This window comes from Vibrio sp. E150_018 (assembly GCF_053544035.1).
This window is the reverse complement of the sequence record NZ_JBHGNY010000012.1, coordinates 57,672-110,341: the sequence shown is the minus strand read 5'-3', so window position 1 is coordinate 110,341 and position 52,670 is coordinate 57,672. Positions and strand designations below refer to the sequence as shown.

Below are 52,670 nucleotides of genomic sequence, written 5' to 3'. Positions count from 1 at the left end.
CCATATTCATCACAGAAGATTTCTTCGCCTTCAGGCCCGACAACGTAAGCGGTCATTGGGCCTTTAATCCTCGGTCGAGTCATCTGAGGCATACGCCACGTTTTCTCCGCAGGTATTGCTTCAAATTGATTAGCGTAAGTGGTCGATTTACCACCTGCGGATTCTTCAAGTGCTTGTGGCTGGTCGCCTTGGTGAGTACTCGCAATGACTAACCATTGTTTATTGAAGCTATCATCGGTGTGTTCGCTTAACTCAAACTTCGCGCCCGTTTGTAGTTGTGGCTCATTACTTTTGCCTTTGGCGGTGTGGGCATGGCGACGCAGGCTATCTAGGCGTAGTTGGTTGAACTCTTTACCGATGGCGTCATCTTTAAAACGCCCCGGCGCGTCAAAGTGCTCATAGGTATCACGCTGGTAGTCTATATCGCTGGCAACGGCTTGTTGGCTAAAGCTGTACTGAGGCTTTTTAAAACTGTTGTCACTGCTGTGCGCTTCACTGACTTCAAACTGAGTAGTCTTACTGAATTCTTTTATATACGGCGTTGAGCTGATACCGCTTGCCATCACGTTATAAGGAACAGGAGAATCTAACGAGCTAATGACTTGAGAATCATCGGTGAACAGTACGCTGTGTTTACCCTTCGATTGTTCAATGTGGTAAACCATGCCTTCTTCGGCGGCAAGGCGATTAATGAACTCAAGGTCGGTTTCACGATATTGCATGCAAAACTCACGTTGTTTTGGCGTGCGAGTTAGCGCAAAGGCAAAGTCTTGAATGTCCATTTCTTTAAACAAGGTGGCGATGATATCGGGCGCAGAAATCGATTGGAAAATGCGGCTGTTATGGCGCAAGGATAAACGCTCAATTTCAGGCACTAGAGTTAAAGAATAGAAAGTGTGGTGGTGACCGGTTTCACCTTGAGTAAAGTTGCGAACAATACCATTGATGCGTTGCACTATTTCGCCATCGCGATGCATGACAATCTCAGCACCTTTATCTACCATGTCTAAAGCGGTTAAATCTGGGCGACGGCTGGCAAGCTCAATTTGATAAAGAAAACCATGACACCAACTACCATCAGTTTGTTGAACCGAAGAAAAGTTATCTTGTCCTTGATAGCTTCTCACGACTAACGATTCGTCACTGACGCCATCGACACTAATACTAAATTGCAGCGTAGCCATGCCCTATCCTTTTAATGTTTAACGCTTTACCGGTTTGCTTTGTTCGCGAGAGAACAATCGAGTCACACCCAAAGCAAATCGGTAAATATTGAGATAGTAAATAACATGGAGTTGGCATTACTATTTTCCTTTTTGAGTGATAGATAAACGAAGGCAGCATTTGCCTCGAATTTACACCCATGTCACAGCAATTGGCGTGCCAACTTTAATTTCAAATAAAATCAATGACTTTACACTTCATCAACAAAGAAAAGCAGGCAATATATTGCTTAATAACTGGCAGGTTTTTGCCTACTTTCTCAATAAGCTTTTTTGCTTGCTTCTCCCACATTCTGGACAAAACTTCACTCTGCTATCCATCAACATGCAATTGCAGTTTGTGCAATACACAGCATCTTGACCTTTTCGTAGCATCGCAATATGGATAACACTTGGGATGGTCACGCTGTAAGCAAGCTCCGCTAAGTCGATAGCCGTCCATACTCCCGTTATCGCCCAAGCAACAGGCCCAGCCAATACAGAAGCTGTTCGCACTACAGTCGTGTTAGTGGCAAACATGAGTCCTCGACCTAAAATAAGCTTAGCGATTTGATTGACAATAATGACGGTCAATTGATAAGACTTAAAGCCACCAGCGCGGAACAAAGTAATGAGCACAGAGCTTGCCATGGCACCTTTAGGCGCACTACCTGAATAATCTAACGCTTCAAATAGCGCTGCCTTTTCCTCTTCACTCATTTGCTCAACGGCTTTTTTCAAAATCACTTCTAGTATGGCTTGCTCATTCTCCTCAACCGCAACGCCCTTTTTCACATTCGCTTTCACCTTCTTACCCACATCAAACACAAGTTCACCATAGTTAGGGCCAGCACTACAGTATAGGTTTGCAAAAGAGTTGCCGCCCATTTCACGAATTTCTTTTGCAATAAGGTCGTAATACTTTTGGTGGTCTGGTCGATGCTTTTTGTAGGCATCCGATAAGATTAAATCTTGTGAGAACTTTTTCTCGATATAACCGACCAATGGCGCTAAATCCTCATTGGTGGCTTTTTCTAGGACTGGGTTGATATCTGAATCGTAAATATTGGTATTGCTCAACCGCTATTCTTAATTGATCCTTTCATCAAAGTGCTACCCTTAGCTAACATTCTTAATTGCAGAATCATACGCTCAGCCAGAGCATCACGAGCATCTTCTTCTAGATCAAGCGCTTCTGCACCAGAAGTAAAGACAATCATTACAGAGGCTTCCGCTTGAATAGCCGCCACTTCACGCGCCATTCCAGCACCGACCAAATATTCAGTTAATTCTGCGCCAAAATGTTGGATCTCGCGTGCCACGGCGGCACGGAATTCAGCCGAAGTCCCAGAACGTTCACGCAATAACAAACGGAACACGTTAGGACTTTGTTCAATAAACTCCATAAAAGTTTGCACCGAAGTGCGAATTAAACTACCTTCCGCGACAATGCGTTGACGAGCCTGACGCATTAATTGCCTTAATAACAGTCCACCTTCATCCACCATCACTAAACCGAGTTCATTCATATCTTTAAAGTGGCGATAAAAAGAAGTTGGTGCAATCCCCGCTTCACGAGACACTTCTCGTAGACTTAAATTGGAAAAGCCGCGATCAGCGCTAAGTTGCCCAAAAGCGGCATCAATTAATGAGCGACGTGTTTTTTCTTTTTGTTGAGCTCGAATACCCATTATGCTTTCTCGTTGATCACCATTTAGTTAATATACCGATAAATGTATCTATCGCCTATCTTCCCTCAATAAATTATTCAACCGCAGGTTATTTTTCTCTTTCAGCATCAATCTATGTGATCGTGGCGACTGTCTTTCATCTCAATCATTTACCCAATAATTTAATGCGTTACTATCTTATACTCAAGTAACTTGGATATAGATCTACCGGTATCAATTTCGGTATGCATTTCAGGATTTCACACAATATCAAGGGAAAGCATGATGAATTCAACACACTTTGATGTCATTGTCATTGGTAGTGGCCCAGGCGGTGAAGGTGCCGCAATGGGGTTGGCAAAAGCAGGACTTAACGTTGCAATTATTGAAAAAGAAAGTAGCGTTGGTGGCGGTTGTACCCACTGGGGAACCATTCCATCTAAATCCCTCCGTCATGCAGTAAGCCGCATTATTGAATTCAATAGCAACCCACTTTTCTGTAAAAACAACACTAGCTTAACAGCTTCATTTTCCGACATTCTCGACCACGCCAAAAGTGTAATTGATAAACAAACTCGCTTGCGCCAAGGGTTTTATGACCGCAATGCTTGTACTCTGTTATTTGGTAGCGCTAAGTTTACTGGCCCAAACAATGTGTCGGTTGCACAATCCGATGGCACATTTGAAGAATATACTGCTGATAAATTTGTTATTGCTACTGGCTCACGTCCATATCAACCTGAAAATGTCGATTTTACCCATGAACGCATCTACAACAGCGACACGATTTTAAGTCTCAAGCATGATCCTAGGCACATCATCATTTACGGCGCAGGAGTAATTGGTTGTGAATATGCATCTATTTTCCGTGGTTTAGGGGTAAAAACTGACTTAATTAACACTCGAGATCGCTTACTGGCTTTCCTAGATAACGAAACATCTGATGCCCTTTCCTATCATTTTTGGAACAGTGGTGTCGTGATCCGCAACGATGAAACCTATCATAAAGTAGAAGGCACCGATGACGGGGTGATCGTGCACCTTGAATCCGGCAAGAAAATGAAAGCCGACTGTTTGCTCTATGCCAATGGACGAACGGGTAATACCGACAAGCTTGATTTAGAACTCGTGGGATTAACACCAGACTCACGCGGACAGCTTTCAGTTAACAAGCACTACCAAACTGAAGTGGATCATGTTTACGCGGTAGGCGATGTGATTGGCTACCCTAGTCTTGCCAGCGCCGCTTATGATCAAGGGCGTTTTGTTGCTCAAGCGATTGCGAAAGGCAAAGCTGATGGATTCTTAATTGATGATATTCCAACCGGCATTTACACCATCCCAGAAATCAGTTCGGTTGGTAAAACAGAACAAGAGCTCACTGCCTCGAAAGTCCCTTATGAAGTAGGACGCGCGTCATTTAAACATTTAGCGCGCGCGCAGATCGCTGGTAAAGATATTGGTAACCTGAAAATCTTATTCCATCGAGAAACCAAACAAATCTTAGGTATTCACTGCTTTGGAGAGCGTGCCGCAGAAATCATTCATATCGGACAGGCTATTATGGAACAAAAAGGCCCAGCCAATACCATTGAATATTTCGTCAATACTACGTTTAACTACCCAACCATGGCAGAAGCTTATCGGGTAGCGGCGCTCAATGGGCTGAATCGTTTATTCTGAAGGCTACACTAGTCACAAAACAAAGGAGCCAACTTAAGGCTCCTTTTTTTTAATGCTCAGTATCAACTATATTGACCATCAAACGGATTCAATAAATCGTTGCTGCTTCCATTGGGTAATAAATATCACCGCAAGCCCAATACCACGCATTCCCATAAAGGTTAGCATCGACATCCACAATGCATGGTTGCCCCAAGAAGCGAAACTGAAATACAGCGCAAAAAAGCACAACATAGCGATAAGCATACTATTACGCATATCTTTGCCTTTGGTCGCCCCGACAAAAATGCCATCCAATAAAAAACACCACATCGACACTAGCGGCATCACAATCAGCCAAGGTAGATAAATATCCGCTTGTGCCTGCACATTAGGAATATCGGTAATCAGCCGAACCAATTGGTGGCCAAATAGCCAAAACATCAAGGTTAAGAAAACACTACACACCAACCCCCAAAATGAAGTACCGATTAACGAATTGAGTAGTTGCCCACGACTTTTCGCCCCAACAGCTTTACCAACCATGGCTTCCATGGCGTAAGCAAAACCATCCATGCCATAAGACACCATCATCAAAAAGCTCATCAATACCGCATTGGCAGCGACTATATCATCACCTAGTGCCGCACCTTGGAAGGTCATAAAGCTAAATACCGCTTGTAGACACAATGAACGTAAGAATATATCGCTATTTAAACGCAGCATTCTACCCATGCCATGAGTGGCAGAAGGCAGTAATGTCAATACATTAGGAAGCTGTTGTTTGATCCAAGTACGCATCACGAAAAACAAGCCTAACGCTAAGCCGGTATAATCTGCTAAAACGGAAGCCCATGCTGCACCTGCTACTTTCCAATCAAATACCAAGACAAACAAGACATCCAAAATAATATTGGCAAGATTAATGACGATCACTAGCCACATCGGCGCTTTGGCATTTTGCGTTCCGAGCAACCAACCTAAAATAACAAAGTTGGCAAGTGCTGCTGGCGCACTCCACACCCGAATCGAAAAATATTGCATGCCGTAATGCTTCACTTCGGTGCTGGCATTACTTAAAGAAAAAATCAACTCAGCCAATGGCGAATGAAACAATAGAAACAAGCCAGCCAATAACCAAGCCACCAACATACCTTGCAACCAAACATGGGCTAACTTTTGTGAGCTTTCTTCACCTTGTGCTTGAGCAGCGAGTCCGGTGGTGGCCATACGCAAAAAACCTAACAACCAAAACGTCACGCTGATCATAGTACTACCTAATGCCACGCCACCTAGATACCAGGCGTAATCTAAATGACCAATCACCGCAGCATCGACTAAACCTAAAAGAGGCACAGTAATATTGGAAAGCACCATAGGAATGGCGAGCAACAACACCTGTTTATGCAAAGAGCGTTGCGAGAGAATTTGTTGAAGCAGTTGGAATGACGAAGATTGTTTATTCACGAAAACCTCACTTAGATGAGGCGACAGTTTACCTTGTCTAAAGGTCTGGATGATAGCTCTGAATTCTGCATCTTGAAGTCACTTAGGTATAAGTGCAAAGAAATGAGTAGCCGTGATTCATCTACCAATTCAAATGAATCATGGTTGGGGTAAGTCTATGTTTGATAAAAGGCAACTTGGAAACCAATTTCTGCCAAGCTCGCCAACGCTTACAGTTATATTCAACAGGAGAGCGCGCTTTAATCCGATCAATCCATGGCAGCCAAGATAAAACACTAGTCACAGGATCTTTTAAGCCATGTTTATAGAGTGAACACCCCATTTTCTTGCCCCAGTGTGATTGACTTTTATCACCCGCCAACACTAGGCAAGCTTGAGCGTGAGAAAAATGTCGCCCAAGTTTTTGCACAAAATGCGCCACTTGGTTGCGAGGTTGCAGTAATAACGCTTGCTCACACACCACTAAAACCGGTGCGTTATCAGGAATCGCCAATTGATCGAGCCATTTCATATCCGGCACAGAGCCGCACATCATTTTATAACGCTCACTATGATGAAATAACTTTTGTCGCCATAACAAAGTTTCATCGACATCAACTTCAATCCAATGACAAAGCCCATTATCTAAACGATAAAAACGAGTATCCAGCCCGGCACCAACATTAATAATCCACGCATTAGGGTGGCGAGTAAGAAAGCGCGAGACTTCCATATCACATAGTTGAGTAAGGGTGGCATGTAGTAACTGCTTTTGATCGATATCGCCCGCTAAGCATTCAGCCGAAAGATGACAACGTTGGCAAGCGCGCGCTGCAATCGGATCATAGACTAAACCATCATCAATCAAGCTTTCACGACTACGTAACCACAAAGGTTGCAATAACTCACTAGGAACTTGATAAGTTTGGCAAGTAGCTGGTTGAGTTGGATCAGAAGAAGCAGTCATCAATTAATCCCCTAGGTTGAGATTAATTGATGATAATGATTATCATTTAAATTTACAAGCAAGTTTGTGGGAAATTTGCTCATAACTGCAAGTCACGTCAAAATGCAGAAATATTACATCCAAGTGTTATTGCGGATAATGCCGACTGCTAAGCCTTCAATGGTCAATTCTTGATGAGTTAAATCCACTTCAATTGGACTAAACTCTTCATTTTCAGCATGCAGAAAAACTTTCGACCCTTTACGCTCTAAACGTTTTACCGTTACATCTTCATCTACCCGTGCAACCACCACTTGGCCATCACGAACGTCTTGAGTTTTATGCACCGCCAATAAATCACCATCAACGATACCGATATCTTTCATACTCATGCCATGAACACGCAACAAGAAATCAGCTTGCGGACGGAACATCGCTGGATCAACATGGTAATGACTTTCTACGTGCTCTTGCGCCAAGATTGGTTCACCAGCAGCCACTTGACCAACAAGAGGTAGTCCTTGCTCTTCTAGCAATTCTTCCTCAGTTTGCACAATGCGAATACCACGAGAAGCGCCAGGAATAATTTCAATTACATTTTTTCGAGCTAATGCCTTTAAGTGCTCTTCGGCGGCATTGGCCGAACGAAAACCTAATTCGCGCGCAATTTCTGCACGGGTTGGTGGCATTCCAGTCATATCAATTTTACCTTTGATCAATTCAAAGATTTGCTGTTGGCGGGGCGTCAACGGTTTCATAATTCACCTGTCTTTTTATACAGTTGACTGTGAGTATATACAGTAAAGTACGATAACTCCAGAGGTATGAATCACTTTTTGAGCATTGATTTGGAGCTTTCTTAACCTCATATAACCATTATATATACATCGATATTTTATCATTTGGTGTGATTTAACTGGAATAAGCTAATAGAATTGGTAACTTTCTGCTATTCTTGCAGCGCATTTTATATGGGGATTGAGCCCCACTTTTTATATTTGAGGCTGTACACTGTTATGTCTTACGGACACCGCGTTTCTCGCTCACTTCTAAAATTACCCCTTTCTTTTTTAGTTAAAGGGAAAACCATTCCAGCCAATCCGATTGAAGAACTGACGTTAGATCTAACCAAGCCCATTGTCTATGCTCTTCCTTTTAATTCAGATATCGATCTGATCAGCTTACAAACACAAACTAAAGCACTCGGTCTACCCGACCCGTTAACACCATTACAAATCAATGGACAAGAATTCTCGCGCTTTGTGTTTCTAACCTCAAAGGGTATGACAACTCACAGTAAACAAATTCTACCCAAGCAATCTGTTGAGTTATTTACTCAATTACTCAAGCTGCATCAAGCCAATTCTGAACTGGATATTCAAATGCTGCCTACTTCTATTTTATGGGGCCGTAAACCGAATCAAGAAGGTAAAGAAAAGCCATATTTACAGGCAATGAGCGCTTGTCAGAAAAGTCGCTTATTAGTTTCATCAGGTCGCGATTGTATGATCCGCTTTAGCCCTGTGGTGTCATTGCGTTATATGGCCGACACTCATGGCGTAGATGAAACCATCGCTCATAAATTAGCGCGTGTGGCGCGTATCCACTTTTCACGCCAAAAATTAGCCGCTTCAGGCCCAAGCTTGCCACAACGCCAAGTACTGTTTAATCGTTTAATAAAATCGCCTGAAATCCAACAAGCGATTCAAGATGAAGCTAAGAATAAAAATATCTCGCTAGAAAAAGCGCAAAAACAAGCGCAAGACATACTAGAAGAAATTGCTGCCGATTTTTCGTATACCTTAATTCGTGTTGGCGCACGCTTCTTAGGTTGGTTGTGGAACAAGCTGTATCAAGGCTTAAATATCAACAACATGGCAACCGTTCGCAAACTGGCGCAAGATGGTCATGAAATCATTTATGTGCCTTGTCACCGTAGCCACATGGACTACCTACTCCTTTCTTACGTATTACATCATGAAGGTATGGTTCCGCCACACATTGCCGCTGGGGTGAACCTCAACTTCTTCCCAGCAGGCCCAATTTTCCGTCGTGGTGGTGCTTTCTTTATTCGCCGTAGTTTTAAAGGCAATAAACTCTACTCCACCATTTTCCGTGAATATTTAGCGGAATTATTCACCAAAGGCTACTCGGTTGAGTTTTTCAGCGAAGGTGGTCGCTCACGTACCGGTCGTTTATTGCAAGCTAAAACTGGCATGTTAGCGATGACTATCCAAACCATGTTGCGTGGTTTAAACCGTCCAGTGACTTTAGTACCTGTTTACATTGGTTACGAACATGTAATGGAAGTGTCGACTTACGCCAAAGAATTAACCGGCAAACGTAAAGAGAAAGAAAGTGCAGGCATGGTACTGAAAACGCTACGTAAGCTACGTAACTTTGGCCAAGGCTATGTGAATTTTGGTGAGCCAATTAACCTCAACCAATACCTCAATGAAGAAATACCAGGTTGGTCGTGTAAAGAAAACCAAGCACAAGATAGCAACCAAAAACCACAATGGATGAATCCGGTGGTAAATAAACTTGCCAATAAAATGATGACGCATATTAATGATGCCGCAGCAGCCAATGCTCTGACACTTTGTGCCACTGCTTTACTGGCCTCAAATCAACGTGCTCTTTCTCGCCGCAAGCTTGAACAACAAATTAATTGTTACTTATCGCTATTAACGCAAGTACCTTACACGCCAACCAGTACAGTGCCAAATAGTAGCGCCTCACAATTGGTCGAGCATGCAGAGAAGCTAGATAAATTCGTGGTAGAAGCTGATGAACAAGGCGATATTATTTCCCTTGATCGACAACAATCGGTTCTAATGACCTATTACCGAAATAATATCATCCATCTATTCGCTTTACCGTCGTTGATCGCTCACCTAGTGGTTCAAAAAGAACACATTTCTCGTGATGAATTACACCAAGCGATTAGCTTGATCTACCCATTTTTGAAAGCTGAATTGTTCTTACATTATCAACAAGATCAGCTAGACACAGTGATCACCGATTTAGTGAATGAGTTACTACGCCAAGAGTTGATTAAAGAAGATAATGGCGTGATTTCGATTAATCCTTCTCAAGTACAGGGGTTAATTCTACTCTCTCGTACTATTCTCGAAACCTTGCAACGCTATGCTATTGCGTTAACTCAACTCGTCGCGATGCCTGGTATTGATAAAGCATTACTTGAAAAGCAAAGCCAAACTATTGCTCAGCGTTTAGGAAGGCTGCACGGCATTAATGCTCCTGAATTTTTCGATAAAGGAGTGTTTATCACCTTATTCCAGACGCTTAAACAGCAAGGCTACTTAGCGCCACAAACTGAACAGCAGCACAAAATCGAAACCTTAGTCGATTTACTAGGTGAGCTATTATCACCAGAAGTTCAGCTAACGTTACAAGAAAGCATTATGCGCAAAGCAGACTCCAAATAATCAATAATCCTTGTTGAGACTAGAAATAAATAACCCCCAACGTTGGTTGTCCAACTATTGGGGGTCACTTCATGATTGAACTCAACGACGGCATTTTTATTAGGGTTGGTATACACCCAAGTCATTTGGGTATAGTCATTAAAGCACGCTAATCAAGATCCCCATCGCAATAACCATCCCCACGTAGTTATTGTTTAAAAAGGCAGTAAAGCAGCTATCTCTTTCTCGATCTTTAATCATACGCTGCTGATAAACAAATAACGCTGCTACCGCAAGTAGGCTCCAATAGTAAGTAGGTGAAAGCCCCATCCAATCACCCAATACCATTAATAATAATAGGCAAGCTAATTGCAATAAGCCAATGATCAATTTATCGAAACGACCAAACAAAATCGCCGTCGACTTAATGCCAATTTTTAAATCATCATCTCGGTCAACCATAGCGTATTGAGTATCGTAAGCGATGGTCCACAACACATTAATCACAAACACTAACCACACTTCAACAGGTAATGTGCCAGCTTCCGCGGCCCACGCCATTGGAATCGCCCAACTAAAGGCTAAGCCCAAAAACAATTGCGGTACATGTGTGAAACGCTTCATAAAGGGATAAATAAATGCGAGTACCACACCGACTAACGACAGCTCAATTGTCAGCCTATTCATACTTAGCACCAGTAAAAATGACACCAACACCAGTACAAAGAACAATACTAAGGCTTCTTTGCTCGAGACTAACCCCGAAGGTAAAGGGCGATTTTTAGTGCGCTTTACATGACCATCAACTTTACGATCGGCAAAATCATTAATCACACAACCGGCTGAACGCATAGTAAACACACCTAGTACAAACACGATCGTCACATGCCAACCTGGTAAACCATCAGCAGAAAGTAGCAACGCCCATAACGTCGGCCATAATAAAAGTAGTGAACCAATTGGACGGTTCATACGGGTAAGCTGCCAATAAGCCGCAGCTTTTGCCATAGTCATATCATTCATTCCTTTCGATAAATAGGCGATGGGGGAAGAAATAGCTCTGCAACCAACATAGGTTTTTTATTCATCCATAAACGAGAACTACGTGCTGCCAACTCGCCTAATGGAGAAGATATGGTCGCTAAATACAACTGATCTCGGGCTACTTGATCTGCTTGAAATACCGTTAATCCTAACGGCACTTCGCCTTGTTTCGATAAATCAAATTGCTCATCGGTTAATGATGAACGGGGAATTAGCGTACTCCCCAGCAACCAAGGCTCACCATCAGCCGCTAATACGACTTCTCGTAGTAGGTAGTCTTGATCTAAAGTGTCCGCTCTTAGCAACATAGCACGTTGAAAGTCGGTTAATTGGCTACTTGGGATAATTTGATTACGCACCACCTCGGCAGACAAGTGCTGACATTGCTGAGAAAAGCGCATCGAAAGCGAGCCTTGTTCGCGCAGCCACTCGGCATCCAAACACTCACCAAAACAAAACGACGATGCCGTTTGCCAATCAAGGCGAGTAAAATAATTAAAATATGAAGAATACATTTGCTCAATCATGTGTAAATCGTCGCTGAATATTACGGCCAAGTGCCATTGTACCAATAGAATGACTCATCGAATATCTAACGCGAAAGAAAGGTATACCTAAAGCACAAAAACTTATACCGCTTTTGACTGCCCTTCCAAGGCGGCTAAACCACAACCGGCAAGCAAGCCCGCTAAATGAGCACTGTTAGCAATCGCCATAAATGGCTGAACAAAACCTAAGACCAACCAACCTAGCATAAAGATTACCAATGGACGCGGAACCGATAAACCTTTGTCAGGTCGACGCCAACCAATAATCCATAAGTACCCCATCAAGGCATAAACCACGCCCGATAGCCCGCCAAAGTTTGCCCCTTCGACCCAATATTGCGCCGAACCGGACAATGCAGCCGACAGAAGAAAAATTTGTAATAACTTACCTGAACCTAATTTCTTCTCAATATCACCGCCAAACTGCCACCACCATAGAAGGTTAAAGGCAATATGAGCGACCGAAAAGTGCAAGAAGGCATGACTGATCCAACGCCATAATTGCCATTTTTGTTCAGGGTTGGCAGGAAAGTGCAAAGATTGGAACAACGGTTGGCCAAAACCAAAGAACAACAAGCCATACACCACAAGGCAAATGGCCATAATTGCTAACGTCAAAGGGCCGGCTTTGGCTTTAATCTGAGCGATAAAGCTCGGGGAGTCATAATGAAATTGCTGAGTACGAGAGTCTGCTACTTCCCAAGAGGCCGCTTGATACTTTTGAGCGTGAGGATTATCGATAAATAACTTGAGCTCAGCTTCTACTTCAATTTGATATTCAGTTTGTTTCAGCCACAACGCGAACAGCCCTTCGCCTTCTGGTGTCATCAAGATTTCAATATCTCGCGATGCCATATAATCTATAAATGATTGTGCAATCCGAGGATTATTTAAAGCGATCAAACGAATCATACGACTACCTATGAAATTTTTCGGTAATGATTAGCCGCAATGCGGCCCCCAAAGGACTAACCCACAAAAGAGTCGGCTAAGTTTTACAATATTAAAACTTAGTAATATCGAAGCTTAATAATACTCAAAGAATATTTAAGCCATTTTTATCATTGGCAAATTACTACGTTGCCATGCTTCAAAGCCACCATCGACACTATACACTTCTTCGAAGCCTTGGTTTACCAAATATTGTGCAGCCCCTTGACTACTAATGCCGTGGTAACACATTACTAATAATGGTTGATCAAACTCTAAATCTTCCATCAAGGCTACAATAGTATCATTCGTTAAATGCTTAGCTTGTTCGGCATGGGCCACCGCAAAAGATTGTGGGTCGCGAATATCTAATAATACCGCTGATTGCTCAATTATCATTTTCTGAGCTTGCTCTACATCGATATGTTGAAACTGGTCCATTATTGTCTCCTTTTTCCATAATAAGGGCAGACTAGTATAACGTATCCCACAACAAACAAAGACAGATAGAAAGTGGGGACACCTTATGGTGTACATAATTCACTCAGCTGTGGATAAGGCTGTGAATTACGTTGATAAAGTGTTTTTATATTTTTGGATCCACAACATGTAGTAATGATCCTGATCTAAGTGTGAGTAAGCGTAACTTTATCAACATTCGAAAAAAGCCCTTAATACCATATATAGTGTATCGTACCCTATACCCACCCCTAGCTTCTCCACATATTTACCCACAGAAAACGATCGCTTGTGATTAACCATTAGATCATTGCCTTTGATCCCCGTAAATAAACTCGATCGCATAAAAAAAGCCAAGATCATGTGATCTTGGCCTTTCATGTTAAATTAAGCGTTCATGAGAGATCGAATTAGAACTCACCTACCGCCAATTTTAATTTTTTCATCGCGTTCTTTTCTAACTGGCGAATTCGCTCTGCCGAAACACTATACGTGTCTGCCAGTTCTTGTAACGTTGCTTTCTGATCATCTAACCAACGAGAGCGTACAATATGCTGACTACGCTCATCTAAAGTTGCTAACGCATGACCTAGACGGTTATTGGTATGGTTTTCCCAATTATCCGCTTCGATATTCTCAGCAATATCAGAATGCTTATCTTCTAAATACAAAACTGGCGCAGTATAAGAAGAGACAGAATCATCATCTTCTGATGGCATCTCAAAGGTCGCATCTTGCGCCGCTAAACGAGATTCCATTTCACGCACTTCAGTGGTCGAAACACCCAGCTCTTTAGCTACCGTTTCAACTTCACCGTTATTAAACCAACCTAAGCGCTTCTTAGACTTACGTAGGTTAAAAAACAATTTACGTTGTGCTTTGGTAGTCGCGATTTTCACAATACGCCAGTTACGTAACACGTATTCATGAATTTCTGCTTTAATCCAATGCACCGCAAAAGACACCAAACGAACCCCCACTTCTGGGTTAAAACGTTTTACTGCCTTCATTAAGCCGATATTACCCTCTTGGATCAAATCCGCTAAAGGTAAACCATAACCAGAGTAGCCACGCGCAACGTGTACAACAAAGCGTAGGTGCGACAAAATCAGGCCTTTCGCTGCCTCAATTTCACCGTGGTAGTGTAGTCGCTCTGCTAAGTCACGTTCCTCTTCAGCCGTCAGCATTGGGTAGCTATTGGCTGTGCGAATATAGCTATCTAAACTATCTGAAGTGACTAAAGTCATTGGATATGCGTTTGACATTCAATTCCTCTTTTGTCTTTAAAAAATTAATAACACACTTTAAAAAAGACAGTTTGATTAATTTCAACCCACCTATTCTGGACCTTCTGCTAGAGATCTTCAAGGGGGTAACTATTATTCATAGCAAATCTCTAGAATGCAAGAGTGAATATAAATTGAATAGAAGAAAGCCTACTAAACTCACATTCACCTTATTTCCACATAAAATTAGTTCAGATTTTTATTAAACCGGTTCGATTTCTTTTAAATGCTTTCTGGCCGATAAATTCGCCGCTATCCAACCTAAAGTAGAACCGAGCATCAACAACAAGATACTTTCATCCCAACCTAAACCAAGCAAACTAAAGTGACTGTCATATAAGCCCGCTAAGGTGTCGACTGCACCACTTAGCAACAAGGTAATAATCAAGGTTAAGAACCAAGCAATTAAGGAGCCTAATAGGCCAAGCCATAATCCGGTATATAAATAAGGTCGTAAGATAAAGCGATCCGTTGCACCAATCAGCTTCATTACTTGGATTTCTTCTTTATGCGCCAAAATGTTGAATCGCAGAGTATTGCCGACAATTAAGAACACCGACACCAGCATCAATAAAGCAAACGAATAAGCGACGATATAAGCTAAGTGTTTAATCGCATCAAGACGAGCAAACCAATCTTCATCCAAGCGAACGTCGGTCACATCGCTTTCTGATTGCAGTTTTTTCGCCAATGTTTTGATGTTATCGGTTTGTTGGTGCTCAGTATCTGGCATGACCACAAGTACCGGCGGCAAAGCGGTATCATTTAACAGTGACATAGCTTGTTCTAAGCCGGCAAACTGACTTAAATCTTCTAGACCTTGTTGCGAGGAAATGTACTGTACCGACTCTACTTCAGGCCAGGTTTCCACTTGGTCTTTTAATACCATCAGGCGTGCTTCTGGCGTACCTTCTTTTAAATACACACTCACTTGTGAAGCGGTATTCATATCCTCAGCTACTATCGCAATATTTTTACCAGCGGTATAAAAGGTTGCAGGTAGTGTTAAAGACATCGATACCACAGCTAAGGTTAAAATAGTACCAAGAGGGCGAGCCATTAAACTACGAAAAGAATCTTTAGCTTGTTTGATGTGAGTTTGAAAAAAGCCTGCCGATTTTGGACGCGCATTCGCTTTAGACAATTTGGCCGCTTTAAGCTTCTTATTGGCCATAGCGTTCTACCTCACTTAAAAAACCTTGGTTTAATTCAAAACGACGATATTGTGGGCGGCTATTAACCAACTCTAAATCGTGGGTAGCGAAAATAATCGACACTCCTGCGCGGTTAAATTCTTCTAATAGATTGAGTACTTGGTGAGATAAGTCATGATCTAAGTTACCCGTCGGTTCGTCAGCTAATAATAAACGAGGACGATTCACTACCGCACGAGCAATCCCGACACGCTGCTGTTCACCACCTGATAATTGACGTGGCAAGCAAGGTGCTTTATCTAGCATACCAATTTTATCTAAGGCAGCTGAAACGCGGCGTTTGATCTCATTTTCCGAGGCGCCTTCAATACGCATTGGCAATGCAACGTTATCAAAAACGGTTCGATCCATCAGTAGCTTATGATCTTGGAAAATAATACCGATATTACGACGTAAAAATGGAATATCTTTACTGGCGATACGCGTAATATCGTGATCATTAAAATAGATCTTGCCATCGCTAGGACGCTCGATCGCACAAATCAACTTCAACAGAGTACTTTTACCTGCACCGGAATGTCCTCCAAGAAAGGCCATTTCACCTCGACGTATATGAAAGTCGACTTTTTGCAGCGCTTGATGACCACCACGGTATACCTTGCTGACTTGTTGAAACTTAATCATTTCTTTCCCTTAATACTCACCCAATAACATGGATAAAAATTATTCTTCTCGGCTAAATAGCGCTTCAATAAAGTCTTGTGCTTGGAATGGACGTAAATCATCAATGCCTTCACCAACCCCAATATAACGGATAGGAATTTTAAATTGATCGGCCAGTGCAAAGATAACCCCACCTTTGGCGGTGCCATCTAATTTAGTTAGGTTGATACCTGTTACCGGTGCGACATCACTAAATAACTTGGCTTGGCTAATCGCATTTTGACCGGTTCCAGCGTCAAGTGTCAGCATAATTTCATGCGGAGCGGAATCGTCAATTTTCTTCATAACACGAACGATTTTACGCAACTCTTCCATCAAGTTGCTCTTATTCTGTAAGCGACCAGCGGTATCCGCAATCACCACATCAACACCACGTGCTTTAGCGGCTTCAATCGCATCATAAATGACTGAAGCACTATCCGCACCAGTGTGTTGAGCGATAACTGGCACATCATTACGTTGACCCCACACTTGTAACTGCTCGACAGCAGCCGCGCGGAAGGTATCACCCGCCGCGAGAATCACCGACTTACCTTGCGATTGGAATTGTTTGGCTAGTTTACCTATGGTAGTAGTTTTACCGACACCATTCACCCCAACCATTAAAATAACGTAAGGCGTTTTGCTGGTATCAATTTCTAGCGGTTGTTCAACATCGGCTAAAATATCGGCCATCTCTTGTTTTAAGAGACCATATAATGCTTCACCATCTTTTAAATCTTGGCGTGATGCTTTTTCCGTCAGATTATCAATAATTTTCACCGTGGTGTTCATGCCCACGTCAGCAATTAATAATTGTTCTTCTAATTCTTCAAATAATTCATCGTCGATTTTCTTGCCTTTAAATAGACCAAAAAATCCCGCGCCAATATTTTGTTTGGTTCGTTGCAAGCTGCGCTTTAAACGAGTAAAAAAGCTTTCGGTTGGCTTAACTTGCTCTTGAACGCGATCAGTTTCTAGTACTTCAGCTTGTTGAGCGACTAGGTTGTCATCTTGAGTGTCATCAGATTGTTGAGAGGTTTCTGAGGCTATCTCTGTATCCAATTCAAGCACTTGTGGTGTTTGCTCTACGACTGACTGCTCAACCTCAGATTGCTCCGCAGCTTGTTCATCAGTTTGCTTAAGCGCTTCATCTTGTTGTGATTCAATATGTTGGTCGGATGAGGCTTTATTCTCTTCTTCAGCAAAACCGAGCCAAGAGAGTAAACCGCGTTTCTTTTTAGCTGTCATGAACAAGTCCTAGCATGCACTTTGATTTAAAGTGGCAAATTTATTTAAGTTTGAGTGGGTAACTAACGCGTAACGAACACATTGATTAGCAATAATAACCAAACATCCGTAATGAGAAAACGGCAAAGTTCTGCACCTTGAAGTTACTTGGGTATATAATATCACTTTATTCGAGCACTCAAAAATCTATCTGCGGTTTATTCTATGCAAAGACGTAAAGCTTCATCTTCTCAATCAGCCAAAGGCAATGTTGGTTTTGTTCGCATCATCAGTGGCTTATGGCGAGGCCGCAAGTTACCGGTCCATGATGCTCAAGGTTTACGCCCCACCACAGACCGCGTCAAAGAAACATTATTTAATTGGTTAGCGGCTGATATTCCCCATGCTCGCTGTCTTGATTTATTTGCCGGTTCTGGTGGATTAGGTTTTGAATCAGCTTCTCGCCAGGCAGAACTGGTGACTATGATAGAGCTCAATAAACAGGCTTGCCAACAGTTAGTCACTAATAGTCGCCAACTCAAAGCCAACAATATTGAGATCCATCAACAAGATGCCTTGCAGTTTTTACAGCAACCTGGGCAAGCCTACGATGTGGTCTTTATCGATCCCCCTTTTCGCCAAGGCTTACTTGAGCAAACTCTCAACTTATTACAACAAAATGGTTGGCTGGCAGAAAATGGCTTAGTCTATATCGAAACCGAAAAAGAGCTGCAATTGCCTGAAATTCCAGAGCATTGGCAGCTACATCGTGAAAAAACAGCCGGACAAGTTTGCTACCGCCTGTATCAACTCAGTTAAAGCCGACATACTACGGAGCAACCGATGAAAAAAGTATTAAATCTATTAGCGAAAGCCTTTATGTTGTTGGTGTGGGCGGTATTTATTACTAACTTAGTTCAGCCATTTCCAGGTATGGCACATATTGCATTAAATGTAATGGCGGTTTTCACCTTGTTTATGCATGGGCTACAAAGTCTGCTGTTTTCCAGTGCACTTGGCGAAGGAGTGGCACTGACACGTTGGGAAAAAATTTCGATTATTTTATTTGGTACTTTTGCGTTACTCGACCTGAAAAATAAATATTTAAAATAATGTCATTATTCAATCTATTAAAAACAACAAAGCCGCAGTTAACTGCGGCTTTGTTAGTGAATTATTCAACCTAAATACTGTTTCAACCCATCTAAGAACATTTGCGTCGACATCATCACCAATAACAAGCCCATTAAACGCTCAATCGCTTTTAGGCCCTTTTCACCCAAAATCCGATGGAAGAAGTTATAAAACATCAAGATCAAAAAGGTGCCCCCCCAAGCGAGGAATACTGCAATCGACCAATCCAACATACGATCTGGTGATTGAGTCGATAACAATAATAAAGACGCTATCACCGAAGGCCCAGCAATCATAGGGATCGCCATAGGCACAAAAAAAGGTTCTTCGCCGGCCGCCAACCCAACAACACCACCTGGTTGTGGAAAGATCATTCGAATCGCGATAATAAATAAGATCAAACCACCTGAAATACTCAAGGTTTCCGCTTTGACATGCAAAAATCCTAAGATGGATTTACCCGCATATAAAAAGAGCAACAGGATCACCAACGCAAATAACAACTCGCGCACCAATACAATACGGCGACGTTTTGGCTCTAAATGCTTTAATATAGAAAGAATGACTGGTAGGTTACCAAGCGGGTCCATGATCAAAAACAGCATTACTGCTGCTGATAAAATTTCCATAAAAAATCCAATTTAAATAATAAGATAAGCGCTATTAATGTGGTGCGTGGTGGGTTGAATCCACCAGCTATCCACTCAGGTTAACAAACATTACTTCAAGACCGTTGGTGCGATAATTAAAATATGGGCACTAAAATAGCAACACATACTCCAAGCATAAGAATATTTAAAAGGCCTTCTAAAATAATGAAGTGCCCAAATCAATACCGCGATAGAAAGCAATAACGCCCCTAACAAACTGCTCATATCCAACAAGGTTCGGTTGATATACCAAAGCTGACCCGCTGCCCACATCATCTGCCATAAAATCAAAGCTACCATCGAAGCTTGAATCGCAAAGCTATCTAATAACGGCAATACCAGTAAGAAAGCGACCACCACGAGTGCAAAAGTTGGAATCGCGACCGCCCAACTCAATGTATGAACTTGGCACCAAAGGTCTAAGCTGTAACAAAGACAAGCAATAGAGAAAAAACATAACTGAAGGTTTCTATATTTAGGGGCAAGCTCTTCTATCCCATAACATAAGGTAAAAAAGACTAGTGCAAAAAGCGATAGTAACCACGACGAATGGTTAAGATCGTGTTGCAATAGCAAACTACCAATCAAGCCAATGAAAAGTAATAATTTGGAGACAGACAACCATTTAGTTTGCTCAAACTTTATAAACACAAGCATGGGGAGCAATAATCCCCCCATTAATAGCCAATACCACATGCGTTTCCCCTTTCTATTTATCAACTTAGTGTAGAGAGAGCCACCAAGAAGGTAAAGGCTAAAATAGCCAAGGTTAGAAAAGCAATGATCCTGATTATCCCCCTCTAATCATTAACTCTAGAAAACAAACATAATGGTCTAAAATCTCCCTTTAGATAATAAAAACAAAACTTTCATAGAGCAATAAATAAACAAGTTTATAAATTCCATATATAACAGTGAGTTAAACGATAAAAATGCGTATTAAAATTAACCAAAAAATAAACAAAAACAATCTATTGTCAAATAAGCTTATATCTTCCTACCTAAAAGTGATAAAAGCTCTCCATATCCATTAAAACTTCACCTACCATTAAAGTTAAACGGTTAAACACAAGGTCATAGATTCTAGCAACCAAAATTATAGGTTTAAAAAAAAATAAAAATACTAAAAAACAAAAAACATACTTAACAAATAAAAATCAACAAGTTAAGAATAAAGCAACAACTCCATAAATGAAATCATGCATTTCACAAATAAAAATAAAAAAATTTAATCGTCACAATTAGCGATTTTTCTTACACTAAACTTACATTTATAGGCCAATATTAAATAGATCTAGATCAACTGTATTTTTTTTGTTATATTAGCTGCATATCTAATCAACCAGAAGGAAGTTTTCACATGACGACATCTCAAAGACAAGGATTGGTATTGATTGCAGTAATGGTTGGTTTAATGACTCTACCAATGATTTCTTAATCAAATACTAAAACAAAAAAGGACGCTAGCAGCGTCCTTTTTTGTTTATATTCAAACGGTTAATTTGGTTTGATTACAAATTTAAATGATGAGCGACCACATCCCAATGAATTGAATAAAATAAAATCGCACCTAGTGTCATTGCCAGCATTAACACAATAGCCACTCCCCAAATAAAACGACCACTTCGTGGTGTCAGTTCTTTTTCACACTCAATACACGTCTGAATAAAATCAGCGGTTAATTCCAAATCAATCTCACCATCCAGTAGTTGTTGACGACTTTGAGCTATTAAATGAATTCTTTGAGCAACATCATGAGGCAAACGTGTCACGCAACTTTCGGTCAGCTCAACTAAACCTTGCCCTTTAGCATGATACTGCTCTCTCAATAAACGTTCTAAACGACGAGTATGTAAAACTACTTTTTCAATATCGGACACTCTACACACCTCTTAGCCACGAATCATATATAAGAATAAACCAACATCAGCCCTATAAAACTAGTCATATGTCGACAAAAACGAGACTGGATCACGAATTATTCTATTAGGGTAGGTAATATCTATCGCAATTTGGATACTATATCCAAGTAACTTCAAGATACGAGTTTCAGGAGGATAACTCTGAATTCTGCATCTTGAAATCACTTGGGTATATGTACTGTAAAATTAATTAGTTAGGATGTATCACAATGCCAATCACTTTATTAATTAGCCTTATTTTACTTATCGGACTGGCGGCATGGATGTATCGCCAATTTCATAAAAAGCACAACTTAGGGCTAGATGCGCCTGAACAACAAGTCAAAGTGATGGTTATCGATAAACAAACTATCGATATTCCTGAAGCTCAATCTGGCCAAGAGGATCAAGAGCATTGGATTTATGTTCAAAAACTTCCAGTGGGACCTAAGCGAGAATTTAAAGTGGGTATCCACTACTACAGCGCATTAAACCCTGGAGATAAAGGCACACTCACTTATCAAGGTGATAAATTCCTTCACTTTGCTTTATTAAAAGAATAACCCCCACTATCTTAAGACTTTCTTACCACTGGCAATAACCAACAAGTCTTATTAGAGCGAGTAATTAACCAACTTAACCCCAACGATCCTACGCCACTCAACACTACCCAAATTGGAATCACCCAAACTGGGTGGCCTTGGTGCCAACCATAAGTTTTCATCGGCCATAGAAAAAGTGGATGCAAGATATAGACCCCTAAACTGTAATCGCTAATAAAACTAATCACTCGCTTCGCCTTACCGACAATAAACTCACCAAAGTAACGAGCTAACATAAATATCATTGTAGCAGCTAATACGGTATTCAACGTTTTATAAGAAAGCCAACGCCCCACTGTGTACTTACCAACTTCAACACTATCCGTTATCACCATAAACCCTGTCATCCATAATGCAGCGACGCCCAACACTGTCAGCCCTATCACGAGCGAGTGATTTAGCGGTAATTTTTGATAACAGACATAACCCAATAACAAATAGCCACTATATAAATAATATTGATTACTCCATGGCCCATCAAAACTCAGTAAATAAAAGGCAGTGGTCATTAACCACAGCATCACCAAGATGAACAACCCAGTGTTATCAATTTTTTGCACTAATATTTGCAAGAAAGGAACAACGAAATATAACGGAAGGAAATAATAGAAAAATCCAAGGTGGTAATAAGTTGCATGATGAAAACTATCCGCTAACACAGAGGAAGCAAGTTCACCATCAAAACCATTGATTCCCCAACCAGAAAGATAAGCATAAAATAGCGACCAAATTAAAAAGGGGACGAGTACTTTGCCAAATCGACGTTGCAGATAATATTTGGCATCAAATGGACGACGATCACTTAATAACAAAGCACCTGAGATCATAATAAATACAGGTACTGCCCAACGAGAAATACTATTGAGACTCACCGCGGTGACCCATTGATTAAAAGGAATCACTCCAAGATCATGACGATAAGGAGCCAGCACATGAATAGCGATAACAAAAATAGCCGCTACGCAACGCAATAAATCAAAGAAGAAAACCCTTGGCTGACTAGGCTGGGTTGATTGGCTAACTTGCGACATAACGTGTCACTCCATGATTACTTTATCCATCTAACATAAAGCAACAATAACTGCATAGCTATAACCTGACCAAAACTTAACTTATCGTTACATCATCTAGGCTTTATATTTAAAACCATAAAATGACCCAATAAAATAGATAAGAAATCGCTACGGAAGATAGACAAAAAGTGGCATAGTTGAAGCAACATAATTGCGTAATGATTAAGCAGCATATGATTGAGCACAACAAACACTGGCAACGTGAACAAGAGTTGATCGCGTTTTCACAACAGACTTTAAGCCCATTTTGGCAATCCCGAAATGAAGGATTTATTGAAGGCCAGCAGGGCAAGAAACTGTACTGGGTTTCTTTCACTCGTCCTGAAAATACCAAAGTTATTCTATTGGTCAATGGTCGAATTGAGAGTGTTTATAAGTATCAAGAATTGTTTTGGGATCTCGTAGAACAAGGCTATGACGTTTACTCTTATGACCATCGTGGTCAAGGCATATCAGAACGTTGCTGCACCGATAAACAAATCGGCCATGTTGAGCATTTCGACTACTACATTAAAGATATGCATCATGTCGTCGAAGCGTTTGATTTCAGCCGTTACCAAAAACGCTTTATTTTGGCTCACTCAATGGGTGGGGCCATTTCAACTCGTTATCTGCAAACTCATCCAAACCATTATTTTGATGCAATTACATTCAGTGCACCAATGATCGGCATTCAAATGCAATGGTATCTTCGCCCGATCTCTGGTCCACTGACTAAATGGATGTCATCCCGTAGCTCAGAGCCTATCTATACGCCGGGACAAAAACCATATTATAACAAACCCTTTGAAACTAATGACCTCACTCACAGTGCACTGCGTTACCAATGGTTCCGAAGCTTGTATGAGCAACAACCCGAAATTCAACTCGGTGGCGTCAGCACTCACTGGGCGCATCAATCATTAATCGCCGCTAAGCTCTGTAGTAAAGAAGCGCATAAGTTGAATTTACCCGTACTCTTGATGCAAGCCAGTCAAGATACCGTGGTCGATAACAGCGCACAAAAACGTTTCATCAACAAGATCAACAAAACCAAGCCGGGGTTAGCAAAATTAGCAATAATACAAGGTGCTCGCCACGAATTGTTTTTTGAAACCGATGAACTCCGTAGCCAAGCTCTTGCTCAGTGCCTGAATTTTTTTGCCCAACAATCTTAATTCCTAGGGCCTGTTGTTCTTTTGTAGTTAAATTTTGTTCGCGATAAAAGAGGAAATGAACCATGCAAGCTTTACCCTCTTTTTTCCTATTAAATTAACGTAAACTATTCCTGTTTTTAAATGATTCTATAGAGGCAATATGTCAAACCACACGCTTTCTCAACCTGCTCTACAAGATGTGAATATTGTTGCATCGGATTTAGATGGCACGCTATTGTTGCCCGATCACACCTTAGGTGCATTCACCAAGCAAACCCTGAAGAAGCTACATGAAAAAGGCATGACGTTTATTTTTGCCACAGGTCGCCATCATGTTGATGTGGAAAGCTTCCGTGCTAGTGCGGGCATTCCGGCTTATATGATCACGTCTAATGGCGCGCGTGTTCATTCGCCAGATAATGAATTATTATACAGCAAAAACCTGCCTGAAGATGTGATTCAGCCGATTGTCGATATCATCAAACAAGATCCAGACCATCGCATTCACATCTATCGCAGCAATGATTGGCTGACGGATAAAGAAGATCTAAAACTCAGCAAGCATCACCAAGAATCTGGGTTTAATTATTCATTATTTGATATTAATAACGCACCAACCGAAGACATTGCTAAGTTATTCTTTACCCATACCGATCATGATCATTTAGCCGCTTATGAACAGCAGCTAAAAGAACAGTTTGGTGACCGCATCAGCATTGCCTTCTCAACCCCTTGGTGTTTAGAAATCATGGCACCTAATGTATCAAAAGGGGATGCATTATTAGCCGTGGCCAAAAAGCTGGGCAAAAAACTTGAAAACTGCATTTCGTTTGGCGATGGTATGAATGATGTAGAAATGCTCGCCACAGCGTATAAAGGTTTAATCATGGGCACCGCTCACGACAAAGTGATGAAAGCGCTACCAAACAATGAAATTATTGGTAACAGCATCGACGAAGCCGTCGCACATTACCTAGAAGATCACTTGTTATCGTCTCCTATACATACAAGTAGTTGAATCAAAAAATGGCAGCTCAATTAAGCTGCCATTTTTTATCACTACAAGTAACCTACTCTTTATCTAAAATTACCTGCCATTCAAATTTACTCACAGGCATGATCGATAGACGATTTCCTCTTTTCACCAAAGGCATATTTTCCAACTCGGGCATGGCTTTCATTTCTGCCAAGCTAATAATACGACTGGTTTTACGAACAAACTCAATATCCACCATTACCCATCGTGGGTTACTCGGCTCAGACTTAATATCAAAATAAGGGCTTTCTGGATCAAATTGGAAGTGATCTGGGTATGCGCCTTTCACTACTTTAGCGATGCCCGCTACCCCAATCTTTTTGCAAGAAGAATGGTAGATCAAAACCTCATCCCCCACTTTCACTTCATCACGCAACATATTACGGGCTTGATAATTGCGGACTCCCTCCCAACACGCGATATTTTGCACTCGCAAAGTATCAATCGAAAACGTGTCGGGTTCAGTTTTAAATAACCAATATGCCATAATGAACCTTCTGTTTTGCTGTCAGTCTACTAAGTGACTTGAAATTACTTGGCTATACAAAGAAATAACCAGCGTTAAATAAATCATTTGGTTACGTATCATTAAGGAATAAAAAATACCATGAAGGCTTATACAATCCCATTGAGTTTTTCTGCACTATTGTTACTAAGTGCATGTTCCAGCCAACCGGATGAACCACAACTATTGGCACAAAGTGAACCAATTGAAATGGCCAGCAGCAAGGCTCAGGACTCGAACAGCAACAACATTTCAGAGCAAGATTTCATTTTAGCTAGCCAACAACAAGCCAAAGACAAGGCAGCCGAACAATTCGTAGGGACTTATCAAAGCCAGCCTATCGCCGGTTTAACGACCAGATTAGTGCTGAATGCCGACCACACCGCGATTACTCATTATGATTATCAAAATGGAGATAAAGGCTTAGTTGAAACGGGTTATTGGCAACAACAAGATCAGAAAGTGCATGTGTTAATGACTCAACATGAAAACACCCAAGTGAAAGCACTGCGAGTGTTTAGTGTTGATGGTTTTCAACTCAAAGCTCGCAAAGAAATCATTAATGGTGGTGAATATAACCTAGGCATGAATGGCTTAACGCTACAAAAAATGAAAGTTGAAACCACGATGGTCGAAGCAGGAGCAAAAAGCACTCAAGGCCCAGTTGATGCGTTAGCAGTCGCAAGCATTAAAGGCAGCAATCAATATGATGCCAAAGTCGATGCCACCTTACGTCAGTACTTTAAATACAACCGTACCGATCCAAAAAACAACCGTTATCGCTGGCTAACTTACGATATTAACAATGACCAACAACCTGAATTATTTATCTTAACCGACTGGTGTGGCTCCGGCGGTTGCACCCTCTTAATGTTTGAAAACCATAATGATGAATGGCGTTTTAACAGCCGTATCACTCAAGTAAGCACGCCTATACAAGTCACAAATTATCATCACTTTGGTTGGCGTGATTTAATCATTCCAGTAAGTGGCGGCAGCACCAAAGCATCCAATCACGCGATGGAATACACCGGCGTCAGCTACCCGATTAATGCTTCTACTGCGCCAGTAAGTGATAAAAAAGGCAACGTCACCCTATTCTCCGATAACATCAGTGCAGCGCAACAAGGGATAAAAATGTAAACTATACCCAAGTGACTTCAAGAGGCAGAATTCAGAGCACCTTGAAGTTACTTGGATATAAACTCGTTTCCACCTATTCAGCAGAGCCAGTATGTCACAGCAAAGCACGACTCAAACCACAGCATGCCCACGCTGTGGTCTACGTTATCAATGTATTTGCCGTCACCGCCCTATACTTGATAGCACTACGCAGATTGCTCTACTGACGCATCCAAAAGAAACCCAACGCGCCACCAACACCGGAAAACTTCTCATCCATAACTTATCTAATTGCCAAGTGCATATTTGGGATCGCGTAAATCCACCAGTAGAGCTAGTAAAACAAATTACTGAACAACCAAGTTATCTGCTGTTTCCAAGTGAAGATGCGATTGAAGTGAGTGAGTTACAGGCTTCGATAAAAATCCATGAGAACCGAAGCTCACCATTATTTATTATCTTGGATGGCACCTGGCAAGAAGCCAAGAAAATGCTCAATAAAAGCCCTTGGCTACAACGCTTGCCGAAAGTAGTGCTATCAAGTGAACAAACGTCGAACTACCGCCTCCGTCGCAATCAAGAAGCGGGAAATCTATGTACTTGTGAGGTTGGAATATCGCTGTTGCAGCAACGAGAGCCACACAAGGACTTTTCATCACTACAACAGTATTTTGAGTTGTTTTTAAAGGTGTATGAGGCGGATAGGCAGCATTTAGTTTACGGTTAGCGTGTCTCGTGTCTCGTGTCTCGTGTCTCGTGTCTCGTGTCTCGTGTCTCGTGTCTCGTGTCTCGTGTCTCGTGTCTCGTGTCTCGAACGCAACTTAACTTTTCAGATAAAGAAGTCTACACATAGAGTGATTTTCAAATTATGTAATCTACTCGCGACCTTTTCCGAGCCACGAGAAGCAAAGCGCCCTAGCAACGAGCTACGTAAAATTAATCAAATCCTCAAGTGCGGTGATCTCTACATCCGGCAGTACTCGGCCATAATCTTCATGTTTAAGTGATTTGTGATAATCATTAATCCAACAGGCTTGCATGCCAACGTATTTGGCTCCTGCGACATCGGAAATCAGGTTATCACCTACATGTAAAACATGTTCAGCAGGCAAGCCGAGATGCGCTAGTGCGGTTTCAAACATTTGAGCATGGGGTTTTGCCCAACCATCTGGGCCGGCGTTAAGCACCAAATCAAAATACTCACCAAGACCAATTTTATCGGGATTGACGTTACCATTGGTGATCGCGATCAGCGGCATTTTCTGTTTAAGCTGAACCATCACGTGGTGGGTCATGGGGGGTACTTCAATTTGATGACGCCAAATCACCACTTGATCCATCGCCGATTTAGCCGCTTGAGAAGCTTTTGGATCATCGTAACCCAAATGGATTAATCCCTGACGAATTTGCTGAAAACGCCACTCAGAAACGTCACTTTGTAGAAATGGCGTTTGCTCGGCGAGTTTGAATTTCAACAAGCGCCACTCTTGATGACTCATGTTTTGGCTGATGGGGTGATGCTTATGCATCCAGTCTGCGGTCTTTTGTTCAAGGCCGACAATCACAGGATGGTTATCATAGAGGGTATCATCTAAATCAAACGTCATAGCTTTAATGGTGGGAATATTGCGATAAAAGCGTAATGACATAGGTCGCTCCTAGTTTGATTTAGTGTGGAATAAAAGGTTAATCGTCCGATTCAGAGTTGGATGGCGCGCGATTTTTCTTCGCCCTAGGGTGCGCGTTATCGTAAACCTTCGCTAAATGTTGAAAATCTAAGCTAGTGTAAATTTGGGTAGTCGAGATATTTTCATGACCCAGTAATTCTTGCACCGCTCTTAAATTACCGCTCGATTCCAACATGTGAGTCGCAAATGAGTGACGCAATTTATGTGGACTAATATGACTAGAGACCCCTTGCTTAATACCCCACTCTTCCATGCGTTTTTGCACATTACGATGTGAAATGCGTGTGCCACGTTTGGAGACAAATAATGCTGACTCGTCTTCATTAGCCAGACTAGAACGCACTTGTAACCAACGCTCTAACCATTGCTTAGCTTGGCCAGAAAACGGCGCTTTACGCTCTTTATTGCCTTTACCGATCACACGAATTTCACCAATATTAAGCTGTACATGATTGGTATCAATGCTAACTAATTCGGCTAGACGTAGACCTGCGCCGTACATCAATTCCATCATGGCACGATCACGTATCGAAAGTGGGTCATCGTCATTCATTTCCAACAACTGACTAACCGAATCGATATCAAGGTTCTTAGGTAAAGGGCGTTTTTTCTTCGGCGCCGCTACCCCTTTGGCTGGGTTAGCGGTTAACTCATCGATCGAAATAAGATAATCAAAGAAGCTACGTAAAGACGATAAACGCGTGCCAATGCTGCTAGCTTTTAACCCTTCGCGCATTCCTTTAGTGGTCAACTGTCTTACCCACGCGGCGTCGACTTGCTGCCATTCGGTAATCCCCATATCAATCAGTTGTTGAGTCATAATGGTTAACTGACGCTGATAGTTAGCTTGAGTATGGGCACTTAAGCCTCTTTCATGATGTAAATAATCATAAAAGCGTTGTAGTGATCTCGCTAAACTAGCTGGGAAATTAGGATTCATTGGCGCAGCTTAAGGTTTCTAGCTCGCTCGATTCCATTTGTTCATCAAGCAGCTGAACCATAAAAGTAACTAACTCGGTCAGGTGACGCAAAAACAAGGTGTCCATTTCTGGCTGAAAATGACCGCCTTCTTGACTAGAAAAAGCCAATAAGCCCAATTTTTTACTATGCGCTGCTAAAGGCAAAATCACATAAGAGCCTAATTCGGACATCTCATTGTTAGCAAAACGATCACCGCCAAATAACGCATAACGGTCTTGGCGATTTAAGCGACCAAGGTAAGCATCTTTACCATTTAAATGATTAGTGACAAATCTCTGGTAGGTATCGCAAGATAAGTGCCAATTTGAATTAACATGCTCAACCAATAAAAGGTGTGATTTCAAGCCTATCTTACGGCTATATTGCATGATTTCTTGATCAAGTGCTTCGATTGATTGACAAGCCAGTAACGACTTTTGCAACTCCATTAATTGATGGAAAGTGCGATCGTTTTTGGCTGCCAAAGACATCATTTGCGTAATGTCTTCTTCAAGCTCTTCGATACGCTGACGTTGACGGCGCATTTGCACTTCAACCAAAGAAACCGCCCCTTGCTGCTGATGGGAAATGGCTAAGCGGTCCACCAGCTCAGGACGATGTAAAAAGAAATCAGGATTGTCTTTTAAATATTCTGCTACCGTTTCGGCAGTCAAATGATCCGCTTGCATCACTCACTCTATGTTTGAAATGTGTTGTTAACTATATTCTATAGCCAAAGTAATTGGAGTTGCAGTGAGGCGACAAGTGAATGAGGCCTCATGAGCATAGCTCGCCTATGTGATTGAGGAGAATGAACGCCGTCAACAAAGCTGCAGATTCAAGTACGATGGGTATATTTAGCAGCTAATTTGGCCGTCATATATATGTGCCACAGGGCCTGTCATGTATAGCGGCTTACCCTGACCTTGCCAAAATATACGTAATTTTCCGCCTGGCAACTGTACCGTCACTTCTTGATCAAGCACACCTTGGTCAATACCGATTGCAACCGCAGCACAGGCACCGCTACCGCAAGCTTGAGTTTCACCCGCACCACGCTCATACACACGTAACTTAACGTTTTTACGGTCAATGATTTGCATAAAGCCGGCATTCACTCGCTCAGGAAAACGCTCATGAGATTCCATTAACGGGCCGATGTTATCGACATCAAAAATATCAACATCTTCAACAATAGTCACCACATGTGGGTTACCCATGCTGACTGCGCCACAAAATAATGTGTGTTCACCTGCACGTAAAATATAGGTCTTTTCCGATTGTTTTGCTTTAAACGGTATTTTGCTTGGCTCAAAAATTGGCTGACCCATGTTAACGGTCACTGAATCTAAACTGTCCACTTTAAGCACCATGCGACCTTTTTTGGTACTGACATTTATGCTGTATTTATTAGTGAGCCCTTTCATGCGTACAAAACGGGCAAAACAGCGTGCGCCGTTACCACATTGTTCTACTTCACTGCCATCGGCATTAAAGATACGGTAATGAAAGTCAGTTTCTGGATCATAGGGCGCTTCTACCACCAGCAATTGATCAAAACCAACGCCAGTATGGCGATCGGCCAAACGCCGGATCAAATCCGGCGAAAAGAAGATATTTTGAGTAATACAATCGACCACCATAAAGTCATTACCCAAACCGTGCATTTTAGAAAAATGGAAATGCATATCGCCTCATTAATTCATATAAAATGCCCCAGAGATCAAAAACTGGGGCATATTGTTTTTATTATTCTGGTAGGATATTTTCCAATTCCCACAAGCTGCTCAACTCTTCTCTCTGGCGAACAAGATGAACAGCAGAGCCATCCACCATCACTTCAGCAGCGCGAATGCGGGTATTGTAGTTAGAAGACATCACAAACCCATAAGCACCAGCAGAGCGTACTGCCAATAAATCGCCTTCTTTTAGCACTAACTCGCGATCTTTACCTAAGAAGTCACCAGTTTCACAAATTGGGCCAACTAAATCATAAGTAGCAGGCTGGCCTTGACGAGGCGCTACCGGCACAATATCCATCCAAGCTTGGTACAAAGCAGGACGAATCAAATCATTCATTGCTGCATCAATCACCGCAAAGTTTTTATGCTCGGTAGGTTTGAGTAGTTCTACCTTAGTCAGTAGTACGCCCGCATTTGCTGCAATGGCACGTCCCGGTTCAAACACTAGCTCTAAATGACCGTGATTTTCTAAACGAGATAATAAGGCTTTGGCATATTCAGACGGTTGTGGCGGCAATTCATCACGATACACCACACCTAGACCACCACCAACATCAAGGTGACGAATATTAATGCCTTGCTCTGTCAGTTGGTCAATCAGCGCAAGTAAGCGATCAGTCGCGTCAATAAATGGCGCAAGGTCGGTTAATTGAGAACCTATATGACAATCAATGCCTTGTACATCGAGGTTTTCTAAACTATGCGCAAATTTATACACTTGCGGCGCACGATCAAACGCAATACCAAATTTGTTATCACGTAAACCAGTCGAAATATAAGGGTGAGTATGTGCATCAACATCTGGGTTAATACGCAGAGAAATCGGAGCAATCACACCCAGCTCACCGGCGACTTTATTTAAGCGCTCAAGCTCAGGTTCAGATTCCACATTAAAGCACTTAATACCAAGCTCTAACGCACGCTTCATTTCAGCGCTGGTTTTACCTACCCCAGAAAACACTACTTTTTTCGGATCGCCACCTGCAGCAATCACTCGCTCAAGTTCACCACCAGATACGATATCAAAACCAGAACCTAAACGAGCCAATACATTAAGCACACCAATGTTCGAATTGGCTTTCACGGCATAACAAACTAAATGCGGGTGATCAGCAACCGAGGAATCAAATGCTTTCCAATGGCGCTCTAATGTGGCACGAGAATACACATAAAGAGGTGTGCCATGTTGTTGTGCCAATTGCGTAAGAGAGACGTCTTCAGCCCAAAGCTGACCATCATCCTGATAATTAAAAAAATCCAATGTTCTCTTCCTTATTCTGCGTCTTGAGCCTCTGCAGGCTGAGTCGATTCTGTCGCGGGTTCTGGTTGCTCCGTTTCTACAGGTTTAACGGTTACAGTTCCGCCATCTGCACCTGAAATAGAAACCTCACCAGTATTAACCGGCGTTGGCTCTTCATCCGGTAAGTAAAGTGGCCCAGTTTGACCACAACCAGCTAAACCAAGTACGGTTAATGCAAGTAAGCTAAAAGTTGTTTTTTTCATTGTGATATCGTGATTAATGATTCAATGCCCCCTATAATCGCACCACACACAAGAAAAGCAATAGCCAAGCTATCTCAACCAATAGGATGAAACCAATGAACGATACGGAATTCCACCAATTAGTCGATATTCAGATGACACAAATTGAAGAAGCGATTGATGATTCTGGCGCAGATATCGATTATGACGTGTCAGGTAATGTGATGACACTCGAATTTGAAGACCGTAGCCAAATCATTATTAACCGCCAAGAACCAATGCATGAAATTTGGCTAGCATCAAAATCCGGTGGCTACCATTTCAAATATAATGATGGTGAGTGGATTTGCTCAAAAACAGGCGCAGAACTTTTCAGCCTAGTAAAAACTGAATGTGAGAAACATGCCAACGAAACCATTGAGTGGGCATAACGCCAAAGGTTTAAAGACTGAAGAAAAAAGAAAACCGCTATTCGTGAATATTCGAATAGCGGCAGCAAATAAGCGAATTAACTATAATACCCAAGTAACTTAAACATGTAGAATTCAGATTGGAAGCAAGAGTTAGTCCATTCCATCAATAATAGATACACTGAACTCACGCCATTAACACTAGTAAATAAAACTCGCTTTACTAAATCCCGATTGCCTTTTTTTTCTCCATCAGTATTATCTCGGTTCATTTTTCGTCACATATCACACTAAGAGTTAAACGGTTATGTCATTCAACCCTAAAAATGCCAGTAAAACATTGGATGCCCTAGGCTTGCGCTGCCCAGAGCCAGTGATGATGGTAAGAAAGACGATTCGTACCATGCAAGATGGCGAAATATTATTAATCACCGCCGATGATCCATCGACCACTCGTGATATTCCGAGCTTCTGCCGCTTTATGGACCACCAGCTATTACAAGCCAGTACCGACGACCTACCGTACCAGTTTGTGATTAAAAAAGGATTAAACTAAAAGCGGCCTATCCTTAACCAAGAATAGACCGCTGTAATATTTAGTTTAGGTTACTTATGCTCAAGCCGAGTTAACCGCACCGTCAGCTCGGTGAGCTGTTTCTTCATTGGAATGATGTAGAGAATTCGGATCCAAGATTCAACCGCCAGCCCGGCTAAAATAATCGCACCTGCCACCATCGGCAGCCACATATCCGTGATCATCATACCAATTAAAGTTAAGGCCAAACCAAAGGTAAATAAATAACTTTGGCTCTTTGGGGTCATACCTGCGTAACGTATCAACATCGCATCACCTCACTATTAATAGGGCTTATAAATAGTATAGTGACAAGCATGACAAATGGATGAATTAAAGATCACTAAACCAATAAAAACTTAAAGGCGATTCCTATCAATACCAAACCACCTAACAGTTCCGCCTTACTTTCCAACCAAGTACCGCTTTTACGGCCAATAAACACCCCAAGAAAACTAAACAAGAAAGTGACAATACCAATCAAAGCACAGGCTAAAAATGGATCGACATCAAGCAGCGGCAAACTAAAACCCGCCGCCATCGCATCAACACTAGTGGCAATCGCCAGAGTTAACATGACTCGGTGAGTGATCTGGCAAAAATCTTCTTCAATGCCTTCGACAAACGACTCATAAACCATCTTGCCGCCAATAAACAATAACAACACAAAGGCAATATAAGGCGCATAACCTTCAACCCAACCTAGTACGCCCTGACCACCTAAAAATCCGATAAATGGCATCAGTGCTTGCGCTACACCAAAGTAGACCCCAGCCTTTATGGCTAATGCAGTCGGTTTCTTAGTTTGGCCAACTAATTTTGCCCCTAAACCAATCGAAACCGCGAACGCATCCATGCTTAATGCTAGCGCTAAAAACAGTACATCCCACATTGCCTATTACTCACATTTATATTTTTCGTCGTTAATGGCTTTTTTGTCGCAAAAGGATATAAGTTCCTCGCTTTTCATTCAATCAATAAAGCCTTTACTGCAATAGTAGATTGAGGGTGATTCATGAACTCGCTATACTGAGGAACTATTTTTTTTCAATTCAAATCGCGCGAACTGAGTAGGCAAATAAAGTTATGCAAAAATATGACGTCAAAACCTTTCAAGGGATGATCCTCGCGCTGCAGGATTATTGGGCCCAAGTCGGCTGTACCATTGTTCAACCTTTAGATATGGAAGTAGGCGCAGGCACCTCTCACCCGATGACCTGCCTTCGCGCGATTGGTCCAGAGCCAATTGCTACCGCTTACGTACAACCATCACGCCGTCCAACCGATGGCCGTTACGGTGAAAACCCGAACCGTCTGCAACACTATTACCAATTCCAAGTCATCATCAAGCCTTCTCCTGACAACATTCAAGAATTGTACCTAGGCTCATTAGAAGTGCTTGGCATTGACCCACTTATTCACGATATCCGTTTCGTGGAAGATAACTGGGAAAACCCAACACTAGGCGCATGGGGCTTAGGCTGGGAAGTATGGCTAAACGGTATGGAAGTGACTCAGTTTACCTACTTCCAACAAGTCGGTGGCCTAGAGTGTAAACCGGTTACTGGTGAAATCACTTACGGTATCGAACGTCTTGCTATGTACATTCAAGGTGTGGATTCCGTATACGACTTAGTTTGGACCGATGGCCCACTCGGTAAAGTGACTTACGGTGATATCTTCCACCAAAATGAAGTAGAGCAATCAACCTACAACTTCGAACACGCTGATGTGGATTTCCTATTTAGCTTCTTTGACCAATGTGAAAAAGAATGTCTGCACTTACTTGAGCTTGAAAAGCCTCTACCGCTTCCTGCTTACGAGCGCATTCTTAAAGCTGGTCACGCGTTCAACTTGCTTGATGCACGTAAAGCCATTTCGGTAACAGAGCGTCAACGCTACATCTTACGCATTCGTAACTTAACCAAAGCGGTTGCAGAAGCTTATTACGCTTCTCGTGAGGCGCTTGGTTTCCCAATGTGTAAAAACGATGATGTGAAAAGCAAAGGCGAGGAGAAGTAATCATGGCGAAGAATTTCCTAATTGAACTGGGTACGGAAGAGCTACCACCAACGCAACTTCGCACTTTAGCTGAAGCATTTGCTAGCAATTTTGAAGCGGAATTAAAAGCCGCTGATCTCGAGCACCAAGGCGTAAAATGGTACGCAGCGCCTCGTCGTTTGGCTTTAAAAGTCAGCGAACTGGCTGAAAGCCAACAAGACAAAATCGTTGAAAAACGTGGTCCTGCGATCGCTCAAGCGTTTGATGCCGATGGTAATCCAACTAAAGCAGCTCAAGGTTGGGCGCGTGGTAATGGCATTACCGTTGAACAAGCAGACCGTTTAAAAACCGATAAAGGTGAATGGCTACTTTATAAACAAGAAGTCAAAGGCCAAGCGGTTAAAGATCTAGTGGTCGACATGGCAGCGAAAGCATTAGCGAACCTACCGATTGCAAAACCAATGCGTTGGGGTGATAAAGAAACTCAATTTATCCGCCCAGTAAAAACCCTAACTATCTTGTTTGGTGAAGAGCTTATCCAAGGTGACATCCTAGGTGTGGCTTCTGATCGCATCATTCGTGGTCACCGCTTTATGGGGGAACGTGAGTTTACTATCGATAACGCAGATCAATACCCAACATTACTGGCTGAAAAAGGCAAAGTAATGGCCGATTATGAAGAACGTAAAGCGATCATTTTACGTGATTCACAAAAAGCGGCAGCAGCGGTTGGCGGTACTGCGGATCTAGAAGATGACCTAGTCGAAGAAGTCACTTCTTTAGTTGAATGGCCAGTGGTATTAACCGCTAAGTTTGAAGAAGAGTTCTTAAAAGTGCCTTCTGAAGCGTTGGTTTACACCATGAAAGGCGACCAAAAGTACTTCCCAGTCTACGATGACAACAAGAAGCTTCTCCCTAACTTTATCTTCGTATCGAACATCGAATCAAAAGACCCTCGTCAAGTGATCGAAGGCAATGAAAAAGTGGTACGTCCTCGTCTAGCGGATGCTGAGTTCTTCTTTAATACTGACCGTAAGCGCACGTTAGAATCGCACCTTCCTGAATTGGAAACAGCGATCTTCCAAAAGCAACTAGGCACGATCAAAGACAAGACCGACCGTATCACTGAATTGGCTGGCTTTATTGCTGAGCAAATCGGTGCTGACGTTGAGAAATCAAAACGCGCTGGCCTATTAGCCAAGTGTGACTTGATGACGTCTATGGTATTTGAATTCACCGACACTCAAGGTGTTATGGGCATGCACTACGCACGTCACGACGGTGAAGCCGAAGAAGTCGCAGTAGCACTTAACGAGCAATACATGCCTCGCTTTGCTGGTGATGACTTACCAAGCTCTGGTGTCGCTGCGTCAGTGGCGATGGCAGATAAACTGGATACCCTTGTTGGTATCTTCGGTATTGGCCAAGCACCGAAAGGTTCAGATCCATTTGCACTACGTCGCGCCTCTTTAGGTATTCTGCGCATTATCGTAGAAAAAGGTTACAACCTAGACCTAACGATACTGATCGCAAAAGCCAAAGAACTACTAGGTGACAAACTGACTAACGCCAATGTTGAATCTGACGTATTAGACTTCATGCTAGGCCGTTTCCGCGCTTGGTATCAAGATGAAGGCTTTAGCGTTGATATTATTCAAGCGGTACTGGCACGTCGCCCGACTAAACCTCTTGATTTCGACCAACGTGTGAAAGCGGTATCTCACTTCCGTGGCCTAGATGCAGCAGAAGCACTTGCAGCCGCCAACAAGCGTGTGGGTAACATTCTAGCGAAATTCGATGGTGAGCTAAGCGCTGACATCGATCTGACTCTACTACAAGAAGATGCAGAGAAAGCCCTAGCTGAAAACGTTGAAGTGATGACGGAAGCGCTAGAACCTGCTTTTGCAAACGGTGACTACCAACAAGCGCTAAGCAAGTTGGCAGACCTTCGTGAGCCAGTTGATGCTTTCTTCGATAACGTGATGGTGATGGCAGACGATGAAGCACTGAAGAAAAACCGTCTGACTATGCTGAACAACCTGCGTAACTTGTTCTTGCAGATCGCTGACATCTCTTTACTGCAAAAATAGACGTTATTGCAAAAATAAGCATTAGCATTAATCGGTAACAGAACATCACTTTGTTAACTGATAAAAGTATTAAGATTAAGCCCAAGCTATACTCAATGTAGCTTGGGCTTTTTTGTTACTCGTCTCTATGCTTACCCCTTTCTATCAATACCACAATCAGGTATGTTCATCATTCAATCAATAACTACAACGTTGGATGTAAAGGATATGCAGTTTTCTCGGTTTGGTGACAAGTTTAATCGCTACTCAGGCATTACCCAATTAATGGATGATCTCAATGATGGCCTCCGCACTCCTGGTGCCATCATGCTCGGTGGAGGCAACCCAGCCGCCATTCCAGAAATGCTCGAGTATTTTAAACAAGCCAGCACTGAGATGATCAATAACGGTGAAATGATTGCTGCCATGACCAACTATGATGGCCCACAAGGCAAGAATGTGTTTATTCAAGCCCTCGCCGATTTGTTAAAACAAACTTATGGTTGGGATATCAGCCCGAAAAACATCAGCCTCACCAATGGCAGTCAAAGCGCTTTTTTCTCATTGTTTAACCTGTTCGCTGGCAAACAAGCTGATGATAGTCATAAGAAAATCCTACTGCCTTTAGCACCTGAATATATTGGCTATAGTGATGCGGGAATTGATGACGATATTTTTGTTTCTTACCACCCTGAAATCGAGTTACTGGATAATCGCATGTTTAAATACCATGTCGATTTTGAACAAGTTCAAGTTGATGACTCGGTTGCAGCGATTTGTGCCTCTCGTCCAACCAACCCAACTGGTAATGTGCTCACCGATGAAGAAATCCGCAAGCTGGATAAATTAGCCCGTGATAACAATATTCCGCTGATCATAGATAACGCTTACGGCACGCCTTTTCCTAATATTATTTTTGAAGACGTCACGCCCTTTTGGAATGACAACACCATCTTATGTATGAGCCTATCCAAACTGGGCTTACCCGGTGTGCGTTGTGGAATTGTGATTGCCAGCGAAGCCATGACCCAAGCAATGACCAACATCAATGGCATCATTAATTTAGCCCCTTGCAGTATTGGCCCTGCGATTGCTACTCACATGATCAAACAAGGGAATTTACTGCCATTAAGCGAAAATGTGATTAAGCCTTACTACCAACACAAAGCCCAACATGCAGTCGAGCTATTACAAAGCGCGATTCCCGACCCACGCTTTAAAATCCATAAACCAGAAGGCGCTATCTTCTTATGGTTGTGGTTTGATGAGCTTCCGATCACCACAATGGAGCTTTACCAACGTTTAAAAGCCCGTGGCGTATTGATTGTTCCAGGAGAATACTTCTTCTTCGGTCAAGATGATGAATGGGACCATGCTCATCAATGTTTACGTATGAACTACGTACAAAGCGAGCAAGATATGCAGCGTGGTATTAATATTATTGCTGAAGAAGTGAATAAGGCATATCAAAACTAAACTAATAACAATATATAGGCCTAACCATGAACAAAATCCCCACTAACTCCCTTTATATGATGGCTATCATTATTATCACTTTAGTCATCGGAACTCTTATTTATCTTTTTATTTCACGTCAAAATCCAACTAAAGATTACCAAGAGTTGAAACTTAGAATACGATCTTGGTGGTGGATGATTGGTATTGTTTTTATCGTACTTTATTTACCCTTAGCGTACACCATAGCCTTCGCTGGTTTTTTAAGCTTTCTCGCCTTAAAAGAATTTTTATCTATTGTCCCAACTCGCATGGCTGACCGTCGTGTCATTTTTTGGGCATACCTTTCTATTCCATTGCAATATTATTGGTTATATATAGGTTGGTATGGAATGTTCATTATTTTCATTCCTGTATATATGTTCTTGTATTTGCCTATGGTGGCAGTTTTAATCGGTGAAACCAAAGGCTTTATTCGTTCTGCAGGAATCATACACTGGGCATTAATGTTAACCGTATTTTGTATTAGTCACATGTCTTACTTATTGGTTCTTCCAAACAAAAACCCAGACGCAGGACCTGTTGGAATACTGTTATTTTTATTGGTATTTACTCAGTTAAATGATATCAGCCAATATGTTTGGGGTAAGAGTTTTGGTAAGCATAAGATCGTTCCTAAAGTTAGCCCGAATAAAACATGGCAAGGCTTTATTGGTGGTGTGGGAACAATCATCATTCTTTGTTATTTTGCAGCGCCTTATTTGACTCCATTAACATCAGTTCAAGGGGCGATTGCAGGCATCATTATTGGTTTCAGTGGTTTTATTGGTGACTTGGTTATTTCATCGGTAAAACGTGATTTACAGATAAAAGACACAAGTCAGTTTATCCCAGGACACGGTGGAATTTTAGATAGGGTCGATAGTTTGATCTTCACCGCACCTCTATTTTTTCATTATATCTATTATCTTTATTACTAAAAGAAAAGCATAAAACTCAAATATTAACCTTAAAATATTCAACCGAACCAATAGGATGCTGATGATCTGGCTAAAAATTATATTTGTACTATTCATCGTTAAACCATTGGTATTCATTGGCTTAGGACTAAATATCATCAACCGTCAAAACCTGCCTTTAAAAGGCCCGGTAATTGTTGCGGCTAACCATAACAGTCATCTTGATACCTTGGTTTTATTAGCTCTATTTCCTATCACACACGTTCATAAAGTTCGTCCTGTTGCAGCAGCTGACTACTTTTTTAAAAATACATTATCGGCTTGGTTGTCCTCAAATATACTTGGCATTATTCCAATCCAACGGGCTGCAACGAAAGAAACCAAAGCAACTATTTTTGATGAATGTCATAAGGCATTAAAAAATGAAGATATTTTAATTATTTTCCCTGAAGGCAGCCGTGGAGAGCCAGAAGTGATGAGTGGGTTAAAAAAAGGGATTTATCACTTAATAGAAGAAAGTAATCATATCAATAAAAACAATCCCTGCTCTATTGTCCCTGTAATTATGCGTGGTTTAGGGTGCTCACTACCGAAAGGTACTGCTATGTTTGTTCCTTTCAACTGTGATGTTGTGTTAGGCGAAAAAATCGAACAATTTAGAGACAGTAATGACTTCGTTAATACCATGCAAAAAGCCTATGATGAGCTATCAGAATATTGCATTGTAAATAAAATGCATGAATAACTTAATTCTCCCCCCTTATAATATCAGCACAATAATTAACCAAATTATTGGTGATAATGATATTATTTAATATTCCTGAGCCCAATACTTATCAATAATGGACTAATCTCACAATGTCGGTATCTATTTATCAACTCAAATCTCGCTTTCAAGATCTTTTACGCCCATTGACGAAGGAATTATACCGCAAAAACATTACTGCCAACCAAGTCACTACCTTTGCAATGCTCATTTCAATAATAATTGGAATTGGCTTATGTTTTGCTCATTCACACCCACTACTTTTTTTAATTCTTCCAATATGGATGTTTATTCGTATGGCACTGAACGCAATTGATGGCATGTTAGCCCGAGAATTTAAACAACAGTCGCATTTTGGAGCTTATCTCAATGAATTAAGTGATGTTATTGCCGATGCTGCTTTATTCTTACCTTTTGCTTTTTTAGTAGGTGTTAATCCTTATTTAATTTTTTCCATTATTTTTATTGCGACATTAACTGAATTTTCCGGTGTACTAGGATTAATGGTAGGAGCGGAACGTCGTTATGATGGTCCAATGGGAAAAAGTGACCGTGCTTTTATATTTGGATTACTTGCTTTTCTTTGGGCATGGGGTTGGATCATCATTGATTGGATTAATATCGCCTTAATTACTATCTTATGTTTGACTATATTTACCGTCCTTAACCGTATTCGCTGTGGACTTGAGCAAGCAAGAAAAAAAGATATCAAACTAAGATAATCATAAAAACGCTCTCTAATATCAGGTTGATGACATTAATTTATTAAAATCTCCTTAAGGTAACCATGACTGAGACCATTACAGACACGCGAATCGATGAGCCACAAATAACAATGCAAAAACTAAGCTTTAACACCCATGATGATGTTGAATTAATTTATCATCATTGGTCTGCGAAAAAGCCAACGAAAGAAAAAAAAACTATCATCATGTTTCACCGTGGTCACGAACACAGTCAACGAATGGTACATTTGGTAGATGAATTAGAGCTAGATGAGTTTGAGTTTTTTGCTTGGGATGCCCGAGGGCATGGTTTATCACCAGGTGAACGTGGTTATAGTCCAAGTTTTGGCACGAGCGTTCAAGATGTGCAAACCTTTGTAAACCACCTTATTGCAGAGCACAAAATTGAACTGAGCCAGACAATTATTTTAGGTCAAAGTGTTGGCGCAGTAATTGCCAGCACTTGGGTTCACGATTACGCACCGAACATTCGTGGTTTAGTACTCGCATCCCCAGCCTTTAGCATCAAGCTTTATGTTCCTTTTGCGATTGCTGGCTTACGTTTATTAAAAGCGATTAAAGGCGATTTTTACGTCAATAGTTACGTTAAAGCCAAGCTATTGACTCATGATCAGGAGCGCATTGATTCTTTTGAAAATGATCCGCTTATCGCCCGTGCGATATCGGTGAATATGCTATTAAGTCTGCACGATGCTTCAAAACGAATTGTGGCGGATGCTCAAGCAATTACAGTGCCGACACAAGTATTAATTTCAGGCAGTGATTGGGTGGTACGCACAAAACCTCAAACAACTTTTTTTAAGTGTTTAGGCTCAAGCGATAAAGAAATGCACATTCTTCCTGGTTTTCATCACGATACCTTAGGTGAGAAAGACCGCGCACAAGCACTAACTCGTATAAATCGCTTTATTAAACAATGCTTTGCCTCTCCTATCACTCCTAAAAACTTACTTAATGCCGATAAATTTGGTTATTTCTGTTCTGAATCAGAATCTCTATCAACACCGTTACCTAAAAAATCACCTCATAAACTTTTTTGGTTAGGCTATCGTAAAATCTTATCCTACATGAGCAAATTCTCAATGGGTATCAAATTAGGCTTTGATACCGGTTTTGACTCAGGAAGCACGTTAGATTACGTCTATCAAAATAAACCCCGAGGAACAAATGCTCTAGGTAAATTTGTCGATAAACAGTATTTAAATTCTGTCGGTTGGGTAGGTATCCGCCAGCGTAAAGTTCACTTAGAAGAAATATTAACTTTAGCAATGAAAAAGCTCGAACAACGCAATGAAGAAATTCGAGTTGTAGATATTGCGGCTGGTCATGGACGTTATATTTTATCAACCATAGAGCAATCAGATATTAAACCTACATCTGTATTATTACGAGATTATAGCGAGCTGAATGTTGAACAAGGTAACGCATTAATTCAACAAAAAGGCATGCAAGGTATTGCTCAATTTGTTCGAGGCGATGCCTTTGATCAAGCCGATTTAGCACAGCTTGAACCTAAACCAAATTTAGCGGTTGTATCAGGTTTGTATGAGCTGTTTTCCGATAATGAGATGGTACAAAATTCATTGATAGGGTTATCACAAGGTATGGAAAAAGACGGTTATTTAGTTTACACCTGTCAACCTTGGCACCCACAACTGGAATTAATCGCTCGAGCTTTAACCAGCCACCGAGAAGGTCAAGCTTGGGTAATGCGTCGTCGTAGCCAAGCCGAAATGGATCAATTGGTAGCTAAGGCAGGCTTTGAGAAAATTGAACAACGCATTGATGAAATGGGTATTTTTAGTGTTTCTATTGCTAAAAAAATCAATTAATCATATTCAAATCGAGCATGACAGATAGACACGCTCAAATAGGACATACTAAAAGTACTATGACTGTTCAAGAAAAAACATCAACGTCATTATGGAAACTCCGCCTTCTTTGGCTTTGTGCCTTAGGCGTGCTTTTTAGTCTGTCCTACCAAGCAACAAATAACTACGCAGCTAGTTTGCCTTATGTCGCCAATATTCGTTTTGATTGGGAACAATACATCCCGTTAATTCCGTGGACAATTGTGCCGTATTGGTCAATTGATTTGTTGTATGCGACCGCTTTTTTTCTGCCAAACACTCGCAAAGAGCTTAATACTCTAGGCTTACGTTTGTTGTCTGCTCAAATTATTTGTTGTGTGTTATTCGTCCTGTTCCCTCTGACATTTAGCGTTGAGCGCCCGATTGTGGAAGGATTATTTGGTGAATTATTCCGATTATTGATGCTGTTTGATCAACCATTCAACCAAGCGCCCTCTTTGCACGTGGTCTTGGCTATCATCTTAAATCGTTGTTATTTCCAATATTTAAACCGTTTTTCGTCGCCATTAATGAAAACCGTACGCCTAGTGTTTATTATTTGGTTTGCGCTGATCGCTTTATCTGTGTTGACCACTTGGCAACATCACTTTTTAGATCTTCCTTTAGGCATATTGGCTGGAGTCTTCATTCTTTGGTGTTGGCCGACACACTTAAAAAGCCCGTTATCGAATTTACGTTGGCGCTACCTAGTAAAAGATACGCTAGCAGACGCTTCCCTTTTACATCAAAAAAAACGTGCTCAGATTGCCTTTCGTTACTTCTCTGTCAGTTTATCGCTATTGAGTTTAGCGATCTATTTTTCAGGCATGTGCTTAACTTTAATTTGGCCAAGTACTTGCTTCTTCTTGGTTGCTTTAAATTATGCGGTTCTAGGAACTCTTGGCTTTCAAAAACAAGATAATGGACACTTTTGCCTTGCTTCGATTTGGCTATACGCGCCTTATTTTCTTGTCCTTAGATTAATCACTCGTTTTTATTCAGGTCAATCGGATCCTGCAAATGAAGTGGTTAAAGGGATTTGGGTCGGAAGAAAGCCAGATCAAACCGAGATTTTACAATATGCAGGCGTGTTAGATATGTGCGCAGAATCACCGATTTCAATTGCTCCAGGCATCCAATATGAACAACAAGCGAGATTGGATTTAATCCCCGTAACACCGCAACAATGTTGGCAAGCAGCACAAGCATTAGACAGATTAATGAAGCAAACGGATGCCAAAGGAAAAGTATTAGTATTTTGTGCTTTAGGTTATTCACGAAGCTGTACTGCGGTAATGGCGTGGTTGTTAGTCAAAGGATTAGCAGAAAATGCACAACAAGCTTTAGAGATAATGAAGAAAGCACGTCCACATTGTGTGATCCATGATTTTCATTTAAAAGCATTAGATCAAATGATCGATTTATCTGAAATTTCTCACTGAGCTTAAGTTAAAGGTCGGCCTCCTAAAAGCTGTCGTTTGTCATTTATCGTTTATTCAGTATCCAACGAACCAACTCGAGTGGCAGTAGATTCAAGCCTTTTACCATCCATTTGATTTGCCAAGGAAATATTGCAAGTGCTTCTTTAGCTTCAATCGCTTTGACAATATGCGCTACGGCGGTGGATTCTTCCATCAAAAACGCTTTTTTAGGATTCTCACCTCCTTTCAGATCTCTTAATTTTTGTGTGTTCATATAATGAGGCGCAATCACTGTAACCGAAATATTATTCTGACTAAGCTTATTTCGATATTGCTCCGCCACAGAAATCATCTGAGCTTTAAGTTGGGCATATAAGGTTGGGTTTGATGATCTAATCACGCCTGCCACTGAAGAAATCGCCACTAAATAAGCTGGTTTATTTTGAGCTTGCATTTTAGCAGCGGCCAATTTAAAGCAATGCAGAAAACCTGAACCGTTTACTCCTGTCACCTGTTGTATTTCATATTCAGTTAAATCATAACGAGCTTGAGTGAAATATTTTCCAGCACAATAAATAAAGATGTCTATTGGTTGATTTTTTCGTGACTCAAAGTAGCACTGAATTTCATTTTTTGAACAGACATCAAATTGACTAAATGAAAGATTAGCGCAATAGAGTGATTCAGGAATTTTCTCTATATCACGCCCCGTCACCTCAACTTGATGCCCTTGATTTAAATAATGACGCGCTAACGCCAAACCAATACCACTGGTCCCACCAATAATCACCACTTGCATCTTGGGTTCCATGTCATTTATCGATTAATCTTTCTTATATACTTCGTTATAACAAAAAGGGTGCCCAATTGGCACCCTTCTCTTCCTTTCGTCACTGATTAGGTTAGCAATTTTCTTATGGCTGTGGTTTGATGAACTACCGATCACTACTATGGAACTCTACCAACGCTTAAAAGCCCGTGGTGTATTGATTGTTCCAGGAGAGTATTTCTTCTTTGGTCAAGATGATGAATGGGACCATGCCCACCAATGTTTACGTATGAACTACGTACAAAGCGAGCAAGATATGCAGCGAGGCATTGAGATTATTGCTGAAGAAGTGAATAAGGCTTATCAAGGTTAAACAGCCCAACAAGTCCTAATAAAACACCAATATACCCCGTCGTATATTGGTGTTTTCCTCTCAAAAATAAGAACTTATTGATGTCCATTCATTAAAAGTTTCTAGCTTTTCTAAAATAAAACCTTCTCTCTCTTTCTCATTAAGAAACTATTCAACATCAACAATAAAATTAAGTAGCTTTGTTTTTCTTTTACAACAACAAAGGAAAAGCAATGAAAAAGATATGGCTATCAAGCTTATTTTTATACTCATCTTTAGGTTATACCTATGATACTTGGGATCAAAACACTACGTATACCGCGGGAGAGATGGTCACCAAAGATGGTGTCATTTATGTTTCTACACATTGGAGTAAAAACACACCACCTATTAATAATGAAAACAACTGGGATGGATGGGTCACCTTCCCCAATAACAACCCAAATTGGGATTCATCAAATACTTATCATGGTGGTGATGTTGTTGCTTATCAGGATAAATTCTATTTAGCCAAGTACTGGAGTAGCGGAGAAAGCCCTGAGAGTAGCGATGCTTGGTTAATTTTAATCGGCGCCGATAAACCTACCTTACCCACAGAGCCAGACAAACCCTTAAATCCTGAAAGCAAAGAGGCTATTTTAGGTATCGACAGTAACAATAATGGACTTGATGATATTTATGAAGCCAAGATTGAAGAAACTTATAGTAATGAAAAAGATAAAGAATTAGCTAAAGCAATAGGCATCCAATGGCGTTCAATGCTTGAGTACCAATTCAACGAAGAAAAAATAGATCCTGAGTCTTCTGCAAACATATTATCTCAATCATCTTTTTTATACGCTTGCTCAGCTCAAAAAAAGAGGAAAGACCTTGAATATATTCAGCCAAATCAACTTTTCTTTACATCAATAGAACGATCATATGCTTATCGTATGGCCGAAATAAAACTATATGATTCAGCCATTGATACGGAAAGGCCTCGTATCAGCATCAAAGACTGTGAAAATTATAAGTAGGTATAAAATATGAAAATTATTTTTATTTTAAGCTTCATTATTTTATTCCATAAGAATGTGTTGGCTAATTGTAGTATAGAACCTGATAAAGTAAGTTTATTTTATATTAATGGAATGTTTACTAATGAGGCCAGTTTAGAGGATAACACTTACGAACTAGCTAGATTTTATAATTTAAACCTATCTTCACTGAATGTAAGTGGTAGTATTAACGTCGAATATTCATGGAATAAAAGTGAAGTTTTTCTCCAGCAGTTCAAACAAGTCGCATTACATAAGTTTACCGAGCTCAATGTAAATAAACTAGTACAAGATAATATATCTAATACTTTCGCTGGATTCGATGTTGCTCCGACATCTCAACAAGCAGCTCAAGAAACTACCGATGTGATGTCTGCTATTTTAGAAGAAATAAAAGGAACTTATTACCAAGATAAAACCTTTCAGCATGCTTATCAATCTGTAACAAGTTTACTTGATGATTGTAATCGGGTGGTATTAATTGGCCATAGTCAAGGCAACTTTTATACCAATGCATTACTGGATGCTCTATATACTGACTACCGATATCCAGATGGCTCAACACTTGATGATTACCGAATGCTCGGCTATTTTGGCTTTGCTCTACCAACCACTAGCGTCGGTGGATATACAGGCACTCAATATCCTCACTTAATGGGATTTGTCACCAACGATAATGATATTGTCATGGCAGCGGTACGCTATACTATTGGTGCACTACCATCCAATTATAATAATGATTTCAGCCTATCTGACTTTACTGGCCACTCCCTGATCGTTTCCTATTTACACAAGTTGGGTCAATCTAGTCTTGCTGCATCAAATATTAAACATATTGTCAGCCAACAATATCCACCCCCCATAGCAGAACAACACTCTAGCAATAGTTCGGCTATGACAAGTTATGGTTACTCATATCTTAGTAAAGTATTTGATATTAAATTTAGAGATTCATCTGTTTATCGGTATAACTACGTACCTAGTGATGTGTTTGAATCGTTTGAAATGGCCGAGTCAAAAGGTGCATTTTTTAATACCGAAATAAAAGGAATCTACCCTTATATTAAACTCTCGGAATAACCCAAAAGGGTGCCCCATTGGCACCCTTCTCTTCCTTTCGTCGCTGACTAGATTAGCCATTTTCTAACTTACTGGTTTTCTAGCAGCTCTTTACCGTTAATCGCGATTTTACGTGGTTGCATCGTTTCTGGGATTTCACGTTCCAGATCGACGTGCAATAAACCATTTTCCATATTCGCGCCTAACACTTTTACGTAGTCCGCGAGCTGGAATTTACGCTCAAAATCACGCTCTGCGATACCTTGATAAACGTAGTTTTTGCCTTCTTCCGGCTGACGTTCACCACGAACGATTAGCATGTTTTCATGCTGAGTAATATCAAGATGCTCTTCCGAGAAACCTGCCACCGCCATTGTAATACGGTAGTGGTTATCGTCTTTTTTCTCGATATTGTATGGAGGGTATCCGCCTGAGGTATTTTTGGCGTTATTGGTTTCCATTAGGTTTAATAAACGATCAAAACCAATGGCGTTACGGTATAAAGGTGAGAAGTCTACATTACGCATAATACTATCCTCTAATTTAAGCAATAGTGTGCAAGTTTTCGACTCGAGCCGAAACTCGCGATTTAGTTTAAGTGCCTACCTATAACCCTATCGGCGAAATAGATTCAGCGTTGCAAGGGTCCACTCTTTATCGTTATCACAAAGTCTTTATAAGAAAAAACTTCAGAGTCAGAGCTTATCGGCATCCCTTTCAAGATCATATATAAGGTCGAAAAAATGGCTTTCAAGAGGATAATTAAATTTTTTAATCTATTTTTCTATTTCCCTAAAAACAAAAAAACCCTTTGCATGAACAAAGGGCTTTTAAAGATTTCAGTTAGCGTTTCAGACTACACGTCTAAATCTAAACATCCAAGTCTAAACATCTAGGTTCGCTACTTTCAATGCGTTGTCTTCAATGAACTTACGACGAGGTTCTACCTGGTCACCCATCAATGTTGTAAACAACTCATCGGATGCAACGGCATCATCAATAGTTACTTGCATCATGCGACGAGTTTCTGGGTCCATAGTGGTTTCCCAAAGTTGATCTGGGTTCATCTCACCTAGACCTTTGTAACGCTGTAATGATAAGCCACGACGTGATTCTTTGATCAACCATTCAAGCGCAGCAGAGAAAGTCGACACTTCTTGAGTACGCTCACCACGTTTCACATAAGCACCTTCTTCAACTAAGCCATCTAATGCTTCAGAAAGATCCGCTAAACGGCCGTATTCTTTAGAGTTTAGTAAGTCTAAAGACACAACGTATTCGTGCATCACACCGTGAGTACGAACCACTAGTTTAGCAATGCTAACACCTAGATCTTCATGTTTTTCAACTTCAAGAGAGTACTGGCTCGCACCAACTTCTTTAGCATTCAATTGCTCAACGAGTTTCTGACCCCAAGCTTGAACTTTTTCAGCATCTTGGCACATTTCAGCGGTTAAACGTGGAATGTAAGTTAACTCGTTAATCATTGCATGTGGGTAGCGACGGCTCATACGCTTAATTAACTTGATACCTTCATTGTATTGAAGAACCAACTTCTCAAGCGCTTCACCTGTCATGGCCGGTGCTTGTGGGTTTACATATAACGCAGCCCCATCAAGTGCCAGCCCCGCTTGGTAAAGCTCCATCGCCTCTTCATCTTTAATATATTGCTCTTGTTTGCCTTTCTTCACTTTATAAAGTGGTGGCTGAGCAATGTAGATGTAACCACGTTCGATAAGCTCTGGCATTTGACGATAGAAGAAAGTCAAAAGTAGGGTACGGATGTGAGAACCATCGACGTCGGCATCGGTCATGATAATGATGTTGTGGTAACGCAGTTTATCTGGATTATATTCATCGCGGCCAATACCACAACCTAGTGCAGTAATTAGCGTTGCCACTTCTTGTGAAGACAGCATTTTATCAAAACGTGCTTTTTCAACGTTTAGGATTTTCCCTTTAAGCGGTAAAATCGCTTGGTTTTTACGGTTACGTCCCTGCTTGGCTGAACCACCAGCAGAGTCCCCTTCCACAATGTATAGTTCAGAAAGAGCTGGATCTTTTTCTTGGCAATCAGCAAGTTTACCTGGCAGACCTGCTAAATCTAACGCACCTTTACGACGAGTCATATCACGAGCTTTACGCGCGGCTTCACGAGCACGAGCGGCATCAATGATTTTGCCACAAACAATTTTCGCTTCATTCGGGTTTTCAATTAAGAACTCAGACAGTTTTTCGCTCATCGCTGATTCAACAGCCGATTTCACCTCTGAAGAAACCAGTTTGTCTTTGGTTTGACTTGAAAATTTTGGATCTGGCACCTTCACCGAAACCACAGCCGTTAGACCTTCACGAGCATCATCACCCGAAGTCGCCGCTTGTGCTTTCTTAGAGTAACCTTCTTTATCCATAAAGTTATTCAAAGTACGTGTTAAGGCACCACGGAAGCCGGCTAAGTGAGTACCACCATCGCGTTGTGGGATGTTGTTGGTAAAACAGTATACGCCTTCTTGGAAGGTGTCATTCCATTGCATTGCCACTTCAACAGTAATGCCGTCTTCTTCACGAGCGTGGTCAAAGTAGAAAATCTTTTGGTGAATTGGCGTTTTGTTGCGGTTTAGATGCTCAACGAAAGCACGGATACCGCCTTCAAACATAAAGTGATCACTTTTATCTTCTTCACGTTCGTCAGTTAATTTGATCGAAACACCTGAGTTTAGAAATGATAATTCACGTAAACGCTTAGCTAAAATGTCGTAAACAAATTCAATATTGGAAAAGGTTTCTTCACTTGGCCAAAAACGAATACGGGTACCGCTTTCTTCGGTTTTACCGATCACAGCAAGTGGAGCTTCTGGCACACCGTGTTTATAAACTTGTTGATGGATTTGGCCTTGACGCTTGATAGTTAACTCTACTTTTTCCGATAAGGCGTTAACCACTGAAACACCTACACCGTGCAAGCCACCAGAAACTTTATAAGAGTTATCATCAAACTTACCACCAGCATGCAGTACTGTCATGATAACTTCAGCGGCTGAAACACCTTCTTCTTCGTGCATCTCGGTTGGAATACCACGGCCGTCATCGCTCACCGATACAGAGTTATCTTCATGAATGGTGATTATGATGTCTGAACAATGGCCAGCTAATGCTTCATCAATTGAGTTATCGACGACCTCAAACACCATGTGGTGAAGGCCAGTACCATCATCAGTATCACCGATATACATCCCTGGACGTTTACGTACAGCATCTAGCCCTTTAAGTACTTTAATACTCGATGAATCATAGCTATTTGCAGAATCATTGTTATTCGACATGAATTGTTCTCGCCTTAATTATCCTTGCTCTATTTTGCCATGTTCCACATGAAACATCCTGCTATTTTCACTTTGCATTTCAGCAATGTGACTTGCAGTAATAGAGCTTACAAAAACCTGTGCCTGCGTTTGCTTTAAATATTCTGCAAGACGCCCTCGACGTTGACCATCTAGCTCTGAGGCAAAATCATCAATTAAATAAATACACTGCTTACCTGTGGTGTCGGTTAGGTGCTGACCTTGCGCTAAACGCAAAGCACACACCATGAGCTTTAATTGCCCACGAGACAAAACATCTTCCACTGGCGTCGCATTAATTTTTAGTTTTAGATCGGCTTTATTCGGTCCACTAAAGGTGTAACCGAGTTGCTGATCACGCTCGAAATTTTTTTGTAAAATTTCAGCATAGGGCGTGTCTTTATCCCACCCTCTATAATACTGAATTTTCACTTCAAATTCAGGTAAAAATACACCACAAATGTGTTCTGCCACTTGTTTTAGCTGTGTGACATAGTCAAAGCGCCACTGGCTAATGGTTTCCGCCAATTCGGCCAGTTCTTTATCCCAATAACTCAGCTCTTGATAACCACTTGCGGTCTTCAATAATGCATTTCTTTGTTTAATTAAACGCTTTAAACGTGCCCACTTTTCATAGAAGCTAGGTTGAGTATGAAATACGCCCCAATCAATAAAAGCTCGACGAAACTTAGGCCCTTCCGTCAGCAGTTCAAAGCCCTCGGTATGGATTAACTGTAGAGGCAAAATTTGCGCCAGTTGAGCAATCTTCTGCCCACTTTGGCCACCAATTTTTACTTCACTGCGACCATCTCGTTGTTTATTGATACCAATTGGCAACTCAAAGTTATCCTCAAACAAAAAGCGACCATGGACAAACAACTCGCTTTGTTCATTTTGGATCACTCGCCCTGTTAAGGTGCTTTTAAATGAACGGCCATGTCCAAGCAAATAAATCGCTTCTAATACACTGGTTTTGCCGCTGCCATTTGGCCCGACAAGAAAATTAAAGCCTGATGATAACGAGATATCACAGGCTTCAATATTGCGAAATTGCTTTATAGATAAACGAGTTAATGGCATTTATAAACGAATCGGCATAACAACATACATCGCAGATGTG

The 52,670-nt window shown here is 41.3% G+C and carries 52 protein-coding genes and 2 pseudogenes (1 of these 54 only partly in view); 22 read left to right on the top strand and 32 right to left on the bottom strand.

Features of this window, described 5'->3' with window-relative positions; genetic code table 11:
- From tssI to fabR, 3 genes are all read right to left on the bottom strand, one after another.
- Positions 1-1,184, bottom strand: a 1,184-nt coding sequence (gene tssI / locus ACE3G9_RS12495) for a type VI secretion system tip protein TssI/VgrG (protein WP_449219285.1), incomplete at its 3' end; no start/stop codon positions are given.
- Positions 1,185-1,475: 291 nt separating this feature from the next.
- Positions 1,476-2,282, bottom strand: a complete 807-nt coding sequence (locus ACE3G9_RS12490) for a ubiquinol-cytochrome C chaperone family protein (protein ID WP_449219284.1) — start codon at positions 2,280-2,282, stop codon at positions 1,476-1,478.
- A complete protein-coding gene (gene fabR / locus ACE3G9_RS12485) occupies positions 2,279-2,893 on the bottom strand; it encodes an HTH-type transcriptional repressor FabR (RefSeq protein ID WP_449219283.1) in 615 nt (204 codons plus the stop codon). The genes ACE3G9_RS12490 and fabR overlap by 4 nt, the downstream gene beginning before the upstream one ends.
- 261 nt (positions 2,894-3,154) lie before the next feature.
- Here fabR and sthA point away from each other — a divergent pair, with 261 nt between their 5' ends.
- Positions 3,155-4,555, top strand: a complete 1,401-nt coding sequence (gene sthA, locus ACE3G9_RS12480) for a Si-specific NAD(P)(+) transhydrogenase (RefSeq protein WP_417881342.1) — start codon at positions 3,155-3,157, stop codon at positions 4,553-4,555.
- 78 nt (positions 4,556-4,633) lie between these two features.
- Here sthA and dinF read toward each other — a convergent pair whose 3' ends face one another.
- From dinF to lexA, 3 genes are all read right to left on the bottom strand, one after another.
- Complete coding sequence (dinF, locus tag ACE3G9_RS12475; RefSeq protein WP_417881341.1) at positions 4,634-6,001, bottom strand: MATE family efflux transporter DinF; 1,368 nt, start codon at positions 5,999-6,001, stop codon at positions 4,634-4,636.
- Between the two features lie 121 nt (positions 6,002-6,122).
- Positions 6,123-6,947: a class I SAM-dependent methyltransferase gene (locus ACE3G9_RS12470; protein ID WP_417881340.1), complete on the bottom strand. Its 825-nt coding sequence runs from the start codon at positions 6,945-6,947 to the stop codon at positions 6,123-6,125.
- 113 nt (positions 6,948-7,060) lie between these two features.
- Positions 7,061-7,684: a transcriptional repressor LexA gene (gene lexA, locus ACE3G9_RS12465; protein ID WP_449219282.1), complete on the bottom strand. Its 624-nt coding sequence runs from the start codon at positions 7,682-7,684 to the stop codon at positions 7,061-7,063.
- A gap of 258 nt (positions 7,685-7,942) precedes the next feature.
- Between lexA and plsB the strand changes: the two genes are divergently transcribed.
- Positions 7,943-10,378 (top strand): glycerol-3-phosphate 1-O-acyltransferase PlsB, encoded by a 2,436-nt coding sequence (gene plsB, locus ACE3G9_RS12460; RefSeq protein WP_449219281.1) that lies wholly within the window; start codon positions 7,943-7,945, stop codon positions 10,376-10,378.
- Positions 10,379-10,516: 138 nt separating this feature from the next.
- Here plsB and ubiA read toward each other — a convergent pair whose 3' ends face one another.
- The 8 genes from ubiA to ftsY all read right to left on the bottom strand — a co-directional run bounded on the left by ubiA (position 10,517) and on the right by ftsY (position 17,731).
- Positions 10,517-11,371: a 4-hydroxybenzoate octaprenyltransferase gene (gene ubiA, locus ACE3G9_RS12455; RefSeq protein WP_417881337.1), complete on the bottom strand. Its 855-nt coding sequence runs from the start codon at positions 11,369-11,371 to the stop codon at positions 10,517-10,519.
- 5 nt (positions 11,372-11,376) lie between these two features.
- The gene (locus ACE3G9_RS12450) at positions 11,377-11,925 is read right to left on the bottom strand and encodes a chorismate lyase (protein WP_417881362.1); all 549 of its coding nucleotides are present in this window, start codon (positions 11,923-11,925) and stop codon (positions 11,377-11,379) included.
- 105 nt (positions 11,926-12,030) lie between these two features.
- Entirely contained in the window at positions 12,031-12,861 is an 831-nt protein-coding gene (glpG, locus tag ACE3G9_RS12445; protein ID WP_449219280.1) for a rhomboid family intramembrane serine protease GlpG, read from the bottom strand.
- A gap of 135 nt (positions 12,862-12,996) precedes the next feature.
- Positions 12,997-13,320 (bottom strand): thiosulfate sulfurtransferase GlpE, encoded by a 324-nt coding sequence (gene glpE, locus ACE3G9_RS12440; RefSeq protein ID WP_417881335.1) that lies wholly within the window; start codon positions 13,318-13,320, stop codon positions 12,997-12,999.
- Positions 13,321-13,748: 428 nt separating this feature from the next.
- Complete coding sequence (gene rpoH / locus ACE3G9_RS12435; RefSeq protein ID WP_417881334.1) at positions 13,749-14,603, bottom strand: RNA polymerase sigma factor RpoH; 855 nt, start codon at positions 14,601-14,603, stop codon at positions 13,749-13,751.
- Between the two features lie 223 nt (positions 14,604-14,826).
- Positions 14,827-15,798, bottom strand: coding sequence for a permease-like cell division protein FtsX (gene ftsX, locus ACE3G9_RS12430; RefSeq protein ID WP_449219279.1), 972 nt, complete (start codon positions 15,796-15,798; stop codon positions 14,827-14,829).
- Entirely contained in the window at positions 15,788-16,462 is a 675-nt protein-coding gene (ftsE, locus tag ACE3G9_RS12425; protein ID WP_417881332.1) for a cell division ATP-binding protein FtsE, read from the bottom strand. Before ftsE ends, ftsX begins: the two co-directional genes overlap by 11 nt.
- Before the next feature lie 39 nt (positions 16,463-16,501).
- Complete coding sequence (gene ftsY / locus ACE3G9_RS12420; protein WP_449219278.1) at positions 16,502-17,731, bottom strand: signal recognition particle-docking protein FtsY; 1,230 nt, start codon at positions 17,729-17,731, stop codon at positions 16,502-16,504.
- Between the two features lie 204 nt (positions 17,732-17,935).
- Here ftsY and rsmD point away from each other — a divergent pair, with 204 nt between their 5' ends.
- Entirely contained in the window at positions 17,936-18,529 is a 594-nt protein-coding gene (gene rsmD, locus ACE3G9_RS12415; RefSeq protein WP_449219277.1) for a 16S rRNA (guanine(966)-N(2))-methyltransferase RsmD, read from the top strand.
- 24 nt (positions 18,530-18,553) lie between these two features.
- Positions 18,554-18,823: a DUF1145 domain-containing protein gene (locus tag ACE3G9_RS12410; protein ID WP_449219276.1), complete on the top strand. Its 270-nt coding sequence runs from the start codon at positions 18,554-18,556 to the stop codon at positions 18,821-18,823.
- A 65-nt stretch (positions 18,824-18,888) separates the two neighbouring features.
- On the opposite strand, the gene ACE3G9_RS12405 is transcribed toward ACE3G9_RS12410, so the two are convergent.
- From ACE3G9_RS12405 to ACE3G9_RS12395, 3 genes are all read right to left on the bottom strand, one after another.
- Positions 18,889-19,473: a YhgN family NAAT transporter gene (locus tag ACE3G9_RS12405; protein WP_417881328.1), complete on the bottom strand. Its 585-nt coding sequence runs from the start codon at positions 19,471-19,473 to the stop codon at positions 18,889-18,891.
- 90 nt (positions 19,474-19,563) lie between these two features.
- The gene (locus ACE3G9_RS12400; protein ID WP_417881327.1) at positions 19,564-20,190 is read right to left on the bottom strand and encodes a lysoplasmalogenase family protein; all 627 of its coding nucleotides are present in this window, start codon (positions 20,188-20,190) and stop codon (positions 19,564-19,566) included.
- 815 nt (positions 20,191-21,005) lie between these two features.
- Positions 21,006-21,374, bottom strand: a complete 369-nt coding sequence (locus tag ACE3G9_RS12395; protein ID WP_417881326.1) for a DUF4145 domain-containing protein — start codon at positions 21,372-21,374, stop codon at positions 21,006-21,008.
- A gap of 251 nt (positions 21,375-21,625) precedes the next feature.
- On the opposite strand from ACE3G9_RS12395, the gene ACE3G9_RS12390 reads away from it, so the two are divergent.
- Positions 21,626-21,958, top strand: a complete 333-nt coding sequence (locus ACE3G9_RS12390; RefSeq protein WP_417881325.1) for a DUF2500 domain-containing protein — start codon at positions 21,626-21,628, stop codon at positions 21,956-21,958.
- Positions 21,959-21,969: 11 nt separating this feature from the next.
- Here ACE3G9_RS12390 and ACE3G9_RS12385 read toward each other — a convergent pair whose 3' ends face one another.
- Positions 21,970-23,028, bottom strand: coding sequence for an acyltransferase (locus ACE3G9_RS12385; RefSeq protein ID WP_417881324.1), 1,059 nt, complete (start codon positions 23,026-23,028; stop codon positions 21,970-21,972).
- Positions 23,029-23,207: 179 nt separating this feature from the next.
- Between ACE3G9_RS12385 and ACE3G9_RS12380 the strand changes: the two genes are divergently transcribed.
- Positions 23,208-24,227: an alpha/beta fold hydrolase gene (locus tag ACE3G9_RS12380; RefSeq protein ID WP_449219275.1), complete on the top strand. Its 1,020-nt coding sequence runs from the start codon at positions 23,208-23,210 to the stop codon at positions 24,225-24,227.
- A 139-nt stretch (positions 24,228-24,366) separates the two neighbouring features.
- Positions 24,367-25,224, top strand: coding sequence for a Cof-type HAD-IIB family hydrolase (locus tag ACE3G9_RS12375; protein ID WP_417881322.1), 858 nt, complete (start codon positions 24,367-24,369; stop codon positions 25,222-25,224).
- Between the two features lie 52 nt (positions 25,225-25,276).
- Here ACE3G9_RS12375 and ACE3G9_RS12370 read toward each other — a convergent pair whose 3' ends face one another.
- A complete protein-coding gene (locus ACE3G9_RS12370) occupies positions 25,277-25,729 on the bottom strand; it encodes an EVE domain-containing protein (protein ID WP_417881321.1) in 453 nt (150 codons plus the stop codon).
- A gap of 120 nt (positions 25,730-25,849) precedes the next feature.
- On the opposite strand from ACE3G9_RS12370, the gene ACE3G9_RS12365 reads away from it, so the two are divergent.
- Both ACE3G9_RS12365 and ACE3G9_RS12360 read left to right on the top strand, forming a co-directional pair.
- Entirely contained in the window at positions 25,850-26,890 is a 1,041-nt protein-coding gene (locus ACE3G9_RS12365; RefSeq protein WP_449219274.1) for a hypothetical protein, read from the top strand.
- A 91-nt stretch (positions 26,891-26,981) separates the two neighbouring features.
- On the top strand, positions 26,982-27,596 hold the full coding sequence (locus tag ACE3G9_RS12360) for a tRNA-uridine aminocarboxypropyltransferase (protein WP_449219273.1): 615 nt from the start codon (positions 26,982-26,984) through the stop codon (positions 27,594-27,596).
- A gap of 199 nt (positions 27,597-27,795) precedes the next feature.
- Here the strand turns inward: ACE3G9_RS12360 and yigB are convergent, their stop codons facing one another.
- From yigB to lptM, 6 genes and pseudogenes are all read right to left on the bottom strand, one after another.
- The gene (yigB, locus tag ACE3G9_RS12355) at positions 27,796-28,518 is read right to left on the bottom strand and encodes a 5-amino-6-(5-phospho-D-ribitylamino)uracil phosphatase YigB (protein WP_449219272.1); all 723 of its coding nucleotides are present in this window, start codon (positions 28,516-28,518) and stop codon (positions 27,796-27,798) included.
- Positions 28,519-28,555: 37 nt separating this feature from the next.
- Positions 28,556-29,497 carry a tyrosine recombinase XerC gene (xerC, locus tag ACE3G9_RS12350; protein ID WP_449219271.1) on the bottom strand — a complete coding sequence of 314 codons (942 nt, stop codon included), beginning with the start codon at positions 29,495-29,497 and terminating at the stop codon, positions 28,556-28,558.
- Positions 29,487-30,206 (bottom strand): DUF484 family protein, encoded by a 720-nt coding sequence (locus tag ACE3G9_RS12345; RefSeq protein WP_449219270.1) that lies wholly within the window; start codon positions 30,204-30,206, stop codon positions 29,487-29,489. The genes xerC and ACE3G9_RS12345 overlap by 11 nt, the downstream gene beginning before the upstream one ends.
- Before the next feature lie 168 nt (positions 30,207-30,374).
- Positions 30,375-31,205, bottom strand: a complete 831-nt coding sequence (gene dapF / locus ACE3G9_RS12340; protein WP_449219269.1) for a diaminopimelate epimerase — start codon at positions 31,203-31,205, stop codon at positions 30,375-30,377.
- Between the two features lie 61 nt (positions 31,206-31,266).
- On the bottom strand, positions 31,267-32,520 hold the full coding sequence (gene lysA / locus ACE3G9_RS12335; RefSeq protein WP_417881314.1) for a diaminopimelate decarboxylase: 1,254 nt from the start codon (positions 32,518-32,520) through the stop codon (positions 31,267-31,269).
- A gap of 152 nt (positions 32,521-32,672) precedes the next feature.
- Positions 32,673-32,762: pseudogene (gene lptM / locus ACE3G9_RS12330) on the bottom strand (LPS translocon maturation chaperone LptM); the annotation flags it as partial.
- A 95-nt stretch (positions 32,763-32,857) separates the two neighbouring features.
- Here lptM and cyaY point away from each other — a divergent pair.
- On the top strand, positions 32,858-33,172 hold the full coding sequence (gene cyaY, locus ACE3G9_RS12325; RefSeq protein ID WP_027695089.1) for an iron donor protein CyaY: 315 nt from the start codon (positions 32,858-32,860) through the stop codon (positions 33,170-33,172).
- Positions 33,173-33,458: 286 nt separating this feature from the next.
- Positions 33,459-33,707, top strand: coding sequence for a sulfurtransferase TusA (tusA, locus tag ACE3G9_RS12320; protein WP_417881312.1), 249 nt, complete (start codon positions 33,459-33,461; stop codon positions 33,705-33,707).
- 50 nt (positions 33,708-33,757) lie between these two features.
- Here the strand turns inward: tusA and ACE3G9_RS12315 are convergent, their stop codons facing one another.
- Both ACE3G9_RS12315 and ACE3G9_RS12310 read right to left on the bottom strand, forming a co-directional pair.
- Positions 33,758-33,994: a hypothetical protein gene (locus tag ACE3G9_RS12315; protein ID WP_417881311.1), complete on the bottom strand. Its 237-nt coding sequence runs from the start codon at positions 33,992-33,994 to the stop codon at positions 33,758-33,760.
- Positions 33,995-34,068: 74 nt separating this feature from the next.
- Entirely contained in the window at positions 34,069-34,617 is a 549-nt protein-coding gene (locus tag ACE3G9_RS12310; RefSeq protein WP_417881310.1) for a manganese efflux pump MntP, read from the bottom strand.
- A gap of 194 nt (positions 34,618-34,811) precedes the next feature.
- On the opposite strand from ACE3G9_RS12310, the gene glyQ reads away from it, so the two are divergent.
- The 8 genes from glyQ (at position 34,812) to ACE3G9_RS12270 (ending at position 45,013) form a co-directional block, all read left to right on the top strand.
- Entirely contained in the window at positions 34,812-35,747 is a 936-nt protein-coding gene (gene glyQ, locus ACE3G9_RS12305; RefSeq protein ID WP_237296282.1) for a glycine--tRNA ligase subunit alpha, read from the top strand.
- A gap of 2 nt (positions 35,748-35,749) precedes the next feature.
- Entirely contained in the window at positions 35,750-37,816 is a 2,067-nt protein-coding gene (gene glyS / locus ACE3G9_RS12300; protein ID WP_449219268.1) for a glycine--tRNA ligase subunit beta, read from the top strand.
- Positions 37,817-38,023: 207 nt separating this feature from the next.
- The gene (locus ACE3G9_RS12295) at positions 38,024-39,271 is read left to right on the top strand and encodes a valine--pyruvate transaminase (protein WP_417881308.1); all 1,248 of its coding nucleotides are present in this window, start codon (positions 38,024-38,026) and stop codon (positions 39,269-39,271) included.
- Positions 39,272-39,297: 26 nt separating this feature from the next.
- Positions 39,298-40,230: a phosphatidate cytidylyltransferase gene (locus ACE3G9_RS12290; RefSeq protein WP_417881307.1), complete on the top strand. Its 933-nt coding sequence runs from the start codon at positions 39,298-39,300 to the stop codon at positions 40,228-40,230.
- A 55-nt stretch (positions 40,231-40,285) separates the two neighbouring features.
- Positions 40,286-40,954 carry a lysophospholipid acyltransferase family protein gene (locus ACE3G9_RS12285; RefSeq protein WP_449219267.1) on the top strand — a complete coding sequence of 223 codons (669 nt, stop codon included), beginning with the start codon at positions 40,286-40,288 and terminating at the stop codon, positions 40,952-40,954.
- 113 nt (positions 40,955-41,067) lie between these two features.
- Complete coding sequence (locus ACE3G9_RS12280; protein WP_417881305.1) at positions 41,068-41,697, top strand: CDP-alcohol phosphatidyltransferase family protein; 630 nt, start codon at positions 41,068-41,070, stop codon at positions 41,695-41,697.
- 65 nt (positions 41,698-41,762) lie between these two features.
- Positions 41,763-43,553, top strand: coding sequence for a bifunctional alpha/beta hydrolase/class I SAM-dependent methyltransferase (locus ACE3G9_RS12275; RefSeq protein ID WP_417881304.1), 1,791 nt, complete (start codon positions 41,763-41,765; stop codon positions 43,551-43,553).
- A 59-nt stretch (positions 43,554-43,612) separates the two neighbouring features.
- Complete coding sequence (locus tag ACE3G9_RS12270; protein WP_417881303.1) at positions 43,613-45,013, top strand: phosphatase PAP2/dual specificity phosphatase family protein; 1,401 nt, start codon at positions 43,613-43,615, stop codon at positions 45,011-45,013.
- A gap of 43 nt (positions 45,014-45,056) precedes the next feature.
- On the opposite strand, the gene ACE3G9_RS12265 is transcribed toward ACE3G9_RS12270, so the two are convergent.
- Positions 45,057-45,791, bottom strand: a complete 735-nt coding sequence (locus ACE3G9_RS12265) for an SDR family NAD(P)-dependent oxidoreductase (RefSeq protein WP_449219266.1) — start codon at positions 45,789-45,791, stop codon at positions 45,057-45,059.
- Positions 45,792-45,897: 106 nt separating this feature from the next.
- Here ACE3G9_RS12265 and avtA point away from each other — a divergent pair.
- From avtA to ACE3G9_RS12250, 3 genes and pseudogenes are all read left to right on the top strand, one after another.
- Positions 45,898-46,134, top strand: a pseudogene (gene avtA, locus ACE3G9_RS12260) (valine--pyruvate transaminase); the annotation flags it as partial.
- A gap of 212 nt (positions 46,135-46,346) precedes the next feature.
- The gene (locus ACE3G9_RS12255; RefSeq protein ID WP_449219265.1) at positions 46,347-47,129 is read left to right on the top strand and encodes a carbohydrate-binding protein; all 783 of its coding nucleotides are present in this window, start codon (positions 46,347-46,349) and stop codon (positions 47,127-47,129) included.
- Between the two features lie 9 nt (positions 47,130-47,138).
- Positions 47,139-48,230: a KTSC domain-containing protein gene (locus tag ACE3G9_RS12250; protein WP_449219264.1), complete on the top strand. Its 1,092-nt coding sequence runs from the start codon at positions 47,139-47,141 to the stop codon at positions 48,228-48,230.
- 68 nt (positions 48,231-48,298) lie between these two features.
- On the opposite strand, the gene ACE3G9_RS12245 is transcribed toward ACE3G9_RS12250, so the two are convergent.
- From ACE3G9_RS12245 to dnaN, 4 genes are all read right to left on the bottom strand, one after another.
- A complete protein-coding gene (locus ACE3G9_RS12245) occupies positions 48,299-48,736 on the bottom strand; it encodes an Hsp20 family protein (protein WP_417881365.1) in 438 nt (145 codons plus the stop codon).
- A 357-nt stretch (positions 48,737-49,093) separates the two neighbouring features.
- Complete coding sequence (gene gyrB, locus ACE3G9_RS12240; protein WP_417881366.1) at positions 49,094-51,532, bottom strand: DNA topoisomerase (ATP-hydrolyzing) subunit B; 2,439 nt, start codon at positions 51,530-51,532, stop codon at positions 49,094-49,096.
- Between the two features lie 18 nt (positions 51,533-51,550).
- Positions 51,551-52,630, bottom strand: a complete 1,080-nt coding sequence (gene recF / locus ACE3G9_RS12235; protein ID WP_417881367.1) for a DNA replication/repair protein RecF — start codon at positions 52,628-52,630, stop codon at positions 51,551-51,553.
- Positions 52,631-52,670, bottom strand: partial view of a DNA polymerase III subunit beta gene (gene dnaN, locus ACE3G9_RS12230; protein WP_449219263.1) — the 3' portion only. Its footprint extends 1,061 nt past the window's final position; only the last 40 of its 1,101 coding nucleotides appear in the window; the start codon falls outside the window, past its right edge — the gene reads right to left on this strand; the stop codon is at positions 52,631-52,633.

Coding starts and splice junctions, on each gene's coding strand:
- glpG (WP_449219280.1), bottom strand. CDS start 12,861: ATGATTCGTTTGATCGCTTTAAATAATCCTCGGATTGCACAATCATTT.
- ACE3G9_RS12245 (WP_417881365.1), bottom strand. CDS start 48,736: ATGCGTAATGTAGACTTCTCACCTTTATACCGTAACGCCATTGGTTTT.
- ACE3G9_RS12360 (WP_449219273.1), top strand. CDS start 26,982: ATGTCACAGCAAAGCACGACTCAAACCACAGCATGCCCACGCTGTGGT.
- ACE3G9_RS12270 (WP_417881303.1), top strand. CDS start 43,613: ATGACTGTTCAAGAAAAAACATCAACGTCATTATGGAAACTCCGCCTT.
- ACE3G9_RS12400 (WP_417881327.1), bottom strand. CDS start 20,190: ATGTGGTATTGGCTATTAATGGGGGGATTATTGCTCCCCATGCTTGTG.
- ACE3G9_RS12470 (WP_417881340.1), bottom strand. CDS start 6,947: ATGACTGCTTCTTCTGATCCAACTCAACCAGCTACTTGCCAAACTTAT.
- ACE3G9_RS12285 (WP_449219267.1), top strand. CDS start 40,286: ATGCTGATGATCTGGCTAAAAATTATATTTGTACTATTCATCGTTAAA.
- rpoH (WP_417881334.1), bottom strand. CDS start 14,603: ATGTCAAACGCATATCCAATGACTTTAGTCACTTCAGATAGTTTAGAT.
- rsmD (WP_449219277.1), top strand. CDS start 17,936: ATGCAAAGACGTAAAGCTTCATCTTCTCAATCAGCCAAAGGCAATGTT.
- dapF (WP_449219269.1), bottom strand. CDS start 31,205: ATGCATTTCCATTTTTCTAAAATGCACGGTTTGGGTAATGACTTTATG.
- ACE3G9_RS12265 (WP_449219266.1), bottom strand. CDS start 45,791: ATGCAAGTGGTGATTATTGGTGGGACCAGTGGTATTGGTTTGGCGTTA.
- fabR (WP_449219283.1), bottom strand. CDS start 2,893: ATGGGTATTCGAGCTCAACAAAAAGAAAAAACACGTCGCTCATTAATT.
- ACE3G9_RS12370 (WP_417881321.1), bottom strand. CDS start 25,729: ATGGCATATTGGTTATTTAAAACTGAACCCGACACGTTTTCGATTGAT.
- recF (WP_417881367.1), bottom strand. CDS start 52,630: ATGCCATTAACTCGTTTATCTATAAAGCAATTTCGCAATATTGAAGCC.
- ACE3G9_RS12315 (WP_417881311.1), bottom strand. CDS start 33,994: ATGTTGATACGTTACGCAGGTATGACCCCAAAGAGCCAAAGTTATTTA.
- ACE3G9_RS12295 (WP_417881308.1), top strand. CDS start 38,024: ATGCAGTTTTCTCGGTTTGGTGACAAGTTTAATCGCTACTCAGGCATT.
- gyrB (WP_417881366.1), bottom strand. CDS start 51,532: ATGTCGAATAACAATGATTCTGCAAATAGCTATGATTCATCGAGTATT.
- cyaY (WP_027695089.1), top strand. CDS start 32,858: ATGAACGATACGGAATTCCACCAATTAGTCGATATTCAGATGACACAA.
- glyQ (WP_237296282.1), top strand. CDS start 34,812: ATGCAAAAATATGACGTCAAAACCTTTCAAGGGATGATCCTCGCGCTG.
- ACE3G9_RS12290 (WP_417881307.1), top strand. CDS start 39,298: ATGAACAAAATCCCCACTAACTCCCTTTATATGATGGCTATCATTATT.
- ACE3G9_RS12250 (WP_449219264.1), top strand. CDS start 47,139: ATGAAAATTATTTTTATTTTAAGCTTCATTATTTTATTCCATAAGAAT.
- yigB (WP_449219272.1), bottom strand. CDS start 28,518: ATGTCATTACGCTTTTATCGCAATATTCCCACCATTAAAGCTATGACG.
- ACE3G9_RS12275 (WP_417881304.1), top strand. CDS start 41,763: ATGACTGAGACCATTACAGACACGCGAATCGATGAGCCACAAATAACA.
- glpE (WP_417881335.1), bottom strand. CDS start 13,320: ATGGACCAGTTTCAACATATCGATGTAGAGCAAGCTCAGAAAATGATA.
- ACE3G9_RS12385 (WP_417881324.1), bottom strand. CDS start 23,028: ATGTCGCAAGTTAGCCAATCAACCCAGCCTAGTCAGCCAAGGGTTTTC.
- sthA (WP_417881342.1), top strand. CDS start 3,155: ATGATGAATTCAACACACTTTGATGTCATTGTCATTGGTAGTGGCCCA.
- ACE3G9_RS12310 (WP_417881310.1), bottom strand. CDS start 34,617: ATGTGGGATGTACTGTTTTTAGCGCTAGCATTAAGCATGGATGCGTTC.
- glyS (WP_449219268.1), top strand. CDS start 35,750: ATGGCGAAGAATTTCCTAATTGAACTGGGTACGGAAGAGCTACCACCA.
- ftsY (WP_449219278.1), bottom strand. CDS start 17,731: ATGACAGCTAAAAAGAAACGCGGTTTACTCTCTTGGCTCGGTTTTGCT.
- ACE3G9_RS12255 (WP_449219265.1), top strand. CDS start 46,347: ATGAAAAAGATATGGCTATCAAGCTTATTTTTATACTCATCTTTAGGT.
- xerC (WP_449219271.1), bottom strand. CDS start 29,497: ATGAATCCTAATTTCCCAGCTAGTTTAGCGAGATCACTACAACGCTTT.
- ACE3G9_RS12280 (WP_417881305.1), top strand. CDS start 41,068: ATGTCGGTATCTATTTATCAACTCAAATCTCGCTTTCAAGATCTTTTA.
- lexA (WP_449219282.1), bottom strand. CDS start 7,684: ATGAAACCGTTGACGCCCCGCCAACAGCAAATCTTTGAATTGATCAAA.
- ACE3G9_RS12345 (WP_449219270.1), bottom strand. CDS start 30,206: ATGCAAGCGGATCATTTGACTGCCGAAACGGTAGCAGAATATTTAAAA.
- ACE3G9_RS12405 (WP_417881328.1), bottom strand. CDS start 19,473: ATGGAAATTTTATCAGCAGCAGTAATGCTGTTTTTGATCATGGACCCG.
- ftsE (WP_417881332.1), bottom strand. CDS start 16,462: ATGATTAAGTTTCAACAAGTCAGCAAGGTATACCGTGGTGGTCATCAA.
- ftsX (WP_449219279.1), bottom strand. CDS start 15,798: ATGGCCAATAAGAAGCTTAAAGCGGCCAAATTGTCTAAAGCGAATGCG.
- plsB (WP_449219281.1), top strand. CDS start 7,943: ATGTCTTACGGACACCGCGTTTCTCGCTCACTTCTAAAATTACCCCTT.
- ubiA (WP_417881337.1), bottom strand. CDS start 11,371: ATGACTATGGCAAAAGCTGCGGCTTATTGGCAGCTTACCCGTATGAAC.
- ACE3G9_RS12375 (WP_417881322.1), top strand. CDS start 24,367: ATGTCAAACCACACGCTTTCTCAACCTGCTCTACAAGATGTGAATATT.
- ACE3G9_RS12365 (WP_449219274.1), top strand. CDS start 25,850: ATGAAGGCTTATACAATCCCATTGAGTTTTTCTGCACTATTGTTACTA.
- ACE3G9_RS12410 (WP_449219276.1), top strand. CDS start 18,554: ATGAAAAAAGTATTAAATCTATTAGCGAAAGCCTTTATGTTGTTGGTG.
- ACE3G9_RS12390 (WP_417881325.1), top strand. CDS start 21,626: ATGCCAATCACTTTATTAATTAGCCTTATTTTACTTATCGGACTGGCG.
- tusA (WP_417881312.1), top strand. CDS start 33,459: ATGTCATTCAACCCTAAAAATGCCAGTAAAACATTGGATGCCCTAGGC.